The sequence below is a fragment of the Ferrimonas kyonanensis DSM 18153 genome (genome assembly GCF_000425405.1).
In the GTDB taxonomy this organism is placed as follows: Bacteria; Pseudomonadota; Gammaproteobacteria; order Enterobacterales; family Shewanellaceae; genus Ferrimonas; species Ferrimonas kyonanensis.
In genome coordinates this window covers 458,378-505,236 of the sequence record NZ_AUDJ01000002.1, presented here as the reverse complement: position 1 = coordinate 505,236, position 46,859 = coordinate 458,378, and the positions used below count along the sequence as shown (strand labels likewise).

Annotated in this window: 42 protein-coding genes (1 of these 42 cut by a window edge); 19 read left to right on the top strand and 23 right to left on the bottom strand. The window is 55.2% G+C overall.

The genetic code is table 11. The features are described 5' to 3' along the window. The coding region (locus H598_RS0104820) for a VCBS domain-containing protein (protein ID WP_028111994.1) at positions 1–8,953 on the top strand (8,953 nt) is incomplete at its 5' end. Between the two features lie 114 nt (positions 8,954–9,067). On the opposite strand, the gene H598_RS0104815 is transcribed toward H598_RS0104820, so the two are convergent. From H598_RS0104815 to H598_RS0104800, 4 genes are all read right to left on the bottom strand, one after another. After that, entirely contained in the window at positions 9,068–10,381 is a 1,314-nt protein-coding gene (locus tag H598_RS0104815; RefSeq protein ID WP_028111993.1) for an HlyD family type I secretion periplasmic adaptor subunit, read from the bottom strand. Beyond that, on the bottom strand, positions 10,374–12,551 hold the full coding sequence (locus H598_RS0104810) for a peptidase domain-containing ABC transporter (RefSeq protein ID WP_028111992.1): 2,178 nt from the start codon (positions 12,549–12,551) through the stop codon (positions 10,374–10,376). Before H598_RS0104810 ends, H598_RS0104815 begins: the two co-directional genes overlap by 8 nt. Further along, positions 12,548–14,185 (bottom strand): ABC transporter transmembrane domain-containing protein, encoded by a 1,638-nt coding sequence (locus H598_RS0104805; RefSeq protein ID WP_028111991.1) that lies wholly within the window; start codon positions 14,183–14,185, stop codon positions 12,548–12,550. The genes H598_RS0104810 and H598_RS0104805 overlap by 4 nt, the downstream gene beginning before the upstream one ends. Before the next feature lie 300 nt (positions 14,186–14,485). Beyond that, on the bottom strand, positions 14,486–14,704 hold the full coding sequence (locus tag H598_RS0104800; protein WP_028111990.1) for a helix-turn-helix domain-containing protein: 219 nt from the start codon (positions 14,702–14,704) through the stop codon (positions 14,486–14,488). A gap of 151 nt (positions 14,705–14,855) precedes the next feature. Between H598_RS0104800 and H598_RS0104795 the strand changes: the two genes are divergently transcribed. From H598_RS0104795 to H598_RS0104775, 5 genes are all read left to right on the top strand, one after another. Beyond that, positions 14,856–15,200, top strand: coding sequence for a MaoP family protein (locus tag H598_RS0104795; protein ID WP_028111989.1), 345 nt, complete (start codon positions 14,856–14,858; stop codon positions 15,198–15,200). Positions 15,201–15,212: 12 nt separating this feature from the next. Further along, on the top strand, positions 15,213–16,256 hold the full coding sequence (gene gshB / locus H598_RS0104790) for a glutathione synthase (RefSeq protein ID WP_028111988.1): 1,044 nt from the start codon (positions 15,213–15,215) through the stop codon (positions 16,254–16,256). Beyond that, positions 16,231–18,225 (top strand): flavohemoglobin expression-modulating QEGLA motif protein, encoded by a 1,995-nt coding sequence (locus H598_RS0104785; RefSeq protein WP_035415266.1) that lies wholly within the window; start codon positions 16,231–16,233, stop codon positions 18,223–18,225. The genes gshB and H598_RS0104785 overlap by 26 nt, the downstream gene beginning before the upstream one ends. A gap of 93 nt (positions 18,226–18,318) precedes the next feature. Continuing rightward, positions 18,319–18,774 carry an FKBP-type peptidyl-prolyl cis-trans isomerase gene (locus tag H598_RS23360; protein WP_051252407.1) on the top strand — a complete coding sequence of 152 codons (456 nt, stop codon included), beginning with the start codon at positions 18,319–18,321 and terminating at the stop codon, positions 18,772–18,774. A gap of 107 nt (positions 18,775–18,881) precedes the next feature. After that, the gene (locus tag H598_RS0104775) at positions 18,882–19,394 is read left to right on the top strand and encodes an aminoacyl-tRNA deacylase (protein ID WP_028111986.1); all 513 of its coding nucleotides are present in this window, start codon (positions 18,882–18,884) and stop codon (positions 19,392–19,394) included. 60 nt (positions 19,395–19,454) lie between these two features. Here H598_RS0104775 and H598_RS0104770 read toward each other — a convergent pair whose 3' ends face one another. The 5 genes from H598_RS0104770 to H598_RS0104750 form a co-directional block, all read right to left on the bottom strand. After that, positions 19,455–19,919, bottom strand: coding sequence for a hypothetical protein (locus H598_RS0104770; RefSeq protein ID WP_028111985.1), 465 nt, complete (start codon positions 19,917–19,919; stop codon positions 19,455–19,457). A gap of 205 nt (positions 19,920–20,124) precedes the next feature. Next, positions 20,125–20,688 (bottom strand): DUF1415 domain-containing protein, encoded by a 564-nt coding sequence (locus H598_RS0104765; RefSeq protein ID WP_028111984.1) that lies wholly within the window; start codon positions 20,686–20,688, stop codon positions 20,125–20,127. A gap of 84 nt (positions 20,689–20,772) precedes the next feature. After that, entirely contained in the window at positions 20,773–21,177 is a 405-nt protein-coding gene (locus tag H598_RS0104760; protein WP_028111983.1) for a DUF3429 domain-containing protein, read from the bottom strand. A gap of 61 nt (positions 21,178–21,238) precedes the next feature. Next, positions 21,239–21,904 (bottom strand): glutathione S-transferase family protein, encoded by a 666-nt coding sequence (locus tag H598_RS0104755; protein ID WP_028111982.1) that lies wholly within the window; start codon positions 21,902–21,904, stop codon positions 21,239–21,241. A gap of 10 nt (positions 21,905–21,914) precedes the next feature. Then, positions 21,915–22,526, bottom strand: a complete 612-nt coding sequence (locus tag H598_RS0104750; protein ID WP_028111981.1) for a glutathione S-transferase family protein — start codon at positions 22,524–22,526, stop codon at positions 21,915–21,917. Positions 22,527–22,613: 87 nt separating this feature from the next. On the opposite strand from H598_RS0104750, the gene H598_RS0104745 reads away from it, so the two are divergent. From H598_RS0104745 to H598_RS0104725, 5 genes are all read left to right on the top strand, one after another. Beyond that, positions 22,614–23,192 carry a TetR/AcrR family transcriptional regulator gene (locus tag H598_RS0104745; RefSeq protein WP_028111980.1) on the top strand — a complete coding sequence of 193 codons (579 nt, stop codon included), beginning with the start codon at positions 22,614–22,616 and terminating at the stop codon, positions 23,190–23,192. 76 nt (positions 23,193–23,268) lie between these two features. Further along, positions 23,269–24,009, top strand: coding sequence for an META domain-containing protein (locus H598_RS0104740; RefSeq protein WP_028111979.1), 741 nt, complete (start codon positions 23,269–23,271; stop codon positions 24,007–24,009). A 133-nt stretch (positions 24,010–24,142) separates the two neighbouring features. Next, positions 24,143–24,553, top strand: coding sequence for a GFA family protein (locus tag H598_RS0104735; protein ID WP_028111978.1), 411 nt, complete (start codon positions 24,143–24,145; stop codon positions 24,551–24,553). A 78-nt stretch (positions 24,554–24,631) separates the two neighbouring features. Continuing rightward, entirely contained in the window at positions 24,632–24,790 is a 159-nt protein-coding gene (locus H598_RS25905; RefSeq protein WP_084144324.1) for a DUF3012 domain-containing protein, read from the top strand. Positions 24,791–24,929: 139 nt separating this feature from the next. Further along, positions 24,930–25,886 (top strand): sensor domain-containing diguanylate cyclase, encoded by a 957-nt coding sequence (locus tag H598_RS0104725; protein ID WP_028111977.1) that lies wholly within the window; start codon positions 24,930–24,932, stop codon positions 25,884–25,886. 1 nt (position 25,887) lies between these two features. On the opposite strand, the gene H598_RS23355 is transcribed toward H598_RS0104725, so the two are convergent. From H598_RS23355 to aspS, 7 genes are all read right to left on the bottom strand, one after another. Then, positions 25,888–26,970: a GGDEF domain-containing protein gene (locus tag H598_RS23355; RefSeq protein ID WP_051252405.1), complete on the bottom strand. Its 1,083-nt coding sequence runs from the start codon at positions 26,968–26,970 to the stop codon at positions 25,888–25,890. A 92-nt stretch (positions 26,971–27,062) separates the two neighbouring features. Beyond that, on the bottom strand, positions 27,063–27,563 hold the full coding sequence (locus H598_RS0104715; RefSeq protein WP_156896935.1) for a TlpA family protein disulfide reductase: 501 nt from the start codon (positions 27,561–27,563) through the stop codon (positions 27,063–27,065). A gap of 103 nt (positions 27,564–27,666) precedes the next feature. Then, positions 27,667–28,674: a Holliday junction branch migration DNA helicase RuvB gene (ruvB, locus tag H598_RS0104710; protein WP_028111975.1), complete on the bottom strand. Its 1,008-nt coding sequence runs from the start codon at positions 28,672–28,674 to the stop codon at positions 27,667–27,669. A 10-nt stretch (positions 28,675–28,684) separates the two neighbouring features. Further along, entirely contained in the window at positions 28,685–29,308 is a 624-nt protein-coding gene (ruvA, locus tag H598_RS0104705; RefSeq protein ID WP_028111974.1) for a Holliday junction branch migration protein RuvA, read from the bottom strand. Between the two features lie 11 nt (positions 29,309–29,319). Then, on the bottom strand, positions 29,320–29,841 hold the full coding sequence (gene ruvC, locus H598_RS0104700) for a crossover junction endodeoxyribonuclease RuvC (RefSeq protein ID WP_028111973.1): 522 nt from the start codon (positions 29,839–29,841) through the stop codon (positions 29,320–29,322). Then, positions 29,838–30,587 (bottom strand): YebC/PmpR family DNA-binding transcriptional regulator, encoded by a 750-nt coding sequence (locus tag H598_RS0104695; RefSeq protein ID WP_028111972.1) that lies wholly within the window; start codon positions 30,585–30,587, stop codon positions 29,838–29,840. Before H598_RS0104695 ends, ruvC begins: the two co-directional genes overlap by 4 nt. A 76-nt stretch (positions 30,588–30,663) precedes the next feature. Beyond that, positions 30,664–32,436, bottom strand: a complete 1,773-nt coding sequence (gene aspS / locus H598_RS0104690) for an aspartate--tRNA ligase (protein ID WP_028111971.1) — start codon at positions 32,434–32,436, stop codon at positions 30,664–30,666. Between the two features lie 274 nt (positions 32,437–32,710). Between aspS and cmoA the strand changes: the two genes are divergently transcribed. Genes cmoA through H598_RS0104660 form a run of 6 tightly spaced genes read left to right on the top strand, consistent with a single transcriptional unit; the run spans position 32,711 to position 39,159 of the window. Beyond that, positions 32,711–33,439 carry a carboxy-S-adenosyl-L-methionine synthase CmoA gene (cmoA, locus tag H598_RS0104685; protein WP_028111970.1) on the top strand — a complete coding sequence of 243 codons (729 nt, stop codon included), beginning with the start codon at positions 32,711–32,713 and terminating at the stop codon, positions 33,437–33,439. Further along, positions 33,436–34,404 (top strand): tRNA 5-methoxyuridine(34)/uridine 5-oxyacetic acid(34) synthase CmoB, encoded by a 969-nt coding sequence (gene cmoB, locus H598_RS0104680; protein ID WP_028111969.1) that lies wholly within the window; start codon positions 33,436–33,438, stop codon positions 34,402–34,404. Before cmoA ends, cmoB begins: the two co-directional genes overlap by 4 nt. A 46-nt stretch (positions 34,405–34,450) precedes the next feature. Further along, positions 34,451–35,212 carry an ATP-dependent zinc protease family protein gene (locus H598_RS23350; protein WP_051252403.1) on the top strand — a complete coding sequence of 254 codons (762 nt, stop codon included), beginning with the start codon at positions 34,451–34,453 and terminating at the stop codon, positions 35,210–35,212. 14 nt (positions 35,213–35,226) lie between these two features. Next, positions 35,227–36,735, top strand: coding sequence for an inactive transglutaminase family protein (locus H598_RS0104670; protein WP_028111968.1), 1,509 nt, complete (start codon positions 35,227–35,229; stop codon positions 36,733–36,735). Next, complete coding sequence (locus H598_RS0104665; protein WP_028111967.1) at positions 36,735–37,703, top strand: alpha-L-glutamate ligase-like protein; 969 nt, start codon at positions 36,735–36,737, stop codon at positions 37,701–37,703. The genes H598_RS0104670 and H598_RS0104665 overlap by 1 nt, the downstream gene beginning before the upstream one ends. Continuing rightward, complete coding sequence (locus H598_RS0104660; RefSeq protein WP_028111966.1) at positions 37,675–39,159, top strand: hypothetical protein; 1,485 nt, start codon at positions 37,675–37,677, stop codon at positions 39,157–39,159. Before H598_RS0104665 ends, H598_RS0104660 begins: the two co-directional genes overlap by 29 nt. On the opposite strand, the gene H598_RS0104655 is transcribed toward H598_RS0104660, so the two are convergent. Further along, positions 39,142–39,741 carry an FMN-dependent NADH-azoreductase gene (locus tag H598_RS0104655; protein ID WP_028111965.1) on the bottom strand — a complete coding sequence of 200 codons (600 nt, stop codon included), beginning with the start codon at positions 39,739–39,741 and terminating at the stop codon, positions 39,142–39,144. The two genes, H598_RS0104660 and H598_RS0104655, sit on opposite strands and share 18 nt — an antisense overlap. Before the next feature lie 109 nt (positions 39,742–39,850). Between H598_RS0104655 and H598_RS23345 the strand changes: the two genes are divergently transcribed. After that, positions 39,851–40,801: a LysR substrate-binding domain-containing protein gene (locus tag H598_RS23345; RefSeq protein ID WP_051252401.1), complete on the top strand. Its 951-nt coding sequence runs from the start codon at positions 39,851–39,853 to the stop codon at positions 40,799–40,801. Between the two features lie 9 nt (positions 40,802–40,810). On the opposite strand, the gene H598_RS23340 is transcribed toward H598_RS23345, so the two are convergent. Then, positions 40,811–41,740, bottom strand: coding sequence for a LysR family transcriptional regulator (locus tag H598_RS23340; RefSeq protein WP_051252398.1), 930 nt, complete (start codon positions 41,738–41,740; stop codon positions 40,811–40,813). Positions 41,741–41,867: 127 nt separating this feature from the next. On the opposite strand from H598_RS23340, the gene H598_RS0104640 reads away from it, so the two are divergent. Continuing rightward, positions 41,868–42,896 (top strand): zinc-binding alcohol dehydrogenase family protein, encoded by a 1,029-nt coding sequence (locus tag H598_RS0104640; RefSeq protein WP_028111964.1) that lies wholly within the window; start codon positions 41,868–41,870, stop codon positions 42,894–42,896. A 43-nt stretch (positions 42,897–42,939) separates the two neighbouring features. On the opposite strand, the gene thiH is transcribed toward H598_RS0104640, so the two are convergent. The 5 genes in view from thiH to thiE are tightly spaced (at most 3 nt apart) and all read right to left on the bottom strand, a layout consistent with a single transcriptional unit that may run on beyond the window. Beyond that, complete coding sequence (gene thiH, locus H598_RS0104635) at positions 42,940–44,055, bottom strand: 2-iminoacetate synthase ThiH (protein WP_028111963.1); 1,116 nt, start codon at positions 44,053–44,055, stop codon at positions 42,940–42,942. Between the two features lie 3 nt (positions 44,056–44,058). Continuing rightward, a complete protein-coding gene (locus tag H598_RS0104630; RefSeq protein ID WP_028111962.1) occupies positions 44,059–44,820 on the bottom strand; it encodes a thiazole synthase in 762 nt (253 codons plus the stop codon). Between the two features lies 1 nt (position 44,821). Then, entirely contained in the window at positions 44,822–45,022 is a 201-nt protein-coding gene (gene thiS, locus H598_RS0104625; RefSeq protein WP_035415261.1) for a sulfur carrier protein ThiS, read from the bottom strand. Further along, positions 45,019–45,762 (bottom strand): HesA/MoeB/ThiF family protein, encoded by a 744-nt coding sequence (locus H598_RS0104620; protein ID WP_028111960.1) that lies wholly within the window; start codon positions 45,760–45,762, stop codon positions 45,019–45,021. Before H598_RS0104620 ends, thiS begins: the two co-directional genes overlap by 4 nt. Next, on the bottom strand, positions 45,752–46,859 hold the 3' portion of the coding sequence (gene thiE, locus H598_RS23335; protein ID WP_035415259.1) for a thiamine phosphate synthase. 452 nt of this gene lie beyond the right edge of the window; only the last 1,108 of its 1,560 coding nucleotides appear in the window; the start codon falls outside the window, past its right edge; its stop codon occupies positions 45,752–45,754. The genes H598_RS0104620 and thiE overlap by 11 nt, the downstream gene beginning before the upstream one ends.

Below are 46,859 nucleotides of genomic sequence, written 5' to 3'. Positions count from 1 at the left end.
CTGGACCTACGATCTCGATAACACCAACCCAGCCGTGCAAGCCTTGGGCACAGGCGCGACGGCCACCGACACCATCACGGTTCATTCAGCAGACGGCACACCGCATCAAATCACCGTCACTGTTAACGGTACCAATGACCGCCCTGTTGTATCTGGCACCTCAAGTGGCGCAGTCATCGAGCAGGGCTTAAACACGGCAGGAACCCCTGATGCATCCGGGAGTTTAACCGAGACGGATTTAGATAAGTCCGACACCATTACGTGGGCAATCAATCAACCACAAGGCCAATGGGGAACGCTGTCGATTGATCAGCATGGTCAATGGCACTATCAGCTAGATAATTCAACCGGCGGCGCGGCAGATAAGCTAGCGGCTGGTGAACATCAGTCAGAATCATTCTGGATTACCGCAACCGATTCAGCCGGGGCGACCGTCCCCCATAAAATTGTTATCGATGTGCAAGGTAGCAACGACAAACCAATCGTCAGTGCGTGGACTCAGCTTCCTGCGGCAAAAGAGGATCAACCAGTCACCATCAAGGCTTCTGATTTGCTAACCCATGCCAGCGATGTCGATACTAGCGATATATTGCATGTGACCAATCTGCAAGCCACCCACGGTAGCCTGACTGACAACAAAGACGGCACCTATACCTTCACGCCAGACAAAGATTTCAATGGTGAAATTCGACTCACTTATGATGTGGTTGACGGCCATGGTGGTAGCGTCAGTACTCAAGCTAAGTTCGACCTTACCGCCACTCCAGATAACGCGATTATTACCGACGCACAAACCAAGGCAGACTTAAGGGGAGTGACTGAAGATCGTGGTTACATCGATACCCACTACCAATTGCATTACGACGGCAGATTAAACATCCAAGACCCTGATGCGGGAGAAGCACAGTTTGATCCGAATATTGGTCCGCAAACCTATCAAGGTATTGGCTACGACACCAAATTAGGTGGGCACATACTGCTCATGCGCGACGGCCACTACACCTATACGCTCGACAACCGCAATATACAGAACTTAGCGCAAGGTGAAGTTAAACACGATTCAGCGGTTATACGTTCTGCAGATGGCACCACACACACCATTGAGCTAACAGTTCACGGAACCAACGATGCCCCAACCATCAATGCACAGTTCCACTCCGTGACCGAAGGTGGAAGCACTCTAAAAGGACAAATGGTTGGCCACGATATAGATACAGGTGCGACATTGACGTACAGCGCACCGCAGATTGATGGTTTGGTGGTTAATCCGGACGGCAGTTATAGCTTCAACCCTGCTCACTCGACCTATCAATCGTTAGCATCAGGTGTCACGAAAACCCTGACTGTTCCCGTGACAGTCACAGACGAACATAATGCGAGCAGCACACAAAACCTCTCAATTACGATTACAGGGGTTAATAACTCTGCCGTTATCGGCGGTGTCGACACTGGTGACGTAACCGAAGGTAATGCTGGACAGAACATGTCCCCAGATTATGCCCAACCAGGCATGGCGAAACTGGGACAGGCTGCATTAACAGCTGACGGTAAATTGAATATTGGCGACCCAGATAGCGATGAATCTCAATTCGATACTAAAGGCGGCGCTTGGAATAACTCTTATCATGGTCAGTACGGACATTTACTATTAAATACTGATGGCACTTGGCATTACCATGTTACCGCGGGAAGTGTTGATTGGGTTGGTAATCGCAAAACAACCGTTGGCACAACCATTGACCAGCTTGGTGAAAATCAAACCCTGACTGACACCATTACCGTGTATTCAAAAGATGGCACAACGCACGATATTGTCATTACTATTCACGGTAGCAACGACCGACCTTACTGCGCTTCTGAAGTACAGCTCAATTCAGGCAAAGAAGACCTGGCTCAAACCATTACAGCAACCGAGTTATTGGCAAATACTGTTGACGTAGACGCCAACGATACAGGTAAGCTCACCATCGCGAATTTGCATGCTGATCATGGCTCGATTCAAGATAACCACGATGGGACCTTCACCTTCACTCCAAGCCATAACTACAACGGCAGCGTCCACTTCACTTATGATGTGAAAGACGCTCATGGTGGTACCACACACACTGGCGCAAATACCTCTCTTGTAGCAACCCCAGACAAAGCCATTATCTCTGAGGTAACCACTGGAAGTGTTATTGAGGATGGATCACATGCGACCCACAACAACGGCACCACAACAGAGCTTGCCAATGGACAACTTCAAGTCATTGATCCAGATAGCGGCGAAGATAAGTTCCAATACAGCCAATTTGGTGAGACTCGCATTCGCGACCCATTTGGCGGCATGCTTCGAATTGATAGCGCGGGTAATTGGGGATATAGCGTCGACAACGCGGCTCTTCAACACCTAGCACAAGGGCAAGTTGAAACGGTCACCTATCGCGTACACAGCTTCGATGGTACCGCCTACGACCTGAACATCGATGTCATCGGTACCAACGACGCACCCACCGTCACCAGGGTGGTGCTCAGCAACGGCACAGAAGATACACACTATCAAATGCAGGCGAGTCAGTTCGGTTTCACTGATGTCGACACTGGCGATACGCTGCATTCAATCGCCATCACAGATCTGCCGCCAGCGGCTCAAGGTAAGTTTGTACTCGATGGCCACGACATCACGGCAGGTCAAAGTATTGCTACTGCCGATATCGCTAAGCTTCAGTTTGTGCCTACAACGGATTTTAACGGTGACGTTCAATTTAAGTTCACCGTTAATGACGGACATGTCGATTCACAAAAAGCCACCAACACACTGCATATTGACGCGGTTAGCGATGCTGCGCAAATCAGTGGTACCGATACAGGCGATGTGTATGAATCAACTTACGCTGATCGCTCCCCGGATTATCAACGCGGTATTATATCTCACCTCTGGAACGACTCGATACATACCTCAGGCAAATTGGACATTGTTGATCATGATGCTGGTGAGGCGCACTTTGACAACAATGCTCCCGCTTATCAGTATCTTGGGCAGTATGGGCGTTTGATATTGCAAACCGATGGTGATTGGTATTATACCGTAGACGTCGGCGACAGTGCTGTAGGACGAAAAATAGATGCATTAAATACCGGAGAGAACCTCACTGACACCATAACGGTCCGAAGTGCCGATGGCACAACCCATGATGTTGTCATCACTATTCATGGGGATAATGACGCACCTTTCGCTTCCTCTGAAGTACAATTACAGCCGGGCAAAGAAGACCAATCACAGACTTTCACTCAAGCACAGCTATTGGCTAACAGCATCGACGTTGATAGTAGCGATGCCGGTAAGCTGAGTGTGGATAACCTTCGCGCAGATCATGGCTCCATTCGAGATAACCAAGACGGAACCTACACCTTCACGCCAGACCATAATTACAACGGTCAGGTGCACTTCACTTATGACGTAAAAGATGCACATGGTGGGGTTACTCATACAGGCGCTTCTACCACGCTGTTGCCGAGCAATGATGCTGCCACACTGCAATCGACACAAACGTCCAATTTTGTAACTGAAGACCATCTAAAATCAGGTACGAGCACCAATGAACTATGGTCAGGTTGGAAAAACCTTGATATTCAAGATATTGACTCACCATCAGAGGCAAAAGTTACTCAAATAGAAGTCAACGGTGTTAAGCACAGGGTACCCGCAAATTTCGCTATGAATCTTGCAGGCGCCCACGGTACCTTCAACTTCACTCATTCAACCGATGGCCACGATAAATGGAGCTACAGTGCGGATAATAGTCACGCTGAGGTTCAATCACTGAGTCATGGCGAATCATTGACGGATACCATCACACTGATCACAGCGGATGGGACGCGAATCCCGCTGACAGCCAAAATCGTAGGCACCGATGATCATGTGATCATTGATACTCCTGATGCGTTAACGGCTGCATTAGGAACGGCCGTTGAAGATAAGATCACCTCTATTTCAGGCACCCTAATCGCGCACGATTCCGACAGTAAAGATTCCGTCACGTTCAGCGCGGGCGATTCTACTGGCGCCTACGGTACGCTTCATGTGGATAGTAATGGCCAATGGCATTATGACCTGGACCACTCAAAGGCCAATGCTCTACAACAAGGTGAGACCAAAGCAGAGGGCTTTGATATCACAGCGACATCGACTGACGGCTCAACCGCAACCAAACATATTGAAGTGCTGGTTCAAGGAAGTAATGACCAGGCAAGGATATCTGTTACATCGAATCCCGATGTCCATGAAGATGGCTCTTCAACGCCTGTCGAGATGATATCAGGTAAACTGAGTGCCCTGGATCCTGACCACGACCAATCTGCATTCTCACCGGATGTGGGCAAACGCCATGACCCATTTAACAGTGGTGTTCACGGTGGCCTTCATATAGCCAAAGATGGCTCTTGGACCTATACCGTTAACAACAGCCAAATTCAGCAACTCGCCGCAGGTCAAGAAGAACACGTTCAATACAACGTACATACTGTTGGTGGTGATTCGCATGTCATTGATATTAAGATCGTAGGGACCAATGATATACCAACCGTGTCGGCAACCACTCTTGCCCACGGCACAGAAGATACACACTATCAAATGCAGGCGAGTCAGTTCGGGTTCACCGACATCGATACCGGCGATACCCTGCACTCAATCGCCATCACTGATCTGCCACCAGCAGCCCAAGGTAAATTCGTACTCGATGGCCACGACATCACCGCCGGTCAGAGTATTGCTACTGCCGATATCGCTAAGCTTCAGTTTGTGCCTGCGACGGATTTTAACGGCAATGTTCAATTTAAGTTCACCGTTAATGACGGACAGGTCGACTCACAAGAAGCCACCAACACACTGCATATCGACGCGGTTAGCGATGCTGCACAAATCAGCGGGCAATTGACTACCGAAGACCGTTCTCACGTCACTGAGGATGTCAGAGTGAGCGGTCATATGTTGTCTTCCGATTCGATGACCCTGCAGGTGCATGACCCTGATTCAGGTCAAAATTTCTTTATTCCAACAGGAGCATCAGGCACCACCAACGCACAATCAACCGGAACTTGGGTCAATGGTGACAACAATGTGGGCCAGTTCATTCTTCATGCCTCTGGACAGTGGCTATTTAGGGCAGATAACAACAATCCCAAAATAGACCAACTCGGTGCTGGGCAGCAAATCCAAGACACCATTACAGTGCAAAGTGCCGATGGTACAACTCAGCAGCTCATTGCCGTCATCCACGGTACTAATGACGCTCCAATTGTTTCGACACAGGTACAACTGGCTGCAGGGCAAGAAGATTCCGTTCAAGTAATCAGTTCAACAGCACTACTAGCGAATTCTAGCGACGTCGACCTCAATGATGTTGGCAAGCTGTTCATCGATAACTTACATGCTGATCATGGCACAATCGTCGATAATAAAGATGGCACATTCACCTTTACTCCAGATCATAATTACAATGGTCAAGTGCACTTCACTTATGACGTTAAAGATGCACACGGGGGAACAACGCATACAGGAGCAAACACTTCCCTAGCCGCAGTCAATGATGCTGCCACTATCACAGGTATTGACGCTGGCTCTGTCACAGAAGATAAAAATGTTCACCCTTCTGTACAAGGCAACTACTCCAGTAAATTAGAAGCTCAGGGGCAGCTTACGGCCATCGATCCAGATGCTGGAGAATCAGGCTTTGACTACCACACGCTTATCAACGCTCCCTCACATCCTAACTGGGCACCTTACCAATCCGCACTTGGTGGTGAGTTAGAAATCGATCAACAGGGCAGATGGCACTATTACATCGATAACCGTAAGCCTGAAGTACAGAGCTTAGGCGCAGGTGAGACCCTCACGGATAGCGTCACTATCCATTCCAAAGATGGAACGCCACATGTTATTACTCTCACAATTAATGGCACCAACGATGCCCCTGTTTTATCGGTAACTCAGACGACACCAACAACAGGTACGCTTACCGAGACCGATGTTGACCTGAATGACACTCACACCTTCTCTGTCGTCAGTTCAACCGGGCAATTCGGTTCGCTATCGGTCGACCCGGATTCAGGCGCTTATGTATACACGGCCAATGGTTCGGTTGCGGGAATGAGTTATAACTCAGCGACGCACACCTACCATGGCACCGATGTATTTGAAGTAAAAGTGGCCGACAATCATGGTGGTGAGTCGTCGAGGTTCATCACGTTTGATGCCAACGGTCACGTTTCCGTTGTACCAGGACAATCACCGACGATTTCAACTTCAGTGCCTGCCAATCCATTGGTCACCACCACGCAACCAAGTTTACCAACCGGGACAAACACTCCGCCCACGAATGCAGTCACTGTCGACTTAGCAGCATCGAGTGACACTGGTCTCTCTGATACCGATAACCTCACTAAGGACAGCACACCAAGAATCACTGGACACACGGATATTCCTTACTCACAAGTCACCGTTTATGATGGCTCCACACCTATTGGACATGCGGTGTCTGATGGCGCGGGGCAATATAGTGTAGCGGTGAGCAGTTTATCGAATGGCGATCATAATCTTTCCGCCAAAGCACTGGCTCCTTGTTCAGTTTTACCGGCAACATCATCAATCCTTTCACTGCATGTTGATACTGGCATTGCGCCACTGCAAGTGTCATTAACCCATGACACAGGAAGCAACTCGACTGATTTGGTCACTAACGATGGCTCGTTGACAATCACTGGGCAAGAGGCAGGCGCAACCGTTGAGTATTCGACGGACAACGGACACACATGGACGTCTAGCTTCACCCCACAACAAGGCTCGAATACAGTCAGCGTGAGACAGATTGATACCGCGGGAAATGTGTCGGCCGGCACTTCGGTGAGCTTCACTCTAGATACTACGATAAGCGCCCCCGCAGTCTCACTGCACAACGATACTGGGCGATACTCAATCAACACACCAGACTTGATCACCAAAGACTCGCAGCTTTCCATTCAGACGGAAGCCGGTGCAAGAGTAGAATACTCAAAGGACAGCGGACACACCTGGACAGCAACGTTTAATCCAGTGGAAGGTGTCAATGACCTACAGGTAAGACAGACTGATATCGCTGGCAACGTATCTCCAGCGACACACTTTAGCTTCACCTTAGACACCACTCCCGGCACGGTCACGGTGAATCCGATATCACAAGACAATGCGTTGAATGCGGCTGAAAACAATCAACCACTGGTGATCACCGGAACGACCTCTAATATAGCGCCTGGAGATGTAGTCTATGTCATTGTAGGTAATAATCACTTTTACGATGCAACAGTAAAATCGGATGGCACATGGTCATTGACCTTAAGCGCCTCTGCACATCAAAACATATTGGCAACTGATCGCGACTACCCAATCCAGGTGGGTACTGTTGATACGGCAGGCAATTCAACGCCTCGTATTTCCACCCATCTGTTAATTGATACGCAACGTCCGATCCCACATATTGCTGTTGACCCAGTGACACAAGATAACGTGCTCAATGCCCTTGAGTCTGGTCAAACTATCTCGATAACGGGCACAGTAACTGGCGATTACCACCCTGGTGACATAGTCAGTTTGAAGATAAACGGTGCAACCATTTCATCGCTTACCGGCTCAGTTGATGCGAGTGGACACTTTTCCATCCCTGTGGCTGGTAGCGTATTGGAGCATGCCAATATTCATACTAGCTATGCAAATGGTCAGTCTGGCTCGATACACTCAATAGAAGCCACAGTAATAACAACCGATGCCGTCGGAAATGTTGGTAGTGCAACGACAGGTTCCCAGGTATTCAGCGTTGATACTCAAGTTAACCTACCGACAATTACCTTTGAAAACCCTGGACCGGATGGCCTTTACAGCAAGGCTGAAATTGCCCACGGTCACCCAAATACAGTCACCGCGACAATTACCCCACCGGGCGATGCTAAGGTTGGTGAACACCTCGTTGTTAATGGACAAGATCACGTACTGGATGCCCATACGCTCCAGCATGGATTACAAATTGAAGTTAGCCCTGGCTCTCAAGTACAAGTCACCATGACTGACGAACACGGAAATACAGCGGGCAGCCAAGGTGTTGCCGCCAGTGCAATCCCAGAACCGATCGTTGTTAAACCGCCATCGGGAAGCCATCAAGTGTCCGCTACCCTTGGTGTTCCGCCTCTTGCCCCATCTCAAACGCCTGTTCCATCGGCACAAAACGGCTGGCGTATCCATCTAGCCAATGGTCAGTATGTAACAAGCCATCATGGGCAATATGGAACTTTAACCATTGATCCTCAAACCGGTCATTTACATTACCAGGAGCAAGCCCAAGTCCACACGGGACCACATGGTAGTGCTTCGGGTACTGGCCAGCATGAGGATAAATTTGAAGTCGCGCTTCAAGGGACAAATCAGGATGAAGTGGTTGCCCACGTAAATGTTCAGATACTCAGTCATGGACCAGGGCATAGCGGTAAACTTACGATTGGAACTGAGGTGGTTGATATGACGATCACACCTATTGTCCATACACCTCACCCTGCTCCACCACCACCGCCAGTTCAGCATGACGAGCCTGAAATTGCGTCTCACGAGGACTTTACGGTTACGCTAAGCGATGAGAGTTCTCTCGATCTCTCTCAGCATTCTCATCTAGAGCCAGATCAGAAAACTGACCGCCAAGGTTCAGCGGCTTATTTGGATGCTCTCGGTATTCAGCCGAATGCGTCACCTACCACTGGTCACGATCAACCCGCAGACATGGACATCGTGCTTGCACAAGTCGACCAACAGCATGCGCTAGATTACGACCAAGCGCACTTGGATACGTCGGATGCAATACAACACCATGATGCGACCACTGATCACAACCAAGATAGTGATAAACACCACCATAATGACTTAGATGGGCTACCCGACATAGACCCAAATAACTAATGGTTGGTAGTTAGTATTAATGGAGTAAAACAAAAGGGAGCACGCTATGTGCTCCCTTGTTAATGATGGTTACCCGCGCCGATTGGAACAGAGAAACGTCTGCAATTTTTTGAATTACCTTTCTCCAAAGGCAACGCTGATGTTGGTGTAGATCGGCTTCCAAAGGTATTGGAACACTGACTTCTCGCCGGTAGTGATATCCACCTCACCTGTCATACCGGGAAGAATAGAAAAGCTCTCAGGGTTATCACGGAAGTATGGCGTTTCAACAGACACCACCACTTCATAATAGATTTCACCGCGTTCACTTTGGCTTGTGGTCGGTGAAATACTTTCAACCTCCCCTTTTAACGCACCAAAACGGCTGTAATCAAATGCATCAATCTTGATTCGAGTTGGCTGGCCTACGTTCACGAAACCAATGTCTCTCGGTGATAAGCGAGCTTTAAAATCCGCTTTACCGCCGACAGGAACAATCTCAACCACTGTCCCGCCCGGTTGAATAACGCCACCGTTCTGTGTACTTGGCAGGCTTTGTACCAAGCCTTGTAGTGGCGACACTAACATGGTGTTGGTCAATTTCGCTTGGCTTGAACGCACCCTTGCATTCAGCGCAGATAAATCAGATACCGCTTTGGATCGATCGTCACTCACTTTGGCTTTTGCCTCGGCAAGAAGTTGGGCGATTTTTTGCTCATTGCTGTCTGCCTGCTTGATGAAAACCGACTTCTTACCGCGGGTTTCTTCTATTTTTTGCTCAATACTGGCCAGCTTTTGGCTCATTTCAAGCACACGTAAACGAGAGATGTTCCCGGCTTTGTAGCCTTTTTCCAACAGGTTCAGCTCTTGTTTAGTGGCATTCAGTTCTTTCTCATAGCTAGGTAGAGACTTTTCTACGACACGCAGCTGCTCAGCGATCTGCTCACTGTCCTTTTCCAGCACAATGCGTTTTTGATAGTAAAGCCCTTTCTGAGCATTCAGCTGCGCCTTTTGTTGGCTAACGATCTCTGGAAAATCAATTTCAAATTCCCCAAAATTCGGTTCACGGTTATCCAATAAAGCGTTCATACGCTCGATACTGGCAAGCAAGGTCACTTGTTGAGATTTCAATTCTTCAAGGGCCGTGCGCTGGAACGTAGCATCAAATTCAACAAGCGGTTGCCCTTTCTCGACCAATTGACCTTCTTTGACGAGAATTTGCTTTAACTTGCCACCGATTGCACTTTGTAATACTTGCTTTTCCCCTTCCGGAATCACTGCGCCCTTTGCTTTAGCGATTTCATCAACTTGAGTAACCACCGACCAAGTGACAAAAGCAGCGATACATAAGGCAACAGACCATGTCGCCAGTGCCAATGTACGAGCCGTATTTTGTGATTCAACAAGCTCACCGTAACGCTTGCCGGTCTCAATAGGGTGTTTAGCCATTAGCGACTCCTTGCTTTGACTCTGGTTTATCTGCTGTTGGTTGCTGCGCCTTAGATAACGATTGACCCTGGGATAACGGTTGCTCCCGAGTCGATTGGGGTTCTGAAGGCTGCTCTAATGGGCCAGCATAAACGACTGCCCCCTCATCCAGTACCACGACCTTATCAGCAAGCTTAATCAAATCAGGATCATGCGATGAATAGATCACCGTTGCTTTTCCTTTTTTTGCCGCCAAAAACTCACCAAATACACGCTTGGCATTGGGATGGGCATCAGGCACCGGATTATCCATTAGGAACATTGGGTAGTCATAAACCAAGGCTTTCGCATCAATGAGAATCTGAGCGACAGTGCCTGATAACATATCAAACAGGCTATCCGGTTGAATGCTGCTTATCGAAGTATCCAGTCCATCTGGTAATGTGGAGAACCAGCGCTTACCTCCGACCATTTCGATCGCAGAGATCATTTTTTGCTCTTCAACTTTATGTCCATCGCTCAACCACTCTCGAATACTCAAGGTAAGCAAATCAGGATAAGCTGCTCGAATGAAACACCAGTGACGATAAAGCTGCGGGTCGTACTGAGCAAGATTTACCCCTTTCAGTTCTACCATGCCGTTTTGAATAGCCTGTAACCCCGACAACACTTCAATCAATGTCGATTTACCACTTCCTGAGGGGCCAGTGATCGCCACAATATCGCCAGCTTCAACATCAAAACTGACTCCGTTCAATGCAGGGCGACTCTGCTTAGGGTAACGGAGAGTCACCTGATCTAACTTCAAATTCGGTGCGACCGTTGGCAGTGGGTGATGCTGGTAGCTAAATTCACGTTCAGACGGCTGAGACAGAATGCGATTCACCTGCAGTTTGGATTGATTAAAGCTATTAAAACGCATCGCGCTGTTTGCCAACACCTGTGCAGGCCCCGTCACTTTGGATATCAGCATCATTGATGCAATCAAGCCACCCGGCGTCATCACTTGTTCAAAAATGAGCCCGATACCCAACCCCATCACGGCCAACGTTGAACCCACACCAATAAAGTAATACATCGAGGTATAACGACTCTGCAGAACCGATTGATTGAACGCCACCTTAGAGGCAAGCAGGTTGGCCTTTTGGAATCGTTGGATCCAGTACTCTGAAAACCCAGCACTACGAATAAAGGTAAGCTTAGATGACAACTCATTGGTCATATTTTGACGATTAGTTCCTGCAACCGTCGATTGCATAGCGCGTTTACCGCTTGAGCGTATCGACCGCTTTGCTAACAGGTAATATAGAACTAAAGAAACGATAGGAACCAATACCAACCATCCACCCAAAACACCTATCGCCAGTACAAAAATGGCAATGAAAGGCAAGTCAAACAACGCATTACCGAGTGGTCCAGATAACACTCCTGAAATACGTTCGGACAACATCACTTGGTTTTGCTGACTAGAGGAGGCCGTTTGCTGGTTTTGAGCATAACTATTTTTTAGTAGGCGTTGGACCAGAGATTGAGATATTTCACGACTGACTCGGTTGGATACTGACGCAAACACACGACTACGCAATGTTCTAAGCCAACCCATCATCACAAACAACAAGGCTGCCCCAATGGCAATTCCTTGCAGTTCGTGCCCAGCATCACCACCGATAACATGGTCATAGATCGACATCGTGATGAATGGCACTGCGAGAGCAAACAGATTGGTAATAAAGCTGACCAAGAGCAATTTAGGAATGATAGGACGAAAGGCGTGTAGCCGTTCACCGACCCAGTCAGGAGAGGCCTTCTCCAATGGCTCCCCTTCTATCACAATGCAAAATTGAGGAATGTCAGCAACCTCTGCATTGCCATCAACAGCAACAAACTGTTTTGACTCTAAATGGCCAGAAACCAATTCAGTTTCCCCAAGAACCAGCAAAACTAATTTGTGCTCGCCTACCTCATCGAGGTTAGCCACTAACCGATAGGGCAATGCAAGCCGATCAAACAGGGAAAACACATCGTCTAGTGATTCAATGCCATTCTCATCGACCCATTGCTGGGCAAACAGTTGGATATTCGCATTTACCTCCAGCTCCTTGAGAACAGAAAGGCTTTCAGCTTCCAGTCGGTTCATCGCCTCGCGTTGATTGTCTGTTTCTGTATGGCGACTCGCATCTAAACGATTCATGCAATAGCCTCCTGCTGATTTGTACTTACTTCGGTCATCGAACCGCTTTCCACAGTTATCGTTCGACTCGCCAATTCGCGAAGTTTGCCATGATAGCTCACCATCAGTATCGTGCGTCCTGCCAACACCTCTTCTTGTAACACTTTAACCAGATTACCGAGTGCATTGAGGTCCAGCGAAGAATCCGGTCTTTCTAGCATGATAACGGGTTTGTCACTCGCTAATTGAGCCGCGATATTGAGCATCTTCACGTTGCCCATACTCAACAATGACGCACTCGTATGGCCAATTTGTGTTTCTAACCCATCAGGTAAACGCGTAATTTCTTTGGTTAATCCCAAGCGCTTAGCATAGTCATTGGCGCTTTGCGTTCTCTCAGGGTCAAAGCCACATAAGTTGTCCAAAATCGTGCCCGAGACCAATTGCCCTTTCACACCGCAGTAAGCTGTCACTTGAGCGACAGATGCAATGGAAACGGCTTTGCCATTAATTAGGTATTGACCCGCGGCCAAGTCATCAATCCCTGCTATCGAAGACAATAGGTGACTATTGGTATGACGATCTTCACTCTCTAACAACACCAATTCGCCTTCGTTTAACGTCACATCCGCACGAGCGAGTTCACCGTATCGTTCAACCGTTGCTTGCTTGATTTCCAAAGTCTTAAAGTCAGATAAATTAAGCTCAAAACCTGAATACTCAGGTAGTGATAAGTCATCCAACTTTTCTATGGCCTGGTTAGCACTGTGTATTGAATTAAGCTTTATGCGAATCCCAACCAAAGCGCTTAACGGTGCCACTGCTCTGCCTGATAAGATAGAACATGCCGCTAATCCACCGGTGGTTAATTGACCATCCAATACCCACAAGCTGCCGGTAATCACCAGCAAAACGGAAGTCGCAAGTGCCGCAAGCTGAATACACTCTTGAGCGAAAGCACTCTGCTCTTCTTCCCGAGCTTTAGATTGGGCGCGGACATTATTAAGCGATTTAAACTGATTAAAAATTCGAGACTCAACAGCCTGACGTTTAATACCCTGAATGGTCTGGCTAAGAATAATCAAGAAAGCTTTTCTCTCCTGTTCATCTTTAGACGCTTCTTCACTTAAGCTTTTAACGCGAACAGAAGAAAGCCAAACAATGCCGAGCGTGATGAGCCAAACTGCCAAAGGTATCGCCACTAGCTCACCTCCGATATAGGCCACCAACCCCAAAAAGATCAATGCAAAAGGCAAATCGATAAAGCCAGAGATTATCCCACCAGAATACCAGTCCTTAACTTTGGATACCGATCCTAGCCCCTCTTCGACACCACCCACACCGAGCTGGCGAAGGTGAGCTGAAGATGCAGTCGTCACCCTTTCAACCAAGGTTTGGTAAGTCGCTTTTTCGGTATTGCTAGCCGCCGCTGACAAAAGCCAGGTACGAACAAAACGTATGAGCGCTTCCATGGCTACCGCTAGTGTCGCCCCTGCTAAAAGCAGTGTGGCAGTACCATAACTGTGATTGGGAAGAATGCGATCGTAGATCTGGAGAACCGTTAATGGAACGGCTAATGACAAGAGGTTAATAAGCAAAGAAGGCACTAAGGCTTTCCTTACTACCCCTTTGTTTTTTAATGACGTTACAGGCATACACAATCCTTATCCATGCTCATGAAATAAGATTGGTACATTCCACGTAGTTATGCAAGATAAGATGCTGATTTAATTTAATTTAAACACATCGCTAAATTTTGTTGTTTCGGTCAAACCTTACCGCCAAAATCGCGTGTTATCTCTATTAAGGGCGATGTTGAACCAACCCCAGCAACCATCGGCCTGTTGGTTGTTCTGATCCTGTGACCATCAATCGAGGAGTCGCGTTGGCTGGCAACCAAGCGATGAACAACGTCATAAGACTAGGTATGCCTGCGCACCAGATGATCAGCTAAGCTAAGGAAAGCCCTTGGGAGGGCCCTTGTCGAGATTCAATTGCTCACCACCTTGACCCACAAACAAAATGCTATCGAAATACCCCTCCAGCTGTTTAATGCGGGCACTGACCGCCGCCTGAGTAAAAGTGAGTCGCTCTGCCACCCGGCCAACGTGGCGTTCTCTGGCCACTTCCACAAAGACTCTGACCCCTTTTACCTCCAGTTTTACTTCATACATTTGTGGCGAAATAGGAACAACCGAATTTTGTCGTGACGATAGAAATATATCGTTTTTCTTTTCTTTGGCGGCGCCCTATCTTGCGCCCATTCTCCACATCGGAGCCACCCGTTAACCCATTGTAAGGGTTTCATTTAGATGGGGTCTGACTATGTATGACAGTGAATTCAGAGCTGGCGTGCGCGACTTTGTCGACAGCCGCCGCTTTGGCCGCGGTTTTAGCCGCAGTGGTGATTTCACCATTAAGGAAAGCGAATTGCTCACCCGCTATGGCCACACCATGGCTCAGCTGGCCAGTGGCGAGCTGACACCGGTTGGCGAGCAGGAGCATCGATTTGTCGCCGTGGTGGCGGGGCTGCGTCCCCCCACCTCGGCATTGGAGAGGGTGTGGCTGAAATACCGCCAGCTTAGCGAGTGCCGTCGACGGCTGTTCTGTGTGCAAGACAGCCGATCCGTGCCACCGCCCTCAGACCCTTATCTGTTTTATGACGACTGAATTGAGTAACCCATGAATATCTGTTTTTTGATGTACCCCTGGCACCGAATCGATCCTGCCTTTGACTCGACCCTGCGGCTTATTCACGAGTGCGTAGTACGAGGCCACACGGTAGCAGTCACCACCCCCAACAGCCTGACCATGCGCGAGTCCACCGTCTATGGGTTTTGCGACGTGGTCACCACGGGCAAAGGGGTTTCCGACAAACCGGAACGCTTCTACGCTCAGGCCCAGCTTAAACGGGTGAAGCTGCCAATGGCCGGATTTGACTGCATTTTTATGCGTGCCAATCCACCGCTGGATACTCTGGCACTCAATTTTCTGGACTCGGTGAAACAGGACACCCTGATCATCAATGATCTGGAGGGGTTGCGCATCGCCAACAACAAGCTCTATACCGCGGGCTGGAGTGGCGCAGCGGGTCGGTATATTCCGACTACCCATGTGTCAAAAAACAAAGAGTACCTGCAACAGGTTCTGGCGGAAAACCAGGCCGACAAGATGATTCTTAAACCTCTGAACGGTTTTGGCGGCCAGGGCGTGATTGTGATTGAAAAACGGGCTCAGCAAAGTGTCAGCTCCCTGCTGGACTTTTACATCGGCAGTGGCGACCGCACCCATTACGTGATCCTGCAGGACTACATCGAGGGCGCCGAAGAGGGAGACAAACGGATCCTGATGCTCAACGGCGAACCCATCGGTGCCATGCGCCGAGTGCCCGCGGCCAACGACGTGCGCTCCAACATTCACGCCGGAGGCAAAGAGGTAAAACACAGCCTGAGCAAAGAGGAGAAACGCCTGTGCGCCACCGTCGGACCACAACTGGTGCGCGATGGCCTGTATTTTGTGGGACTGGACGTCATTGGTGACAAACTGCTGGAGGTTAACGTGCTGAGCCCCGGCGGCATTACTCGGATTAACAGACTGAATCGCACCCGGCTGCAACGTCAGGTCATCGACTGGATGGAGAACATCGTCCATAGCCGAGAGTTGTTGTTGCAACGTAAGACCATTTATCGTCAGGCCATTAATGATGCAAACGTTATCGCTGTCTGAGGCTTTGAGCCTGATTGCGCGTCGCCAACCCTTCCATGCCGAAGTCGATGGCGTTGCGCAGCTGAAAATTGAGGCTTACCTGCCTGTGGTCAGCTGCGCCATCCACGCCGGCCATCGGCTAAGCACGAAGCTTACCGACCAATGCCTGCTGAGTGCGGAAGAGCGCCGATTTGAAGAGGATCCGGCCACCGACCTCTTAATCGCCTCCCAGCCCATCACCCTGGTGGGGTGCGATTCCCGATTCGAATACGACCTCAATCGGGCTCAGGCGCTGTCGACCTATTTTAAGTCGGCCTGGAGCAAGCCAGTGTGGCGGCGACCGTTATCGGCCCGTAAACGCAACCAGTGCCAGCAGAAACATCGGCGCTTCTATCAGCTCTATGACGGGCTGATCGCGGCCTTGGAGCAGCAGTTTGGCCACGTGCTGGTATTTGACCTGCACAGTTATAACTACCAGCGGATTGAGCGCAAGGTGCCGGTGTTTAACATCGGTACCAGCCAGATCGATATGGAACGTTGGGGCCCGGTGGTGCAGCGGTTTAACCGAGAGCTGGGCCGAATTCGCCTGCCAAACCTGAGTGTGGAGTCCAGGCTGGACGAGGTGTTTCAGGGGCGGGGCTATCTGATTGCTCATACTACTGCCCGGTTTGATCGCACCCTGGTGCTGCCGACCGAAGTCAAGAAGGTGTTCATGGATGAACACAGCGGCGAGCTGTACCCCCAGGTAATGGCAGCGCTGGCCCTTGGGTTAAAAGAGGCGTTTACTCAAACCTCAGCCCGATTTGAGCGTCAGTTTAATCGCCGCCGTCAGGCCAGCAAGCACCAGATGCTGGCCTCGCGCATCGACCCGAACGTGGTGGCACTGGACAACGCGCTGTACCAACTGGCCAAGGGCATGGAAACCCTGCCCTACATCAACCCGGTGAACCTGCAGCAGGAGAAACAGCGGTATCTGGCAAACCCGAACCGCTATCGGCCTGACTTTCGCTACCGCCAGCAACGTCTGAACCCGTTTGCATTCCGGGAAGGGTTGTACCGGCTGCCATTTGACAGCGTTGCCGATGTGGGGGTACGCCAGTTGTATCAGCAGGTGGCTGACAACCTGTCGCTGCGGGTCGAACTGATCACCTCCGTGGGCAGTGACCGGTTCCGCTACAACAGCCTGAGGTATTACGGCAGGCCCGATGAACGCACGCTGAAGCAGGCAGGGTTTCTGTTGCAGGCCGCGACGATGCCCGAGGTCAATGACACCAGACTGACGGTAGACCAGGTGTGTGAACGGCTTAGAGGGCATGCCCGCGAGCATGGTATCGCCTGCCAGGTACAGACCAGCGGCACCCTGGCCGCTAAGGCGATGGTGATGAGCGAACAGGCCAGCCTGATGATCAACCGCCATGCTCGATTTAGCGAGCGTGAAGCGAAGGCGTTGGCCCATCATGAGCTTGGGGTACACATGACCACCACCATCAATGGTCGGGCGCAGCCACTGAAACTGCTGTCGCTGGGGTTGCCGGGGAATACCGAAACTCAGGAGGGACTGGCGATACTGGCAGAGTACCACGGTGGTTGCCTGACACTGGGCCGGTTAAGGCTACTGGCGGCGCGGGTGGTGGCGGTGGACTCCATGCTCAGGGACGACCACCTGCCGACCACGGTCAACCGGTTGATCGAGGAAGCGGGACTGGACCAGGACGACGCCTTTACCGTGGCAGCCCGTGCCTATCGCGGTGGCGGCCTCACTAAGGACTATCAATACCTGAGCGGGTTTTGCATCATGTTGTCACTGCATCAACAGCGAGATTTGAGTCCGCTCTACACCGGAAAGTGCGCCTTGGCCTACCTGGATATCCTGGAAGAGTTGTGTCAACGAGGTTGGTTAAATTCGGCGATGCCACTAACGCCTGCCGATTCCCCCGACAGTGAACCGGTGATGACCTTTGTGCTGAACAGCCTGACTCAGGCGGCCTGATCGATCTAATCCCCGTTTTCGGGCGGGGATTCTCTGGGCTTAACCCGGCGACTTGGTTATCATTCGGGTATGACTGACATTAAGGCTCCGCACATGATAATTAAGGACAACGCCGTCGTTTCCATCGCTTACACCCTGTACCTGGAAGATGGCCAGAAAGTCGACGTGGTGTCGGCCGACGACCCGGTGATCTACACCCACGGCAGTGGCATTCTGGCCGAAGGGTTGGAGAACGTGCTGCTGGGTCACAAAAAGGGCGACCAGCTGAAAGTGACCCTGACGCCGGATCTGGCCTTTGGTGATCACGACCCACAGATGGTTCAAACGGTGCCTGCCGACATCATCAAGGGGGCCGACGAGCTGAAGGTGGGCATGCAGATCGCCGCCGATACCGATCAAGGCCCGATGGAGTTAACCCTAACCGCCATCGAAGGGGACACCATTACCCTGGATGCCAACCATCCGCTGGCCGGTAAGACCGTCATCTTTGATGTCAAAGTATGCGACGTGCAACCGGCACAAGAGGACGACAGCGCCTCGCTGCAATAAACACTGCAAGACCGAAGTGAAGCGAGCCTTAGTGCTCGCTTTTTTCTCTTCTGCACCATGGCAACGACTACACTGATAGTGTTCCGTCCTCACTCAGGAGGTGACCCATGGGTGTCGCTATCAGTGTCATCGATTATCTCGAGGAGCTTGGGGTGCAATACCAGCTGGTTCCTCACGCTCACAGCCAATCATCCATTCAATCTGCCCTTTCCGCCGGCGTTTCCGCCAGGCAAACCGCCAAGTCGGTCATGTTGGAAGACAATGAAGGCCGGCGAGTAATGGCCGTGATTCCTGCCGCCAACCGGGTGGTGATTCAACAACTGAGTCAACAGCTGAAACGGGAATTACACCTGATCCCCGAGTCCAAATTAAAGGGCCAGTTTGACGACTGCGAACTGGGCGCCCTACCCGGCGTCGGTGATCCCTACAATGTGCTGGCGGTGTACGACGATGCCCTGGAAGGGGAAGACCATGTCTATTTGGAAGCCGGTGATCATGAACACCTGATCCGCATCAGCAACCGGGGCATGAAGACGCTGATGGCCGACCACCCCCACGGTCGCTTCAGTGCCACCGCGGTCTACAACGAAAAGCCCCGCCGCGCCTGGGATTGGCAATAACCCGAGGGCGGCGCCTGGCGTCGCCCGTTGATTCGTTGGCGTTGTGAGCCTGGCGCAGGCTCACAAGGCTCGTACTAACGTCATTACCCGATGATCACTGCCACCAAACCGGGCATTGATGGTCGACTGCCAGTACAACTCGTAGCCACCTCGGCAGATCTCCTCCCCGCCCTGCTGAGCACACACCAGCGTCACCGGCTGTTCCAGCCACCAGTTGACATCCTGCTGAATGCGGCCACTGACACTGAGCTTCTTAATACCACACAGATCGACCCGGCTGGGCTTGCCGACCTCATCCAGCATCAACCGACAATCGAAACGCGCTTGCGGAGCGAGTATCGACAGCCGCAACTGACCGCTGACCTCCAGCGCGATCTCCACCGGTGCCAGCCTCGCCCGCTCATGATAATGCCCGGTCACCGCGCCCGGCGACATCCAGCCCGCCTCATCATCGCCTGCCACCGCCCCGGGGCACACTCCCTGAACAATCAGGGCTATCAGCAGCCTTACCGAGTTTCTGTTCATATCCGTCACTCTTATGGTTGTAGCGACGACCGGGAATCGCCCCGACCAACACCGAAACAGCACCAGAGGCGCAAGCACCGCTGGCGCTCACTTTCCTCTCATGGAAGTAAAGCGACAGAATCGGCCATAAATGGTAAAAACAACGCAGTCGTTGAGGCTCAGAATAGAACGGCGACGGTGGATTCCGTCGCCCTTGGCGCCGAACTCAGCCTGAGGTCTGGTTTCCAGGCTGATGGCAGCGTTGCAGCAGGTCTTCAAAAAAAGCACTGCCCTTGCGGCGGGCAAAGACAACATTGCGCTCAGGAATGGTCTCGGGTTGTTGGTAAGTCTGCAGCGCCTGCTCCATGCTGGCCTCCCGAATCAGGTGGATCAACGGCAGTGGCGAGCGATTGGTGTAGTTGGAAGGATCGTCCATAGGTTCGCCGTCGAAGCAATAATCCGGGTGAAAACTGGCGAGCTGATACCGGCCCTCGTACCCCTGCTCGACCAATAGCGCCTCGGCCAGTTCCACCAGGTCCAGGTAGGCATAAAAACCCTCGAAGCCCCGAGGCAAAATGCACAGCGTGGTCTCGGTTTGCGGGTGAGAATCCAGGTGCTCGCATTCCGCCACCAGTCTGGCCAACACCGCTTTTACCTTGGTCTGTTCAATCACCGCATAACGGATGCTGTTTCGCTCCACTTCACGGCGGGCAAAAGGGCACAGGTTATACTTCATGATCACCCGTTCTACCCAATGCCGAGTGGCAACTATCGATTCTGTGTCTGGCACCCTCTGCTCCCTTGGAATTGACGCGGCAGCCGAGCTGCCTAAGCGGCGCCAGCATAGCACAGTAGGGTGATCCTGATCACACCGTTACAGCACCAGCATGCCCCCATGGCTGACAACGGCCACCGAAGTCAGACTGAGCCGCAGGGTTCGATACCCCGGTGGCTGCCTGCCAATCCAGCGGTCGGCGGCCATCATCACTGCAAACGCCAGTGCCAAAACCCCTAATGCCACCGGAATCGGCGCCAGCACCAATGCCAACCAGCCGACAATACTCGGCCACATGGAAAAATGGATCTGCCAATTACCGGAGCCGGCTAACAGCCCCTGGTACCAATGAATGCCACCGAGAAAGGACAGAATGATGGCACTGTATTGCACAAAGCCAATCTGAGCCTGAACGGAGTCGATCACCCCGGCCATCAGCAACAGTGGCAATGTAACGAAAGGAATCAGCCCGGCGATACCGAGCCAGAGAGCATGGCGGGACATAAGCGGCTCCTGATGGCAATAACCTTAATCAGTACGAACGCCGCTTGGAGCTGGATCGGTGTTACTGAGTCACCATTTTGGCGATCGCCTCTGCTTTTTCTTCGTCGGTCATCTGCGACGGTGGCGGTATCATGATGCCTTTCTGATAAGCGGGCCGAGCCGCCAATTCCGCCATCCAACGCTGCAGATGCACCAGACCGTCTATCTCAATGCCGCTCCATTCATGAGTCCGCACCCAGGGCCAGGTGGCAATATCGGCAATGCTGTATTCCCCCGCCAGGTAAGGCGTCTTGGCCAATTGCGTGTCCATCACCTCAAACAGGCGACGCCCCTCTTTTTGATATCGCTCGATGGCCGCAGGAAGGGTTTGCGGGAAATAGCGATAAAACACGTTGGCCTGCCCCATCATCGGCCCCACTCCGCCCATCTGGAACATCAGCCATTGCATCACCACCGACCGCTGCTTGGCATCACTGGGTAAGAATAGGCCACTCTTTTCTGCCAGATACAGCAGGATGGCACCGGATTCAAACACCGCGAAATCATCATTACTGTGATCGACAATGGCAGGAATACGGCCATTGGGGTTGATGGCAAGGAATTCAGGCTGCTTCTGCTCCAAGGCACTGAGGTCCAGAGCATGGACCCGATACGCCAACCCCATCTCCTCAAGGGCAATGGAAATCTTATGGCCATTTGGGGTGGCGGCAGTATAAAGATCAATCATCGAACGCTCCTTATTGATTAAACGCCGGGCGACTGCCAACACGCTGGTACCATCGCTGAATATTGGGCCACTGATCGTCCAGGGTAATGCCCAGGTTGGCAATGAATCGTATGAACACAAAGCCACTGATGTCGGCCACGCTAAATCCAGGGCCCGCCAGGTGCAACGACTCGCCCAGCCGCTGCTCCAGGGTCGGCAGAAACTCCTCTACCCTCAACCGACTCTCCTCACCCCAGGCTTTGACGCAGCGCTCCCGATCCTGGTACACGCCGGTCAGATTTCGAAATGCCTGAAACCCCACCATCAATCCCTGCAACTCCACCATGCGCAACCACATCTCCACCTGGCCTTTTTCCAGGGCCGTGGTGCCAAACAGGGAGTGATCTCCGGGATGAAGGGCATCGAAGTAACGGCAGATGGCAATGCTCTCGCACAAAGAGGTGCCGTCATCCAGCTGCAGTACCGGTATTCGGCCATTGGGGCTCAGCGCCAGGAACTCTTCGGACAGATTCTCGCCGCCGCGAACATCCACCTGCACCCGCTCGACCTCCAGGTTCATCTCTGCCAAAAACATGCTGACCCGCTGAGCACTTGGGGTCATCGAGGCTTCATAGAGTTTCATTGTGAATCCTTTTACAGAACGATCGTTTAGATTAGAATCTACCCATAACAGAACGAGCGGTCAAGAATTAACTCATACGGAGGTCCCGTGGCCAGACAGTGTCAATTTGAACGCCACCAGGTGCTGGAACAAGCGATGCAGCTGTTCTGGAAACAGGGCTATGAAGCCACCTCGGTGGCAGACCTGGTGTCACAGTTGCAGATCAACCGATTCAGCCTGTACAACAGCTTTGGCGATAAACAGCAGCTCTATCATCTGTCACTGCAGCACTACCTGAACGAGCATTCGCTGCCACGACTGAAGCCCCTGTTTGACGCCAATGCGGACCTGACCACGCTGGTCGAGTTCATCTCCGCAATGGCGGCGGATCCCGATAAAGCCAGCCTGGGCTGCTATGTTCAGGCTGCCCTGCTGGAGCGCCGGCATCAGGATCCTCATGTCAAAGCCCTGGCCGATCAGTTGTTTGCCACCTTGAGGGAGGGGTTTGAACATTGCCTCGGCCAGGCGCAGCAGCGGCGACAGATTGCCGCCTCCCACAACGTCAAGGAGCTGTCGGCCTGGCTGCTGCTGCAGATGCAAGGGATTCGAGTACTGCTACGAGCCGGCCAGCACCAGGCCCTGAAACTGGCGGTGAAGCAAATTGTTACGTTTTTAACCCATTGCTGAAATGACTCATTCAGGTGCAGTTAAGTGGTTGCCGGTCTATCCTGTTAACCATCTGATTCCTTGCAAGGAACTCCCTATGCGAAACACACTGCTCGTCGGCGCCGCCGCGCTGGCCGCCACCCTCTCCGGCTGTAGCACCACACCGGATACGCAAACCCTTGACGGTGAGGTGTTCTACCGGGAACGCATTGCCATCCCTCAGGACTCCGTCGTCAAAGTAGCCCTGCAGGACACCTCCAAGATGGACGTGGCCGCCGAGACCCTGGCCAGTACCGAGTTTAAAGCCCAAGGCGGCCCCCCTTATGCCTTTTCACTGAGCTACCCGGCCAAAGCCATCAAGGCGGGAATGCGCTACACCATCAGTGCCCGCATCGAGTCGGCGGATGGCCAGTTGATGTTCATCAACACCGAGTCCGTCGCGGCCTTCGGTGACCAACCTCTGAGCGTACTGGTGAATAAGGTGGCCGCCTCAGCCACCACGGCCCTGACAAAGACTCAATGGCAACTGACCGACATCGACGGCCGCCAGGCGGAACTCGGTATGGGGGACAAGGCGGTAAGCCTGATGCTCAGCGACGACGGCATCGCCTCCGGCTTTGCCGGCTGTAATCGCTATCAGGGCCGTTTCGATATCAAGCCAGACGGCATTCAAGCCGGTCCGTTTGCCGTCACTCAGATGGCATGCCCCACTGGCATGGAGTTGGAACAGCACTACCTGAGCACCCTGGATCAGGCCGCCGCCACTAAGGTGGTGGGCAACAGCCTGCTGTTGATGGACAGCGACGGCAAGGTGCTGATGAGTTTTCGCGCCCAATAATTCGTTTCGTCATTGCTGCCACCGTTCCACTGCCTGGTGGCAGCAGTGACTTTTTCCACCCCTAGCCCCGCAATTTTCCTTATTCCCCTAAGTCCGTATACTGACCACTCCCCCCCTGCATGGAGTGCTGAAGATGTCTCTCTCCCCCCTTGAAGGTGGTTGCCAGTGTGGCGCCATTCGCTACCGTACCTCGGCCGCCCCCTTTGCCTCGGAATATTGCCACTGCGGCCAGTGCCGCAAAGCCGTGGGCGCAGTGGCGGTGGCCTGGATGGACTTTAAACGGGATCAGGTGCACTGGCTGGGGCCAGTCCCCACCGAATTCGCGTCATCGCAACACGTATTGCGAGGGTTTTGCCCTCAATGCGGCACCAGCCTGAGCTTTCGGGATGATCGCCACCCGAACTTCCTGACCCTGTCGGTAGGCTCGCTGGACGACGTGAATCGGGTCACGCCCAGCTATCACATCTACACCGATGACCAACCGCACTGGCTGCACATCGACGACGACGGCCCCCGCTTTGGCCGGAATCGCGGCGCCCAATAGCGGATGCCAAAACGACCTGCGCTTGGCGCCATCCTCAGGTACCCTTACCGGGATAAAATCAGAACTCAAGGAGATACGATGAAAACTACCCTGATCACCTTAACCATGCTACTGATGCTGGGCGGTTGCAGCCCGGAAGTGGGCAGCGAAGCCTGGTGCAAAGCGATGAAAGAGAAACCCAGCGGTGACTGGACCGCCACCGAGGCTAAAGATTACGCCAAGCACTGCGTATTCTAAACGGCTGAACTGACCAGCAGGTTGCCGTCAAAGTCCAGTCTCTTTGTCGGCCACCCCAGAGCAATCAAATCGCACCAGAGTGGATTAAAATCCCCTGCCGGATACTATAGAATTCAGTGTTCTCAAAGAGATCCCCGGTATGAATTGGTCCTTGTTTACGATTCTGGTGCTGTTGGTGGTTCTCGGCATACAACAGATTCGATATCGACAAGCGATAAAACAAAGCCAACGGTTTGGCTATATCCTCGATCACGTCGAAGCCTTCATCTACGTTAAAGATCGCCACCGACGCTATACCTACGCCAATAAACCGACTTTGACCCTGTTTGACATTACCAAATGCCAATTGGCCGGCTTCAAAGATCAGGACTTCTTCTCCCCAGAAACCGCAAAACGAATCGAAACCCTTGACCTTAAAATTTTAAACCGGTCGCCATTAACCCATGAAGAGGTGGTTTCAAAGGAAAATGGCAACACCACGGTGTATCTGGATACCAAGCACCCTTTGCTCAACCGAAAAGGAGACGTTGAAGGGATTCTTGGAATTTCCACCACTGTCACCGAGACTTGGAACCTTCGTAAGACTCTGGAACATCAAGCACATATCGACCCATTGACTCAACTCTGTAATCGGCAACAACTCGACAAGGTCTTTGCCCTGGAGCTGCAGCGCTGCCAGCGGTATCAGCATCCGCTGAGTATCATCATCGCCGACATTGACCACTTTAAAGAGGTCAACGACAACCACGGTCACCAGGTCGGAGACGCCGTCCTAAAGCAATTTGCCAGACTGCTAGAATCACACTGTCGCGTCAATGACTGCCTGGGCCGGTGGGGAGGCGAGGAGTTTTTGCTTATCTGCCCGCAAACCCATTTGCAGCAAGCCAGCCAACTGGCAGAGCGCATTCGCCATCAGGTCGAGCTGTTTTCCTTTCACGGTATTGGCCGGCGTACGCTCAGTCTGGGAGTCTCAGAATTTAAGGCCAACGATACCCCGACCAGCCTAACGGAACGGGCCGATGAGGCGCTTTATCGCGCGAAACAGCAGGGACGAAACCAGGTCTGTACAGAGACGTCAGCGCTGACGCCGCTGTAAATCAAACCGGTTGCTCATTGGTCACCACGCAGTTGCGCCCTTGCCGCTTTGCCTGATACAGCGCGACGTCGGCGTCCTTAAGCCACTGCGCCACTTCGGTATGGGCGAAACTTGACTGAAGACCGGCGCTGATGGTTACAGACACCTCACTATTGAAGTGTTCAGACTCGATTGCTCGACGAAGCTTATCGATGATCATGGCGGACTGAGCCACATCGGTGTGGGAAAACAGAATCAAAAACTCATCACCGCCGAGGCGAAACACCAGGTCGCCTTGACGCGTATGCCGGTTGATGCAGGCTACCACCTCGGTGATGACCCGATCGCCAACATCATGGCCATGGCGGTCGTTAATGGCCTTAAAGTTATCGATGTCCAACATGGCGATGGTGGCCTGTCGCTCATACGCAAGGCTGCTGGACAGAAACGACTCCAATTGGGTTCGGTTGAGGGCCTGGGTCAGCGCATCTCGAGTGGACAAACTCAACAATTCGGTGTGCAATCGAACCACGGCGTTCATGACAAAATGGGCCACACAGACGCAGATAATCAATGCCACCATCATCCTCAGCGCCAGCAATGGCGGCATTTGCGAAAAGCCAATTACCGCGCTGCCGGCGATAATCCACAGGTTCGCGGTCAGCGACACCCGTGGCGGGGCGAAAAACACCAGTCCCATGGCAATGGGAAACAACCAATAAGAACCCAAAGGGCCCAGGGTGTAGAGAGTCAACAAGGTCAAGGCCACCAGCAACATGGCTGGAATGGGATAACCCAGCAGGCCTTGATTTCGCTTCAGCACCGACAACAACTCCGCCGACAGCACCACCCCGAACAACAGGCAACCTGAGGCCAATAGCCACTCGCCAATCAGCAGATTCTTAATGCCCAGGGGGTAAAATGTCAGCAAGGTGACCAACAGCAGCAGTTTTAACGCTCGAGTACGGGCGCTGTTATTGACCAAGCCGTTAAAGTGCACCTGCCAGAACGGCGAATGTTCCGGACCGCCACTTTGTGCCAGCAGCAATTGTCTGCCGCGAGACAGCGCACGGCCAACACCATGGCTTAGGGTTTTCCAATCCATTCAGCCCCCCCTTCTCGGACCGAAATGGCATCGGTCTCGGATGGTTAATCCCCTGTATTAATTAACTTAATCATAGTCAATTCTCACCGTGCCTACACACCGTTAGCCCAAAGATACAGCGACAGCAACCACTCCGGCATATAGCCCACCCGTTTCGATACCACGGTACCCTGGTCGTCGACGATCAAGTAGGTAGGAAAGGCCACCACATCCAGATAGCGGGACAACTCGGCACTGCCAAGCAACACCTGCTGAGGTGCCTGATCGGCAAACGGGGTCAGAAAATCGGAAACCTCATCAAGATCCGCATAGGACAATGCCACCGGCACCACGTTTTTTCCCTGCCCCTGCCACTGAGCGAGGTGCGGAAAGGTGACCTTACAGATGGCACACCAGGGCGCAAACAGATACACCAAGCGGCGATCGCCACCGCTGAGATTGGAAAATTCACCACTCGGCTGCCACCGCCCTTGCTGCTGGCTGATTTGCGGCAGGGTCAGCGACGGCAGTTGATCCGATACCGGCTCCATCATCAGACTTCGAATCCAACCCCCTAACCACAAGGCCAACAGCAACACTACGACCAGTTGCACGCCTTGCTTTATCCATCCAATGCCTTTTTCCACAGAGATCCTTAAAAAAACGGCCCATATCCTAATGATATAGACCGTTCATTGACGATGAAATTTCACCGGTTCAATCCGTTTTTCCCAACCCGAAATGCAGGAAGGTCTTATCGGTGGCCATTCGCCCCCGGTGGGTGCGCTGAATGAAGCCCTGCTGAATCAGAAACGGCTCGATGACGTCCTCGATGGTTTCCTTCTCTTCACCGATGGCGGCGGCCAGGTTGTCCAGCCCTACCGGCCCGCCGGCAAATTTCTCGACGATGGTCAGCAGCAGTTTGCGATCTAGAAAATCAAAGCCCTCACTGTCGACGTCGAGCACGCCAAGGGCTTCGGCAGCCACCTGTTTGTCGATGTTGCCCTGGTATTTCACTTCGGCAAAATCCCGTACTCGTCGCAGCAACCGGTTGGCAATCCGCGGCGTGCCGCGACTGCGCTTGGCCACTTCCACCGCCCCTGGCTGGTCCAGCTCCAGGTTCAGCACCTGGGCGCTGCGGCTGACAATGGAAGTCAAGTCGCCAACATTGTAGAACTCCAGCCGCAGCGGAATGCCAAAACGCGCCCGCAGCGGCGACGTCAGCGCCCCGGCGCGGGTGGTCGCGCCAATCAGCGTAAACGGCGGCAGGTCCAACTTAATCGAGCGGGCCGCCGGGCCTTCACCGATCATGATGTCCAGCTGATAATCTTCCATGGCGGAGTAGAGGATCTCTTCCACCGCCGGGCTGAGCCGGTGGATCTCATCGATGAACAGGACATCGTTAGGTTCCAGGTTGGTTAACATCGCCGCCAGATCACCGGCTTTCTCCAGCACTGGTCCCGAGGTGGACTTAATGCTGGCATCCATCTCATTGGCAATAATATTGGCCAGAGTCGTCTTACCCAGCCCCGGAGGGCCAAAAATCAGGGTGTGATCCAGCGCTTCTCCGCGCTGGCGGGCGGCGGCGATGAAGATCTCCAGCTGGCTGCAGACCTCCTTCTGACCGGTGTAATCGGTGAGTTTCTTCGGCCGCATGGCCCGATCGATGACCGATTCCTGAGTGTCCTGCTCTTGTGGGGCAATCAGCCTGTCTGCTTCAATCATCCACGGGCTCCTACATCATCGCCTTGAGGGCGTCTTTAATCAGTTGCTCGGAGCTGGCTCCCGGGGCATGGACCTTATCCACGGCCTTTTTCGCCACCGTGGCTTTGTAGCCCAGGGCCTCCAGCGCGGCAATGGCGTCTTCAGTGGCATCCGGTGCGGTGATGAAGGTGTCCTCCACCGCGTTGCCCAGGGCAAAGCTGTCGGCGTTGGGAGTCGCCAGCGATGCCGCAAAATTCTTCATTCTGTCGCGCATCTCCACCACCAGTCGTTCGGCGGTTTTTTTGCCGACCCCAGGAACCTTGGTGATACCGGTAATGTCTTCCCGCTGTACTGCCGCCACAAACTGCTCCGCCGACATGCCGGAAAGGATGGCCAGGGCCATCTTGGGGCCGATGCCGTTGGTCTTTATCAATTCACGAAACAGGGCCCGCTCCTGCTTGGACGCAAAGCCGTACAGCAGCTGTGCGTCTTCACGCACCACAAAGTGGATAGACAGCACACAGGGCTGTCCCAAATCCGGTAACTGGTAGAAGCTGGTCATGGGCAACTGCACTTCATAGCCAACGCCATTGCAGTCAATCAGCACTTCCGGTGCTTGTTTTTCAATCAGAATTCCGCTTAGTCGTCCAATCACATCGTGTCTCTTTATCGTAACCGGCCGCGCACTCGGGCCGTAACTTTTCCTGCCATGGCTACCATACTCTCTCGGGTATGGCTGTGGCAAAGGGCGATGGCCAGGGCATCGGCGGCATCGGCTTGCGGGGTGGCTGGCAACTTGAGAATGCTCTTCACCATATGCTGGACCTGGGATTTCTCCGCCCCACCGGTACCCACCACCGCCTTTTTGATCTCGGTAGGGCTGTACTCGCTGATGGGCAGGCCCAGGTTGGTAGCAGCCACAATGGCCACTCCCCTCGCCTGTCCCAGCTTCAGCGCCGAGTCCGGGTTGCGCGCCATAAACACCCGCTCGATGGCGAACTCATCGGGCTGAAACTGGCGCACCAACTCACTGACGCCGTCGAAGATGCACTTCAGACGCGCCGGCAGTTCACCGTCCGGGGTGCGAATGCAACCGCTGCCCAGATAGGTGTGGCTGCGACCCACCTTGCGAATCACCCCGTAGCCGGTAATTCGAGAGCCCGGATCGATGCCCAGGATGATGGTCATTCGCCGAGCTGCTCCATGATGTCATCGGCGATGTCGGCGTTGTGATACACCTCCTGGACGTCGTCGTGATCTTCCAATACGTCGATCAGGCGCAGGAACTTGGGCGCCGTGGCAGCATCCAACTCCGCCTTGGTTGAGGGAATCATGGTCACTTCGGCGTTGACCGATTCCAGCCCGGCCGCATCCAGAGCGTCTTTTACCGCCCCGAATTCCACCGGGGTGGTGTACACATCGATGCTGCCGTCGTCGTTGGTGTCAACGTCATCGGCTCCCGCCTCAAGGGCAATCTCCATGATTTGATCTTCATCGGCACCCTCGCCGTAGGAGATGACCCCCTTCTTTTCGAACAGGTAAGACACCGAACCGTCGGTACCGAGGTTGCCGCCAGACTTAGTGAAGGCGCTGCGCACACCGGATACGGTGCGATTGCGGTTGTCGGTCATGGTTTCCACCATCACCGCGGTTCCACCGGGTCCGTAGCCTTCATAAATGATGGTTTCCAGCACCTGGCCATCCAGCTCACCGGCGCCGCGCTTCACCGCCCGATCCACGGTATCCCGGGTCATGTTGTTGGACAGCGCCTTATCGATGGCGGCACGCAGACGTGGATTCGACGCCGGATCCGAGCCGCCCTCGCGGGAAGCCACGGTTAGCTCACGAATCAGTTTGGTGAAAATCTTACCGCGCTTGGCATCCTGTGCCGCCTTGCGGTGCTTGATGTTGGCCCATTTACTGTGACCTGCCATAATTTCTCTCCTGTTACCGGAATTCACTTCCGGCCTGAAACAATAAAGCTGCCCGCAGGCAGCTTTGTTATTCGTCTTACTGGTCCTGCTTCGGTTCCTGTTTCACCAGGTCGATGGCCAACTCCTCCAGCACATCCGGATTGGCCGGGCTGGGGGCGTCGGTGAGCGGACAGGCCGCCGTGGTGGTCTTGGGGAAGGCCATCACGTCGCGGATGGAGGTGGCACCGGTCATCAGCATCACCAGACGGTCCAGACCGAAGGCCAGGCCGGCATGCGGTGGCGCACCGTAGCGCAGTGCTTCCAGCAGGAAGCCAAACTTCAGTTGTGCCTCTTCGTCATCGATGCCCAGAATGCGGAACGCGGTTGCCTGCATCTCCTGGTCGTGGATACGCACCGAACCCCCACCCAGCTCACAGCCGTTCAACACCATGTCGTAGGCGTCAGAGATCGCCCCTTCAGGGTTGGCTTGCAACTGTTCTGGCGTCATGTTTCGAGGCGCGGTAAACGGGTGATGCAGGGCGTGGAAACGACCGTCGATCTTCTCAAACATCGGGAAGTCCACGACCCACAGCGGCTTCCACTCGTCCACGGTCAAGCCGAAGTCTTCGCCGGCCTTCAGGCGCAGCGCGCCCATGGCATCGGTCACTACCGAGTAGCTGTCGGCGCCAAACAACAGGATGTCGCCGGCTTCGGCGCCGTTACGCTCGACAATGGCATTGATGATGTCGTCGGTCAGGAACTTGGCCACCGGAGACTGAACCCCGTCGATGCCGTTGCCCGCTTCATTGATCTTGACCCAGGCCAGACCCTTGGCACCGTAAATGCCGACAAACTTGGTGTAGTCGTCGATCTGCTTACGGGACAGCTTGGCGCCACCAGGAATACGCAGAGTGGCAACACGCCCTTCAGGATCGTTTGCCGGGCCGTTGAAGACCTTGAACTCCACCTCTTTCAGAAGATCGGCTACGTCAACCAGTTCCAGCGGGTTACGCAGGTCCGGCTTGTCGGAACCAAAGCGGCGCATCGCATCGGCGTAGGTCATGTGCGGGAACTCGGGCAGGTCCACGTCCAGCATTTTCTTGAACAGAGTGCGAATCATCGCCTCGGTGCTGGCCATCACCTGCTCGGCGCTCATGAAGGAGGTCTCGATGTCGATCTGAGTGAACTCAGGCTGACGATCGGCACGCAGGTCTTCATCACGGAAACACTTGACGATCTGATAGTACTTGTCCATGCCGGACATCATCAGCAACTGCTTGAAGATCTGCGGCGACTGCGGCAGTGCGAAGAACTCGCCCTTGTGAGTGCGGCTTGGCACCAGGTAGTCACGAGCCCCTTCCGGAGTGGCCTTGGTCAAAATCGGCGTTTCCACGTCCAGGAAGCCGGCATCGTCCATAAAGCGGCGTACTTCGGAGGTCACCTTGGCACGGAAGATCATCCGTTCGGTCATCTCGGGACGACGCAGGTCCAGGTAACGGTACTTCAGACGCAGGTCTTCGTTAACGTCGGTGTTGAAATCGATGGGCAGCGGCGCCGCCTTGTTCAGGATGGTCAGTTCTTTACCCAGCACCTCGATGGCACCGGTGGTCATGTTGGCGTTTACCTGACTGTCGGGACGGGCACGAACCAGGCCTTTAACCTGAACACAGAACTCACCGCGCAGGCTGGAGGCGGTTTCGAACACCTCTGGCAGGTCAGGATCGTAAACCACCTGAACTATGCCCTCACGGTCACGCAGATCGAGGAAAATCACACCACCGAGATCACGGCGGCGGTTTACCCAACCGACCAGGGTAACTTCTTGGCCCACCAGGGCTTCAGTAACGAGTCCACTATAATGGCTGCGCATCGACGGATCCTATCTAAGTTGTTGGCAGTACGGGAGCCTTGCGCCATCGCCAGGCCCATACAGGAAAAATTCGGCAAAACCGGGATTATAAAGAAAAGTCACCACTTTAAGAAGTCGTGGTCGCCTTTGTTTCGACTCAGTTGCTCAGTTCACAAGCAGATGAGCAGATTTACAGCAGTTTGCAGGGGAAAAGCGGCGTCTATTATCAGTTTACTTGCTGGCGTCAGGCGTCGGCACTACAATCGGCGCGTCACCTGAAGAGAACCGTTCCAAGATGCCAAAGCACGATAAGATTTTTGCGACCCCTCAGCAAGATATCCCTGACTTCAGTTTCAATGAGCAGGTCGTTTCCGTTTTCCCCGATATGATCTCCCGTTCCATTCCCGGCTACGGCGCCATCATCGATGGCATCGGCGCCATCTGTGCCCGAGTGGCGCAGGATCACACCCGGCTCTATGATTTGGGGTGCTCACTGGGCGCAGCCACCCTGTCCATGCGCCGTCATGTGGGCGAAAACCACTGCCGCATCATCGCCGTCGACAACTCCGAAGCGATGGTCAGCCGGGCCCAGGAGCACCTGAATGCCTTTGTCAGCGGCACCGATGTGGAGTTGGTGTGCGCCGACATCCGCGATGTGGCCATTGAAAACGCCTCGATGGTAGTGCTGAACTTCACCTTGCAGTTCTTGCCACCGCAGGATCGCGCCGAGCTGATGAACAAGATCTATCAGGGGCTGGTGCCCGGTGGTGTGGTCATCGTCTCTGAAAAACTGCGTTTCGAAGGCGAACGTCTGCATCAGTTGCTGGATGAGATGCATCTGGACTTCAAACGGGCCAACGGCTACAGCGAACTGGAGATCAGCCAGAAACGTACCGCGCTGGAGAACGTGATGAAACCCGACAGCAAGCAGCAACACTACCAACGCTTCAAGGACGCCGGTTTCAGTGAATACAGCAGCTGGTACCAGAACCTGAACTTCACCTCGCTAATGGCCATCAAATGATCGAGTTTAAACAGTTCTTCCAACGCATCGCCGATTCCAAGCTCAGCCACTGGCTGGAGACCTGCCCGACCCAGTTAAGCCAATGGCGCAAGCTGCACGCCCACGGCGATTTCCCCAAATGGGAAAAGGTGGTGGCGAAGATGCCGATCATGGAGCTGGACCAACAGGACATCAAGACCCAGGTGATGTTTGGCAGCGGTGCCCAGCTGGACGACGGCCGCACACAGAAACTGCACAACCTGCTCAAGTTCTTCCATCCCTGGCGCAAAGGCCCCTACCACCTGCACGGCATCCACATCGATACCGAGTGGCGCAGTGACTGGAAGTGGGATCGCCTGCTGCCCCACATCAGCCCACTGAAGGGCCGCACCGTGCTGGACGTGGGCTGTGGCAGTGGCTACCACATGTGGCGCATGCTCGGCGAAGACGCTGAACTGGTGATCGGCATCGACCCATCGGATCTGTTCCTGGCCCAGTTCGCCGCCATTAAAGCCATCGCCGGAAATCCGGACAGCATCCACCTGCTGCCTCTGGGCATTCAACAACTGCCTGAGCTGCGAGCCTTCGATACGGTGTTTTCCATGGGCGTGCTGTATCACCGCACCTCCCCCATCGATCACCTGTTGCAACTGCGCAACCAATTGAACAAAGGCGGGGAACTGATTCTGGAAACTCTGGTCGTAGAGGGGGACGAAAACACCATACTGGTGCCACCAGGGCGATACGGCAAGATGAACAACTGCTGGTTCCTGCCCTCCTCAAAAGCCTTGAAACTGTGGCTGGAAAAGTGCGACTTTAACGATGTCCGCATCGTCGATGAGGCCGACACCACCCTGGGCGAACAGCGGCAAACCGACTGGATGACTCACCAATCGTTACAAGATTATCTGGATCCGACCGATTCCAGTAAAACTGTCGAGGGACATCCGGCCCCCAGACGTGCCATACTGATCGCCACAAAATAGAACAAAATCATGAATATCGACCTTACCCAAGGATAAGGAATCAGAGATGAAGATGAACCACCTGCTCGTACCCCTCGCGACGTTGTCCCTGCTGGGCGGCTGTGCGAACCTCAACGGCGACAACGAGGCCGCCAAGCAAGCGCAACTGGATCAGCTGGTTAACCAGCAAACCGAACAGCTGCAAACTCTGATAGTCGATACCTGCACCCCTAAGGCAGACCCCAACCAACCCTACATGGAGCAGTTGGTCACCGAGATGGCCGGGGTCAATGCCCAACTGACGGCACTGGTAGAGAAACAGGCGGTGCCAGTGGTGACCTGTCCGGAAGTCAGCACCGAATCCCCCATCGGGGACAAACTGATTCTGGGTGAAGTCGAGCGTACTTATGTGCAAGAAGTGGGCATGGAGTTTGAAACCCGGGTCGACACCGGCGCCGAGTCCTCCTCCATCGACGCCCGTAACATCACCCTGTTTGAGCGCGACGGCAAGCAATGGGTGCGTTTCGATGTGCCGAACCGCGAAGCGCCGGAGACCGAAGCCAAAACCATTGAAGCCAAGGTTGAGCGCATCGCGCAGATTAAAAAAGGTGCCGCCGACGGCAAACAGGAACGTCCGGTGATTCGGGCCCGCCTGAAGATTGGCGACTACGTTGCCGACACCGAACTGAACCTGAACGATCGCAGCCACCTGGATTACCCATTGCTGCTGGGGCGTAAGTTCATCAAAGACATCGCCGTGGTGGACGTCAGCCGCAGCCATGTCCAAAGTAAAAAACCGGCCAAAAAGCCTGCTAAACCCACTGAATAACGGACCTGTTCTCAATGGCCTCTAAGAAACCCTTCTACTTCCTGGTCGCGTTGCTGCTGTCCTTGGGCATCGGCTCCTCGATCTACCGCCACGTCGTCGACGGCATCCCCCTGTTTCCCGGCGCCCAGACCACCAACTGGACCGTAGAGGCGCGGGTTGCGTTTCAGGCGAATGGCCAGCCCATTGAGGTGTCCCTGGCCCTGCCTGAAGATCCCGGCTTTGAGATCCTGTCTGAAAGCGCCGCCTCTCCAGGCTATGGCCTGACGGTTGCCCGTCAACAGCAAGCCCGCCGCGCGGTGTGGACCAAGCGGGAAGCCATGGGACAGCAGGAGCTGTATTTCACCGCCAACCTGGTGGCCAGCGGCCGTTCCGGTCTGGCCGAATCAGTCCCACCGTCAGAGCCACAGGCAGAGACCTGGGCCGAAGGTGTGGACACCGCCGCCCAGGCCCTGATCGATCTGGCCTGGAGCCGCAGCGCCACCAACCTGTCCTACGCTCAGCAGATTGCCAAGATGCTGTCCGATACCGAACAGGCTCAGAATGTGGCCCTGCTGCTCAGTCACTACAAGCCGGAAGATCTGATGGTGCAGCTGCTGCACTCCGCCAAGATTCCAGCCCGGGTCGGCCACGGTTTGCGCCTGGAAGACGGTCGTCGCCGTCAGTCGTTGGTACCCATCGTCGAAGTGTATGACGACGGAGCCTGGCACCTGTTTGATCCCCTGACCGGCACCAGTGGCCGCGAAGAGAACATGCTGCTGTGGCAACGCTCCAGCGCCTCGGTTCTGGACATTACCGGCGCCGCCAACTCCACCGTGACCTTCTCCATCATTCGCGATACCCGTCCGGCAATGGCCACCGCTCTGGATATGATGAGCGCCAAAGGGCTGGCGTCGTTCTCGCTGTACTCGCTGCCTCTGGAAGAGCAGAGCCTGATTCGAGGCCTGATGCTGGTGCCCATCGGCGTGCTGGTGGTGGTGTTCCTGCGTGTGTTGGTGGGCCTGAAAACCTCAGGCACCTTTATGCCGGTGCTGATCGCGCTGGCGTTCATCCAGACCACCCTGCTCACCGGCTTGATTGGCTTCTTGCTGATTGTTGCCGTCGGCCTGTACATTCGCGGCTACCTCTCCAACCTCAACCTGTTGTTGATATCGAGGATCAGTGCGGTGGTGATCGTGGTGCTGGGGATCATCGCCGGCTTCACCGTACTGGCCTACAACCTCGGATTAACCGAAGGTTTGACCATTACCTTCTTCCCGATGATCATCCTGGCCTGGACCATCGAGCGGATGTCGATCCTGTGGGAAGAGGAAGGCCCTAAAGAGGTCGCCATTCAGGGCGGCGGCAGCCTGCTGGTCGCCACCATCACCTACCTGTGCATGGTCGCGCCACTGGTGCAGCATTGGGTGTTCAACTTCCTGGGCATTCACCTGGTGATTCTGGCCGGGGTGCTGATGATGGGCCAATACACCGGTTACCGCCTGTTGGAACTGCGCCGCTTTAAGCCTCTGGCAGGAGACGACTGATGCTGTTTTGTCACCCATCCAAGCTGAAAACCAAAGGCATCATGGGGATGAACCAACGCAACATCTCCTACATCGGCCGCTATAACCCGCGCTCGCTGTACAAACTGGTGGACGATAAACTGCGCACCAAACAGATTGCCATGAAGGGCGGCATCGACGTGCCGGATCTGATCTCGGTGATCGGTCAGCAGCACGAAATTAAAGACCTGACCAACCGCATTCGCGGCTTCGCCGGCTTCTGCATCAAGCCGGCCCAGGGTTCCGGCGGCAAGGGGATTTTGGTGATCACCAAGGTCTCGGAAGGCCGGTATTTCAAGCCCTCCGGAGACGAAGTCACCCTGGCCGAAATGGAACGCCATGTCTCCAACGTCCTGGCGGGGCTGTTCAGCCTCGGTGGCAAAAATGACGTGGCGGTCATCGAGGCCCTGATTCAATTTGACCCGGTGTTTGAAGGCTACTCCTTTGAAGGGGTGCCGGACATTCGGCTGATTGTCTTCAAAGGCTATCCGGTGATGGGGATGCTGCGGCTGTCCACCGCCGCCTCAGACGGCAAAGCCAACCTGCACCAGGGCGCCGTCGGGGTCGGCATCGACATCGCCACCGGACGAGCCCTGAGGGCGGTGCAGTTTGACCAACCGGTGACCCACCACCCGGACACCAACAAACGGTTGTCCGACATGGCGGTTCCCCACTGGGATCGGTTGCTGACCTTGGCCGCCGGATGCTACGAGATGTCTGGCCTGGGCTACCTGGGCACCGACATGGTACTGGACACCGAACGGGGCCCGTTGCTGCTGGAACTCAACGCCCGCCCCGGACTGGCGATTCAGATCGCCAACGGGGAAGGCCTGTTACCACGGCTGCAACAAGTCGAATCACTGCCTGCCCATCCTGTGGATGTGGCCACTCGAATTGCCCGTTCCAAGGAGTGGTTTGGCCGTGAACGCCAATTGGATCAGACTGCCTAGCGCACTGATTCTGGCCGGATTGCTGGTAAGCCCCTCGGGGCTTGCCGGCACTACCCTGGATCTGTGTCAACAACTGATTACCCCGCCCGAGTCCAACAGCGTCATTCAACAGCAGCGTTACCTGGCCCAACTGGTACAACTGACCGATCAACTGCGCGCCGCACCGTCGCGAGCGCAAGAGCTGGCTCAGTGTCATCACCTGGCCAGCAAGGCGCTGGCGACGCTGGACCACCAAGCCAGTCAACCGGTGACCCAATTGACCGCCGAGGCGGCCTACCTGAATCTAACCACCGCCAGCAAACGGCAACTGCGACTGGATCGGGTTGACTGCCAACTGGATGAAACGACGGATCCGCAACCGGCACTGCTGCCACTGCGACGTCAGGATGTTGGCCGTTACCTGTACCAAAGCCCCGGCGAACGCTGCAGCCAGTACGTATGGCTCGGCTGGGAGAATCGCGGCGGCAACGACACCCGACTGCTGCTGGATCGCATTCTGCAGGCCGCCAGCGACCATGCCAAGTCACAAGGCTATAGCGACAGTGTTGAGCATGCGCTGGCGGGCAACTACCTGGACTCGCCACAGAAAGTGTCGCGCTGGCTGCAATCGTTGCCGGTATCACAGGCGGAATTGCCCTGGCAACCCCATGCGGTCCCCCGCTACCGCAACCTCAATCCCGCTCAGCTGAGCCAGGCCGCGCTGCAAGCCCTGACCGCAACCCTGGGGCTGACTCTGGCCAAGCTCGATAACGGCAGCTGGCAAGTGTGGGATCAGCGCCGTTACCTGGGGGTGGTAACATTGACCCCGGGCAAGCGCACCGAACTGCGAGTGATTCAACGGCACATCGTCGGCCACCATTTTGGTGTCGCCGAGGTGGTCTACCGCAGCAAGACCAAGTGGCGCTTCAGCCACGTCGAGCAACTGCTGGCCCGCCAATCTCAGGCGCTGTATGCCCTGGCCGGCCAGCCATTGGCAACCCACCAGGGCCAACGGTGGGAAGCGGATCTACAGGGACTGACCGCCGCCCTTGGCGAAGCGCTGGCCCACAGCGCCTCGTTCAGTGCCCCATTGGGCCCCTTGCCTCCGGCGACGCCCCAGGGGTTTCAGGCCAGCGAATTGTTTGACGCCGAGATGGCGCTGGTGGTCTGGCGCCAGGATAGTCTCGATGAAGCCGGGTTAATGCAGGCCCAATCCCGGCTGTTTCAGCACTATTTTCATCACCCGGCGCCGTCACACTGGCGCTGGTGGAACTCCCGCCCACAACTGATCCGCCAGGGACCGCTGCTGTACCGCAAACAGCTGAGCCGCCAATTGGCGGCTCAGCTCATCAGTCGGTGGCAGCAGGGCCAACTCAGTGGCTCACAGCTGTGGCGGCAACTCTATGTCGACACCAATCACCAGCCCATGACGTCCACGTTGGACGCCCTGGGAGTGGGTTTACACCAGCGCCAGTAACTGCTCCTGGGCCTGGTCAACCACAGCGGCGTCCATGGCCACCCCGCCGGCAGAGACCAGAGATACATCGGTAATGCCAACAAAACCCAGTACCGTCTTCAGATAGGTGTCGTTGTGGTTCAGGTGCGCCATCGGGGTGCCATCGGCGTAGTTACCACCGCTGGAGGCGACAATCACCGCCTTGCGTCCGGCCAGCTCCCCTTTTGGCCCTTGCTCGGTGTAGTTAAAGGTGCGACCGACGCGACAGATCTGATCCACCCAGGACTTCATGCCGACCGTGACGGAAAAGTTGTGCATCGGCGAACCCAGAACCACTTCATCGGCGGCAAACAGCTCATCCACCAGCTCGTCGGATTGAGCCACGGCCTGCTGCTGCGCCTCGCTGCGCTGGTCTTCCGGGGTGTAAAAGGCGCCAATGGTATCCTGGCTCAGCTGGGCCACGGCATCGCCGCTGACATCACGGCGAATAACCCGGCTGCCCGGGTTGGAGGCCAACCAGGCATCAGCATAGGCGGCCGTCAGTTTACGGGTGTTGGACGTGGCAGAGTTAGGGCTGGCATCGACAATCAACAGGGTTTTCATGGTCTGGTATCCTTAATCGGTATCTCAATGGGATTGATGACTATATTAATTGCAAGAAACAGAAATAAAATTGCATAATATCGGTCAAACCTATCTAAGGATTAGAACTATGTACCGGCCTCATTCGACCCTGGAGCAGTGGCGCATCCTTCAGGCCGTGGTGGATTATGGCGGTTACGCCCACGCCGCCGCCGCCCTGAATAAAAGCCAGAGCTCCCTCAACCACGCCGTCGCCAAACTGCAACAGCAGTTGGGCGTGCAGTTGCTGCGGGTCAAGGGGCGTAAAGCGGAGCTCACCGAAGAAGGTAAGGTACTGCTACGCCGTTCCAGGCAACTGACTCAACAGATCGAGCAGCTGGAGCAACTGGCCAATAACATGGAGCAAGGCTGGGAACATGAGCTGATCATCTCCCGCGAAAGCATCTACCCATCCCAGTACCTGTTTGATGCCCTGTCCCGCTTCTATCCGGAAAGCCGTGGTACTCGAGTGACCGTCATCGACAACATCATCAGCGGCAGCAGCGATGCCATTAGCAGCCGCAGTGCCGACCTGGTGATCACCGGCCATGTGCCCCCCGGCCATCTGGGCACGCCACTGGCGATGATCAAGATGATCCTCTGCTGTCATCCCAATCACCCGCTGACCCGGGAACAGGAAGTGGACTCAGGGCGACTGGAGCGCGAATTGCAGATCGTGATTCGGGACACAGGTACCGCCGCCCGCGACAGTGACAAAGATGTGGGCTGGCTCAAGGCCAAGGAGCGTTGGACCGTCAGTCATTTTTTCGATGCCATCGACATTCTCAAGCAGGGCGTAGGCTTCTGCTGGATACCGGATCACATGGTTGCCGAGGCATTGACCAACGGCGATCTGGTGTCGCTGCACTCCAGTGTGGAAAAACACCTGATTCCTCTGACTCTGGTGATCCCCAACCCGGACAACCTGGGGCCGGCCGGAAAACGCTTCGCCGAAATCCTACAGCAATGCAGCCCCCTGACCAGTTCTCAACCCATCGTCGGCACCACTGTCTCGGCTCGAGGACCGGACTTTGGCCCCTGAGCCGCAGGGTTACACACCGAGCAAAACCGAGTCCTCACCGCTCTGCGACTGATCGCCGAGGCCGTCAATCAACCATTGATGTAACTGACGCACCGCCGGGCTGAGGCGGCGACGATCGGGACAGACAAGATTCAGCGGCGCCGGTTCACCGAGCCAGGGACCGGCTATCTCCACCAATCGACCGGCGCGCAGATCCTCGGCCACATCCAGCCTCGACTTATAGGCGATGCCCGCCCCCATTAGCGCCCAGCGATGCACCACATCGCCGTCATCGCTGCTGCGATTACCAGAGACTTTGATCTCCCGTAACTGACCCTGCTGCCAAAACCGCCAGCGATCGTAGTGGGACTCGCCCAACATGAAACAGAGACAGTTTCTGTCTGCCAACTGCTCCAGACTCTGTGGCTGACCATGATGACGCAGATACTCCGGTGAGGCGCACAACACTCGGCGGTTTTGCTTCACGACCGGCAACGCGACCAAACTGGAATCTTCCGGAATCCCGTAGCGAAGTGCCAGGTCCACCGGCTGCGCATACACATTGGCCAGCCGATCCGTCATCTGTATCCGCACCTGTAATTTGGGGTGTTCACGTTGAAACTGATCCAGCAGCGGCAGTAACCGCTTCCGCCCCAGGCCCGAGGGCATCGACAGCTGCATCAAGCCGCTAAGACCATGGGCTTCAGACTGTAACTCAGCAGCGGCGGCCTCCAGTACCTCGACCCCGTGCTGACACTGAACCAGAAACCGCTCTCCCTCCGGGGTCAGACGCAGGCTGCGGGTGGAGCGGACGAACAACACGGTGTTGAGTTCAGTCTCCAACCGTTTGACCGCCGCACTGACTGCCGCCGGCGTCAATGCCAGTTGTCGCGCTGCCGCCGACAGGCTGCCCAGTTGGGCCGTTTTCATGAACAAGGTCAGATCCTGCAGAGCCTTCATTTTCAAATTTTATTTTAAAGAGATGATGGCCAATGCTAGTTTTTCAATCATACGGCGTCAAATAGACTGAGTTCAGCTTGCCGAAGCCCAGCGGCTACGGCATTAATTTGAATAGCGGAGAGCCCCCATGAAAGCCATCGGATACCGTCATCCCCATCCACTGAGCAGCACCACCCAGCTGCAATCCATTGAACTGCCCATGCCCGGCGCCAGCGGTGACGATCTGCTGGTTCGCGTGCACGCCATCTCGGTCAATCCGGTGGACACCAAGGTTCGCCAGCGGGCCAGCGGCGTCGACGGCCTCAATGACGGCTATAAGATCCTCGGCTGGGATGCGGCGGGGGAAGTGGTCGCCATTGGCGATAAGGTGACCGACTTTAAGGTGGGCGATCAAGTGTGGTACGCCGGCGATCTGACCCGCCCGGGCAGCAACGCCGAATACCAGTTGGTGCACCAGGAGTTGGTTGGTCGCAAACCCGCTAACCTCAGTTTTGCTCAGGCCGCCGCCCTGCCCCTGACCACCATCACCGCCTGGGAGATCCTGTTCGACCGACTGAAACTGGATCCCAACGCCGATCTCAGTCAGCGGACTCTGCTGGTCATCGGCGCCGCCGGTGGCGTTGGCTCGATCCTGCTGCAACTGGCCAACCACCTGACCGACATTCGAATTGTCGCAACCGCGTCTCGGCCGCAAACCCAGGATTGGGTCAAGCGCTTAGGGGCGGATGCGGTTATCGATCACCGCCAACCACTGTCCGAGGCACTGGCCGAGGCCGGCATCGACGGGGTCACCGACGTCGTCAGCCTGACCCACAGCGAACACCACTGGCCAGAGATAGCCAAGCTGATCGCGCCACAGGGACAACTGGCACTGATCGACGACGCCCCCAGCCTGGACATCATGCCCTTTAAGCAGAAGAGCATCTCATTGCACTGGGAGTTTATGTTTACCCGCTCGCTGTTTTCGACTGCGGACAGAGTCAAGCAACAACAGTTGCTGAACAAGGTGGCGGACCTGGTGGAGTCCGGCGCGGTGATCAGCACCGCCGATGCCCACTTTGGTTCCATCTCGGTGGCCAACCTGCACCGGGCTCATACCCTGCTGGAGTCGGGCACCGCCAAGGGCAAAATAGTGCTCGAGGGGTTTGAGGATTAAAGTTTCCTCAGACAAATGAAAAAGGCGCCCATGGCGCCTTGTTTTAATGTCCGGTCAACGCCCGGTCCCAATCCTTCCACACCGGCGTCAGCCCGGCTGCCTCAATGGCACTGGCCACCCGTTCTGGTGATCGGGCATCATCAATGGAAAACTGAGCCAGATCTTCGCTGGCGTCGGCATAGCCGCCAGGCCGGGTGCTGGACCCGGCACTCATGGTGGTCGGCCCCAGAGTCATCACGTTGTCCCTGAAACTGGCGGATTCCCGGGTCGACAGCGACAACTCCAACTCCGGACCAAATAACCGCAAGGCACAGATCAACTGCAACAACTCCCGCTCACCCACAGGACTCACCGGTTCGACACCGCCGGTACAGGGACGCAGTCTGGGGAAGGAAACCGAATAGCGACTGCGCCAATAGCGGCGCTGCAAATAGTCCAGATGCAGGGCGACCATGGCCGCTTCCACCCGCCAATCGGCCAGGCCATACAATGCGCCAATGCCAATTTTGTCGACGCCCGCCTGCCCGAGGCGATCCGGCGTCTCCAGCCGAAAACGAAAATCCTGCTTGTTGCCCCGCAGATGATGCTGGCCATAGGTGGGACGGTGATAGCTCTCCTGGTACACCATCACCGCGTCCAGGCCCAGCGCCCTGAGCTCGGCATAGTGTTGGCTTTCCAACGGCTGTACCTCCATCATCACCGTCGAAAACCGAGCCTTGATTCGCGGCAGTACGCGCCGAAAATACGCCATTCCCACCTTAGTCTCATGCTCGCCGGTCACCAACAGGATCGCATCGAAGCCCAGCGCCTTGATGGCATCCATCTCCCTGTCCAGTTCATCGTCGGTCAACGTATGGCGCTTTATGCGGTTGCTCATGGCAAAGCCGCAGTAGTCGCACTCATTGGCGCACAGGTTGGACAGGTACAGCGGCACATACAACCCCATGGTGTTGCCGAAACGCTGGCGGGTCAGAGCCTGAGCCCGCGTGGCCATCTGTTCCAGGAACGGCGTGGCCGCCGGTGAGATCAGCGCCATAAACCCCTGCCAATCCAGGCGTGGGCGTGCCAGAGCCTGCCGAACCGCCTGTTCGCTGGTGGCATGGATGCTCAGAGCCAGGTGGTCCCATTGCTGCTGTTGCCACAGGTCATAAAAACTCATGGACTACCCCAGAAATCCGGTCAGCGGACTGGACGCGCTGGCCTGGAAGGAGACCTGACCCAAGCCCGCCTCGTAGGCCTGACGGCCGGCCTGCACCGCCAGCTTGAAGGCCGTGGCCATGGCCACCGGATCCCGGGCAACGGCAATGGCGGTGTTCACCAATACTGCGTCGGCCCCCAACTCCATGGCGTCGGCACCCTGTGAGGGCGCGCCGATCCCGGCATCCACCACCACCGGCACACCGGCCTGTTCAATAATGATCTTCAAAAATTCACGAGTCGCCAGCCCTTGATTGGAGCCGATCGGCGCGCCTAGCGGCATCACTGCGGCACACCCTACCTCCTCCAATCGTTTGCACAGCACCGGATCGGCGTGGCAGTAGGGCAACACCACGAAGCCTTCCCGGCACAACTGCTCCGCAGCCTTGAGGGTTTCGATGGGATCCGGCAGCAGATAGCGGGGATCCGGGTGGATCTCCAGCTTAAGCCACTGGGTTCCCAGTGCTTCCCGGGCCAGGTGCGCCGCGTACACCGCTTCCTCCGCGGTCTTGGCCCCCGAGGTGTTGGGCAGCAGATTCACGCCCAGTTCACGAATGGGCCCATAGAGATCGCCCCGTCCGCCACTGAGATCGACCCGTTTCAGGGCCAGGGTGACCAGTTGCGAGCCGCTGGCCGCCAAAGCATCGATCATCAGCGTCTCTGAGGCAAATTTTCCGGTGCCGCTGAACAGCCTGGAGTCAAAGGTTTTATCGGCAATGGTAAGCACATCAGCCTCCTGCAATTACACTGAAAATATCGACGCTGTCACCTTCCCGAAGTGGAGTCTGTGACCAGCTGTTTCGTGGCACGATGCGGTTGTTTACCGCCACCGCCACCCCGGGCTGTTGTTGATTCAGTTGAGTGAGTAGCCCGGACAGGGCCATTGGGGCAATGGCTCGAGACTCACCGTTGACCTCTATCTTGATCATTGCGGTTCTCCACACACAGGGCAGTGCGGCACTCGTTCGAGATCGAACGAACGCCAACTCAGGGTTTGAGCATCAAAACGCTGCACCCGATCGCCGGGCACCGAAAGCCCCAGCAACCGACGAATGGCGATTAACGCCTGCATACCGGCTACCGATGTCAATACCGGCCCCGCCACACCGGCCTCGCGGCAGCTTCGGGGTGTGGCCTGATCGTTAACCGGGCTGAAACAGGCGAAACACGGCCCCTGACCATCCACCAGTTGCAGTTGCCCCTGCCAGCCCACCGCCGCCGCCGTAACCAAAGGCAGTCCCAGGGCGACACAGTGACGGTTGATGCAGTGACGGGCCTCGAGGTTGTCGGTGCAATCCAACACCAGATCCACCCGCTGAAGCAGCGCCGCCATAGCGCTCTCCTCCGCCATCGCCACCATCGCTTCGACCTGCAGGGCCGGATTGTGGGCCAGGGCCCAGTCCTTGGCCGCCTGCACCTTGGCCATCCCCTGCTGCTCTGGCCGGTACAACCATTGCCGCGGCAGGTTGGACAGCGACACGGTATCGGCATCGATCAGCCGTAACCGGCCGACGCCCGCCCCGGCCAGGTTGACCAATGCCGGCACCCCCAGGCCACCGAGACCGAAAATAGCAACGCACTTGTCCGCCAGCTGCTGCTGGCCTTGCTCGCCCCAGTTCGCCAGCAATATCTGCCGACCGAAGCGCAGGTAATCGGCATCATTCAGCATACAGCGCCTCCCGTTGCGGCCGCCCCTGCTCAAAGGCGTGATACAAGCCCTCCAGCGCCCGGTTGACGTCCGGCGCCTCGGTAACCGCCCGCACCACGGCCACACTGCCCACGCCACAACGGGACACGGGCTCGGCCCGGTGCAAATCGATGCCGCCGATGGCCACCGTGGGCCACTGGCCCGCGAGCAGGCGGTTGTATCGCCTCAATCGCGTCAATCCCTGGGGCTGAGAAGGCATCTGTTTGGTGGTGGTGGGAAAGATGTGCCCGAGGGCGACGTAGCTGGGATTCAGCTGCACCGCCCGCAGTATTTCGAAATAACCATGAGTCGATAGCCCCAGTTTCAGACCCGCCCGGGCAATGGCTTCCAGATCCGCATCCACCATGTCTTCCTGCCCCAGGTGAACGCCGTAGGCGCCACAATCGATGGCCAGTTGCCAATAGTCATTGATAAACAACCGAGCCTGGCAGCGCCGGGCCAACGCCACCGCCTGTTGCACCAACGGCCGAGCCTGAGTCTCATCCAGGCCCTTGACTCGCAGTTGCAAGGTTCGAACTCCCTGGGCCAACAGCCGCTCGACCCAAGCGACGGAGTCCACCACCGGATAGATTCCCAGGGTCAAGGAATCGCAGCGTGCGAACGGGGTCAGAGGCTGACGAAACGGGCCCGCAAACCCAAACTGCTGCTCCAGTGCGTCCCCGGCCAATGGCACTCGAGGAAACGCCGCCATCTGCTCGGGCCAACCGGTGCGCGCCAATGGCCCCTGTCCCTGCCCAGGGCGATAGCTTTGAAGCAAGCCCTGATGCAGATAAGCCCGGGTCAACACCAGCGCATCCTCACGGTCGTAGCCCAATGCCAGGAAGCAGGCCAGAGCCGACGCCAGGGTGCAGCCGCTGCCATGGGTGTTGTCTACGGCCAGACGTTCGCCATCCATCAGAAAGTGCCGTTCTGCGTCCAGATAGAGATCGATGCAGCGGCCAGGGATCAGGTCGAAATGGCCCCCCTTTGCCAGCACTGCCGGCGCCCCCTGGGCCATTAGCGCCCGGGCGGCGTCGGTCATAGCCCGGGGCGATGGGATCGGTTGCCCGGTCAGGGCC

Excerpts from the sequence above, each read along its gene's own strand:
- H598_RS23355 (WP_051252405.1), bottom strand. The coding sequence starts at position 26,970 with ATGGATTGGAAAACCCTAAGCCATGGTGTTGGCCGTGCGCTGTCTCGC.
- ruvC (WP_028111973.1), bottom strand. The coding sequence starts at position 29,841 with ATGACCATCATCCTGGGCATCGATCCGGGCTCTCGAATTACCGGCTAC.
- H598_RS0104800 (WP_028111990.1), bottom strand. The coding sequence starts at position 14,704 with ATGTATGAAGTAAAACTGGAGGTAAAAGGGGTCAGAGTCTTTGTGGAA.
- gshB (WP_028111988.1), top strand. The coding sequence starts at position 15,213 with ATGAATATCTGTTTTTTGATGTACCCCTGGCACCGAATCGATCCTGCC.
- H598_RS0104805 (WP_028111991.1), bottom strand. The coding sequence starts at position 14,185 with ATGCCTGTAACGTCATTAAAAAACAAAGGGGTAGTAAGGAAAGCCTTA.
- H598_RS0104795 (WP_028111989.1), top strand. The coding sequence starts at position 14,856 with ATGTATGACAGTGAATTCAGAGCTGGCGTGCGCGACTTTGTCGACAGC.
- H598_RS23340 (WP_051252398.1), bottom strand. The coding sequence starts at position 41,740 with ATGAAGGCTCTGCAGGATCTGACCTTGTTCATGAAAACGGCCCAACTG.
- cmoB (WP_028111969.1), top strand. The coding sequence starts at position 33,436 with ATGATCGAGTTTAAACAGTTCTTCCAACGCATCGCCGATTCCAAGCTC.
- H598_RS0104755 (WP_028111982.1), bottom strand. The coding sequence starts at position 21,904 with ATGATTGATCTTTATACTGCCGCCACCCCAAATGGCCATAAGATTTCC.
- H598_RS0104760 (WP_028111983.1), bottom strand. The coding sequence starts at position 21,177 with ATGTCCCGCCATGCTCTCTGGCTCGGTATCGCCGGGCTGATTCCTTTC.
- H598_RS0104695 (WP_028111972.1), bottom strand. The coding sequence starts at position 30,587 with ATGGCAGGTCACAGTAAATGGGCCAACATCAAGCACCGCAAGGCGGCA.
- H598_RS0104670 (WP_028111968.1), top strand. The coding sequence starts at position 35,227 with ATGGCCTCTAAGAAACCCTTCTACTTCCTGGTCGCGTTGCTGCTGTCC.
- H598_RS0104740 (WP_028111979.1), top strand. The coding sequence starts at position 23,269 with ATGCGAAACACACTGCTCGTCGGCGCCGCCGCGCTGGCCGCCACCCTC.
- cmoA (WP_028111970.1), top strand. The coding sequence starts at position 32,711 with ATGCCAAAGCACGATAAGATTTTTGCGACCCCTCAGCAAGATATCCCT.
- H598_RS0104655 (WP_028111965.1), bottom strand. The coding sequence starts at position 39,741 with ATGAAAACCCTGTTGATTGTCGATGCCAGCCCTAACTCTGCCACGTCC.
- H598_RS0104775 (WP_028111986.1), top strand. The coding sequence starts at position 18,882 with ATGGGTGTCGCTATCAGTGTCATCGATTATCTCGAGGAGCTTGGGGTG.
- H598_RS23350 (WP_051252403.1), top strand. The coding sequence starts at position 34,451 with ATGAAGATGAACCACCTGCTCGTACCCCTCGCGACGTTGTCCCTGCTG.
- H598_RS0104735 (WP_028111978.1), top strand. The coding sequence starts at position 24,143 with ATGTCTCTCTCCCCCCTTGAAGGTGGTTGCCAGTGTGGCGCCATTCGC.
- H598_RS0104725 (WP_028111977.1), top strand. The coding sequence starts at position 24,930 with ATGAATTGGTCCTTGTTTACGATTCTGGTGCTGTTGGTGGTTCTCGGC.
- H598_RS23360 (WP_051252407.1), top strand. The coding sequence starts at position 18,319 with ATGATAATTAAGGACAACGCCGTCGTTTCCATCGCTTACACCCTGTAC.
- H598_RS23345 (WP_051252401.1), top strand. The coding sequence starts at position 39,851 with ATGTACCGGCCTCATTCGACCCTGGAGCAGTGGCGCATCCTTCAGGCC.
- H598_RS0104815 (WP_028111993.1), bottom strand. The coding sequence starts at position 10,381 with ATGGCTAAACACCCTATTGAGACCGGCAAGCGTTACGGTGAGCTTGTT.
- H598_RS0104640 (WP_028111964.1), top strand. The coding sequence starts at position 41,868 with ATGAAAGCCATCGGATACCGTCATCCCCATCCACTGAGCAGCACCACC.
- ruvB (WP_028111975.1), bottom strand. The coding sequence starts at position 28,674 with ATGATTGAAGCAGACAGGCTGATTGCCCCACAAGAGCAGGACACTCAG.
- H598_RS0104770 (WP_028111985.1), bottom strand. The coding sequence starts at position 19,919 with ATGAACAGAAACTCGGTAAGGCTGCTGATAGCCCTGATTGTTCAGGGA.
- H598_RS0104785 (WP_035415266.1), top strand. The coding sequence starts at position 16,231 with ATGATGCAAACGTTATCGCTGTCTGAGGCTTTGAGCCTGATTGCGCGT.
- aspS (WP_028111971.1), bottom strand. The coding sequence starts at position 32,436 with ATGCGCAGCCATTATAGTGGACTCGTTACTGAAGCCCTGGTGGGCCAA.
- H598_RS0104665 (WP_028111967.1), top strand. The coding sequence starts at position 36,735 with ATGCTGTTTTGTCACCCATCCAAGCTGAAAACCAAAGGCATCATGGGG.
- H598_RS0104620 (WP_028111960.1), bottom strand. The coding sequence starts at position 45,762 with ATGCTGAATGATGCCGATTACCTGCGCTTCGGTCGGCAGATATTGCTG.
- H598_RS0104810 (WP_028111992.1), bottom strand. The coding sequence starts at position 12,551 with ATGAATCGTTTAGATGCGAGTCGCCATACAGAAACAGACAATCAACGC.
- thiH (WP_028111963.1), bottom strand. The coding sequence starts at position 44,055 with ATGAGTTTTTATGACCTGTGGCAACAGCAGCAATGGGACCACCTGGCT.
- H598_RS0104750 (WP_028111981.1), bottom strand. The coding sequence starts at position 22,526 with ATGAAACTCTATGAAGCCTCGATGACCCCAAGTGCTCAGCGGGTCAGC.
- H598_RS25905 (WP_084144324.1), top strand. The coding sequence starts at position 24,632 with ATGAAAACTACCCTGATCACCTTAACCATGCTACTGATGCTGGGCGGT.
- thiS (WP_035415261.1), bottom strand. The coding sequence starts at position 45,022 with ATGATCAAGATAGAGGTCAACGGTGAGTCTCGAGCCATTGCCCCAATG.